Here is a 57671-nt window from a genome sequence, read left to right as displayed (position 1 = left end):
TGATTCTTAGCGCCCTATGTATTGCTGTTGGATGGGTGATGATTCGCAGAAACCGCGTGCGAATTCATCGTCGATTCATGGTAGCTGGAAGTATATTGGGAGCGTTATTTTTTGTGAGTTATGCAGTGGGGACATTTGTAGTTGGCGATACGGAATTTGGTGGTCCAGCTAGCTATGTTCCCGCATATACTCTGTTTTTGAAAATTCATGTTTTTCTTGCGACTGTTGCTGCGATCATGGGCGTTTGGGTGTTGCGGTTGGCATTTAAGAGAAGATTTCGGATTCATCGTAAGGTAGGGCCTTGGACTGCTATTTTTTGGTTTATTACTGCAGCGACTGGACTTGCTGTGTACCTCATGCTGTTTGTCATCTTCCCACCTGGAGAAACATTAAAAAATGTGTTGCATGTATTAGGTCAGTAAAAGGGTGATTTACGAGATGGTAGAGCCTTTTATCTAATGTTAGGCGTTACGCTTAATGTTAGATAAAAGGCTCTATTTGTATTTACTATTTTTATAATTTATACAAAAATAGAGTGTATTCTAGAATTCCTTCTTTTAAAATCAAATAATATATGACTTTTTTTATGGAAGTCGTGATGAAACTATGACATTATGTCAATTTTGCCTATTAGCATAATGCGGGACTAGCCCAAAGAGTGCTAACATCAAATCGTTGATATGATGCTTGAACGCTTCTATGTCGGTTGCATAAATGAACGGTTATGAAATACGTTTTCATTCTTACTTGGAACGGGTATAAACGCGATTTGATGTTGTGCAACCATGTAAGCACGCAGGCACTGTTGACAAAATTGAAGAGAGGAGATGAGTGAGAAGCATGCTGTCACCAAAGAAACGACGTGGATTAACATTCGCCGCGTTATCAGCAGTCTCCATGCTTATGCTTTCTGGTTGTGGATCGCAGATAGCTGTACTTCATCCGGAAGGTCCAGTAGCGCAAAAGGAGTTTAACTTGATCGTTTGGTCTTTTGTATTAATGGCCTTTGTGGGCATAGTAGTGTTTGGATTATTTGCCTACATGCTAATTAAATACAGAGCATCGCGACCAGGGATTGAGAAAACTTACGATCCTAATATCGAAGGAAATACCAAACTCGAAGTAACCTGGACAGTTATTCCTGTTTTGATTGTTATTGCGCTTGCGATCCCTACGGTGCAGACAACTTACGCACTAAAAGATCCGCCGGCTTCGGCACATGATCCGATAGAAGTAGATGTAACGAGTGCAGATTGGAAATGGATATTTCAGTATCCTGCTCAGCACATTGAAACTGTGAACTATCTAGTCATACCTGCTGGTGTTCCTGTGAAATTTATGTTGACTTCTGTAGGCCCAATGAATACGTTTTGGGTTCCTGAGCTCGGCGGTATGGAGTTTACGATGCCTGGTGCCGATCTTGGCCTTTGGCTAGAGGCAGATAAACCAGGTGTATACCTTGGCCGCGGAGCAAACTTCTCCGGAAAAGGATTTGCACATATGCAGTTTAATGTGTACTCCAAAACGCAAACGCAGTTTAATCAGTGGGTTTCAACAGTTAAGTCGAAGTATCCTGCATTAACAATGAATGAAGCTACGTATCTTGTGAAACACCAAGGTTTATCTCCTATTATGACATTTTCTTCTTATCCTGCTGCATCAGTTGCACAAAATCAAAATACGCAGATGGGCATGTAAGAGGTATTTGAGATAACGTCACTAGATGAAGGTCATTGCCATAATTAATTTCTTCTACTCTTTTTGTTTTGTACTACGATTGTAAAGGGGGAGAACGATGCTTCCACATTATTTTAATCACCTTTTCGTGTCAGGTATAGATATTTACATTGCTGATGTGTTGATTATTCTTGCAAGCATAAGCATTGTAGGTGTTTTGACTTACTTTAAAAAATGGAAATGGCTATGGCGCGAATGGTTGACTACGGTTGACCATAAAAAGATCGGGATTATGTATATCTTAGCTGCATTTGCCATGTTTTTTCGCGGCGGCATGGATGGTCTGATGATGCGGACTCAGTTGGCTGTGCCAAATAATCATTTTCTTGGGGCACAACATTATGATGAGGTCTTTACCACGCATGGAACGATTATGATTTTATTTATGGCAATGCCTATGTTGATTGGTTTAATCAACGTTGCTATGCCATTGCAAATTGGTGCACGCGATGTTGCGTTTCCTTATTTAAACGCGATTAGTTTATGGACATTCTTTTTTGGCGCACTGTTATTTAATTTATCTTTTGTTATCGGTGGTTCACCTGATGCGGGTTGGACTAGTTATGCACCGCTTGCAGGACCGACATTTTCACCAGGGCCCGGTGAAAACTACTATTTATTCGGGTTAAACCTAGCAGGATTAGGTACACTAGCTAGCGGTATTAATTTCTTAGTGACCATCATTAAAATGCGAGCACCTGGAATGACGCTGATGAGGATGCCAATGTTTGTATGGTCTACGCTGATTACCTCCATCCTCATTATTTTTGCTTTCCCTGTGCTTACAGTAGCACTTTCGCTTCTCTCTTTTGATCGTTTGTTTGGATCACACATTTTTTCAATGACACACGGTGGAATGCCGATGATGTGGGTTAACCTCTTTTGGATTTGGGGTCACCCGGAGGTGTATATTGTTATCTTGCCGGCCTTTGGTATCTTATCTGAGGTGATTGGGACGTTCTCAGGTAAGAAGTTATTTGGGTATTCGGCCATGGTGGGATCATTGATTGCGATTGCTTTTCTTAGTTTTCTTGTCTGGGTTCATCACTTTTTTACAATGGGTGCCGGCGCAACGGTCAACTCGTTTTTTGGAGTGTCAACGATGTTGATTGCTATCCCCACTGGCGTTAAAATATTTAACTGGATTTTCACGATGTACAAAGGTAAAGTCAGATTCAATACGGCAATGCTTTGGTCACTGGCTTTTATTCCGACATTTGTGATCGGTGGTATGACAGGTGTGATGCTAGCTGTTGCTCCTGCAGATTATCAGTATCATAATAGTTACTTTTTGATTGCTCACTTTCACTATATGCTAGTTGGTGGAACTGTTTTTGGAGTGTTCTCTGGGTTGTATTACTGGTGGCCCAAAATGTTCGGCATGAAATTAAATGAAACGCTTGGCAAATGGCATTTCTGGTTGTTTATGATTAGCTTTAATTTAACCTTCCTTCCAATGTATTTGCTTGGGTTAATGGGGATGACGCGGCGCATGTACACGTATCCACCAGGTCTTGGGTGGAGTCATCTCAATATGCTAGAAACTGTAGGTGCTTTTGGTCAAGGATTTGCCATGATGTTTATGATGGTCAACATCATCTGGAGTATCAAAAATGGCGAACGTGACTTGACAGGTGATGCATGGGATGGACGTGCGCTGGAATGGGCGACGACATCACCTGCACCAGAGTATAATTTTGCACATATTCCAATGATCTATGGGCGCGATGCGTTCTGGGATCGCAAGTATGGCAAAGATAAGGCGAAGTATACGTTAAAAGCGAAACCATATACGCCTATTCACATGCCTAATAACTCTGGGCGGCCATTTTTAATGGCAGTTGCATTTTTCATCTCGTTTTTTGGATTTGTTTTTGAGTGGTGGTTAGTGGCTGGATTAGGTCTCTTAGCAGTATTCTTCTTCATGTTCTCTAGGTCATTTGAAACCAATACAGATCACTACATCAGTGTGGAAGAGATTGAACACACTGAGTCAGGCGGGGGGAGGTCGTAGTCATGGCATACCAAATGGATGCACATCATGCGCCGGTCGATCCGTCCGTGCCGCTTGAGTATTCAACAGAAGATGGACAATTAAAGATCTTAGGGTTTTGGGTTTTTATCGCAGCTGACATTGTGTTGTTTTCGTGTTTGTTTGCAACCTATGTGGTATTGCACAACAATACGTATGGTGGACCTACAGCAGAACAACTCTTTGACGTACCGGGTTTTGTCACAGAAACCTTATTACTATTGACTAGTAGCTTTACATGTGGGCTTGCGATTTTTGAGATGCATCGCAGTCGTCTTCAACCAATGATCGGCTGGTGGATCGTCACAATCCTCTTAGGTATGGGGTTTGTTGGCATGGAAATTAGCGAGTTTGCAAAGTATGTTGGTGAAGGTGCAAATATTACTAGGAGCGCCTTTCTATCGTCCTTTTTCATACTCGTAGGAACACATGGTACGCACGTTACGATTGGTATATTTTGGATGATTTCGATCCTCATTCAATTAATTCGCTATGGTATTACGGCTGTTACTGCTCGAAAAGCATTTGTGGTCAGTATTTACTGGCACTTTCTTGATGCCATTTGGATCTTTATCTTCACAGTAGTCTATCTCTCAGGAAAGGTGAGTTAGGATGACAACACACTCTGATGTCAACGCAGTAAATGGCACTTCGATTACGCCAGGTCAACCAGCGCATCACGATAAGTTTCCTTGGAAACATATCATTGGCTATGTCTTGTCACTGATTCTCACCTTTGCAGCTCTTGGGTTAGTGTTATCTTCAGCTTTGCCAGTAACGGTGGATATTGTAACGATTGTTGTACTAGCGATCATGCAACTTTTAGTGCAGTTACTGATGTTTATGCACGTAACTGAAAATCATGGATCGCGTACGCATGTGATGACCTTGTTATTTGCTTTCTTCGTGGCGATTACCATCGTTGCAGGATCAGCATGGATTATGACATTCCGTTCATCTGTTGCGTAGTCCCTGTATCCATGATGTCGTCAACGCTTTGCTTTACAGAGTTTATCATGGAAAAGAAGACCGCCTAGATACCTAGGCGGTCTTCTTTTCTCGATCTGTGGGTCTATATTTGCCTGTCTTCCATGAATTAACGACGAGACTTTGCACCATGTGCGATAATTCGATCCGCAACTCCACGAGTAAAGAGGGATTCTAGGTCAACTGTGGAATCCACGATGGATTGATAAAAAATAGGTTCATGTGATACAAGGATGACAGTCCCACGAAATTTTTTTAGCGCAGCCTGTAGGGCATTGCGCGAAGCGTTGTCTAAGTGATTGGTAGGTTCATCGAGAACTAATGCATTGTATTGATGCAGTGTTAAAATACAAAGCCGTATCTTCGCCTGTTCACCGCCACTTAGTGAGCGAATCTGTTGGGTGATATGCTCTTGCTTTAACCCGGATCGAGCCAGCGCTTTACGAACATCCTGCTGTGGCCAACTAGGAACATGTTGCCATACTCTTTCCAGCGCAGTCATTTGATCGTGTTGATAATTTTCCTGGGCAAAGTAACCAATTTGAAGTTTTTCATCACGTTGCAGTTTCCCATCAAATGCAGGCAGCTCTCCAACTAATGTTCGCAAAAGAGTTGATTTACCAATCCCGTTATAACCCACAAGTGCAATCTTACTCCCTTGCTCAATGATAATGTCGAGTGGAGGTAGAAGCGCATGTGAATAGCCGATCTGCAATCCTTTTGCATCGATCGAAATTTTAGCAGATGATGGTGCCTCCACAAACGGGAATGATGGCGGTGGAGTTGTTGGCGGAATTTCAATGCGGTCGAGCTTTTCTAGCGCTTTACGCCGACTTTGTGCACGCTTTGTTGTCGAAGCGCGGGCGATGTTTTTATCGATAAATTCTTCTGTACGTTTAATTTCTTGTTGTTGTCTTGTGAACGCCTGAACTTGTTGTGCATTTCGTTCTTGTGCATACGCTAAATAAGCTGAATATTTACCGTTATAGCGAATGAGTTGTGCATTTTCAATAGACCAAATAACGTTTCCCACTTCTTCTAGAAAATCAGCTTCGTGAGAGATAACGATAAATGCTTGGGGATAATTTTGTAGGTAGTCTTTTAACCAAATGACATGTTCTGCATCAAGAAAGTTAGTAGGTTCATCAAGGAGCAGAACATCTGGCTGTTGTAAAAGCAACTGGCCTAGCAACACTTTTGTGCGTTGTCCACCACTGAGATTTGCGACGGGGCGATCGAGTCCGAGCTCAAGTAAGCCTAAACCAGAAGCTACTGAATCCACACGTGAACCAAGCTCATAGATCCCATCACGCTCAAGTTCTTCTTGTAAGTTCGCATAGCGTTCTAGTAATCGTTCTAGCTCTTGATCGGCTACAGTTCCAAGTTTTTCTGCAATCGTTTGTAGCAACTCTTCTTTTGCAAAAATAGGTGCAAATGCATGTCGGAGCGCATCACCAATGGTAGCAAACTGCGAAAGGTCAGCATGTTGCGTGAGATAACCATATTGAATATTGTTTTGAAATTTTACATAGCCTGCGTCATGAGAAATGAAATCAGCAATAATCTGAAGAAAAGTTGATTTTCCAACACCGTTTCTTCCGATCAATGCAACGTGCTCTCGAGGAGAAAGTTGAACTTGTACATTGCGAAATAGAGTTCGGTCACCAAAACCGTGGGATAAATCGGAGATCTCTAAAATACTCAACATCATCAAACCCTTTCAGTCATGGTCTGATGGTGTACTACAACATGTCGAAAACGTCACGTTTCACGCCATCCGCGTCACCATCAGTGGTTAAAGGTAAAAATGGGCATAAAAACCCTAATCAACCTTCACTCACCATGAGAACACGCTCTTGGCACACGAAAACATCATCCTTTATTCATAAAGTAACAACGATAGTGATGAATACAGTATATCACGAGCAATTTTTGGGTGCAAATTCAGCATTTTTATTGCATGAGATGATCAGTTGTCTATGTTCTTAGTTGACGGTGTTTTAACAACGTGTACAATGAAATTAGTTAAATTACGGGGGTTAGACCGTGTCGTTGAATGTGATGAATGATGATGTCGTTAAGATAGAGACATTGCTACGCAATGTTTCCTCTACTATTCGTAAACAGGGTAGGGCTATTCTTGGTGATTTTGATATGTCTCCAGCTCAATTTGATGCTCTTATATGGGTTGATGAATATAAACATATTACGATTGGTGAATTGAGTGCAAAACTCGGGTTAGCCTATAGTACAACTACAGATTTGGTTGATCGTATTGAGCGTAGAGGATTTGTAGAGCGTATGCGTGATGATCAAGATAAACGTGTGGTCCGTGTACGAGTGCTAGACCCTGGATTGGCACTGATTGATCGAGTTTTGCAAGAACGTCGAAATTATCTTGCTGTTATATTAGGCCAACTGCAAGTAAGCGAACAGATGCTCATTTTAAATGCACTAACGATTTTGCAACAGCGCTTAAGTCCAGAATAGTGGTTCGTAGTGGATATCTTTAGTTTAATTGTAACCATGATGAAATGCACTTATGGGTTTGTAACATGATAGGTGTATTTTGTGTTTGAGTAATTTACATAGATGGAGCGTATGTATAGGGTACATAGGCAGGAGGGATAGGGATGCTGATGCGCAATGCACCTATCGGTGTGATGGATTCTGGAGTAGGTGGGCTTACTGTAGTTGGAGAAATATGGCGCCAGCTTCCGCGTGAGGAGGTATTGTTTTATGGTGATTCTTTGCGTTGCCCATATGGTGATCGTACAGTAGAAGAGATAGCGACGTATACGTTTCAAGCACTTGATTATCTGGTTTCGCAAGGCGTTAAAATGCTTGTGATTGCTTGCAATACTGCTACAGCGATCTGTCTTGAGCCAGCTCGTAAACGCTATACTATACCTGTAATTGGTGTCATTGCACCTGGATCTCGTGCGGCTATTGCAGCAACTCTCAATCATAAGGTGGGCATTATTGGGACAAGCGCTACGATTCGTTCAGGTAGTTATCCAAAAGCATTGCATGCTACACATCGCGGGATTGAAACGTATTCACTTGCCTGCCCTCCGTTTGTAGAGTTAGTCGAAAGTGGTGTTACAGAGGAGGTTGCGCTGCCGATTGTGCGAGCGACTTTGGAACCGATCGTTAACACTGATATGGATACGTTAATTCTGGGGTGTACACATTATCCGCTTCTAAGCAAATTGATCCAAGAGGTAGTTGGCCCCGATGTTTGTCTGATTAATTCTGCTGAACAAACTGCTCGTGATGTTAGTTTTTGGCTTGATGAACAGCATCTCACAAGAATTGACTTGCGTGACCCACATCATGTATTTTTAACCAGCGGAGAGGCTCATGCCTTTGCACAGATAGGTCAAAATTGGTTGGGATGTCCGCTTGATGTTCGCTATCTTGATGTGTGGCATATGGACAATGAAGCTACACGTATTGAAATGTAGTTAGATGATGATTGAGCTGCTTTTGATATGAATAGGGGGAACGATAGTGCGTGGGGATGAACGATTAGCTAACCAGTTGCGCGATGTTACGATTACAAGAAATTATATAAAACATGCAGAAGGTTCTGCGTTAATTGAAGTAGGGAATACGCGTGTACTATGTACTGCGACAGTTGAAGAAAAAGTGCCTCCTTTTTTGCGCGGAGCAGGGCAGGGATGGATTACTGCGGAATATTCGATGTTGCCTCGTGCAACTGAACAGCGAACGCAAAGAGAGGCAACGCGTGGAAAATTGGGTGGACGAACGATGGAGATTCAACGCTTAATTGGTCGATCTTTACGCGCCATTCTCGATTTGAAGGACCTTGGTGAGCGCACGCTATGGATTGATTGTGATGTGATTCAAGCGGATGGAGGCACTCGGACTGCGTCGATAACAGGTGCTTTTGTTGCAGTAGTAGACGCATTAACGAATTTACGTAAGCGGGGGACATTGCAAAAAGCGCCGATTCGCGATTATTTAGCAGCTACAAGTGTTGGAATGGTTAATGACGAAATGTTATTGGACTTGCGCTACAAAGAAGATTCAATTGCAAGCGTGGATATGAACATCGTCATGACTGGAAGTAAAAGATTAGTCGAGGTTCAAGGTACAGGTGAGTCAGCTACTTTTTCTCGTCAACAATTAAACGAAATGGTTGATCTTGCGGAAACCGGTATATTACAACTCATCGCTTTGCAAACAGAGGTTCTTGGTGATATTAGCTCTGTGATGAAAAAACAAGCATAGCACAGCATGTACATGCAATGGTCATGTCCTTTTTATTGTTGTAGGGGGATGAGAATGGAAAGACTTGTCGTAGCAACGACCAATCAGGGTAAATTACGTGAATTTCAAGCTGAATTAAAAGATTTATTTGCACAAATCGAGGGTTTGCCTGACGATTACGTAGCACCTGAAGAAACAGGTAGCAGTTTTTTGGAAAACGCTACTCTAAAAGCTATGGTTGCATCTAGAAAGTTGAATGTACCTGTACTGGCAGATGATTCTGGTTTAGTGGTTGATACGCTAGGTGGTGCTCCAGGGATTCATTCTGCGCGTTTTGGAGGACAGGGACTTAGTGATGGCGACCGCTGCGATCTATTGCTTTCGCGCCTGCAAGGTGTTCCTCCGTATGAAAGGCGTGCTCGCTTTGTTGCAGCACTTGTTCTTGTGTTTCCTAATGGGAAAACAATTTCGTCAATCGGTACTTGTACAGGTGAAATTGGATCATCTATTCAAGGTGAAATAGGGTTTGGCTACGATCCTATCTTTTACTATCCACCATTAGCTAAAACATTTGGACAAATGACGATAGAAGAAAAAGCAACGGTAAGTCACAGGGGTCAGGCACTACAACAATTACGAGAACGATTGAACAGTAAGATTATGGATTGATGTTTTACTTTACATTGCTCGCTTAGATCATTATAATGGTGCTGTTTCAATGTTATTTGTGATGCGTCTCAGTAGCTCAGTTGGATAGAGCAACAGCCTTCTAAGCTGTGGGTCGGGGGTTCGAGCCCCTCCTGGGACGCCACTATTGAGTGGAGGACGTTTTTAATGGCCGTGAAGTGGGAAAAGACAGAAGCGAATGTAGGCATTTTAGAAGTAGAAGTTGGACAAGAGCAAGTTAAACACGCACTGGATGAAGCATTTAAAAAAGTAGTCAAACGCGTTAATTTACCCGGTTTTAGAAAGGGTAAAGTGCCTCGTAGGATTTTTGAAACGCGTTTTGGAGTAGAGTCTTTGTATCAAGATGCGTTGGATGTGTTATTGCCAGAAGCGTATAGTAATGCTGTGGTTGAAGCAAAGCTTGAACCTGTAGATCGCCCGCAGATTGATATCGTACAAATGGAATCCGGAAAACCATTACTCTTTAAAGCAACTGTGACTGTCAAACCAGAAGTACAACTTGGTGATTATAAGAGCGTTACATATGAAGATAAGGACTTCGTGTTATCGCAAGAGCGTATCGACGAGGAACTGACTAAAGTTCGCAGTGGACATGCCGAGTTACAAGTTGTGGAAGATGGTTCTGTTGAGTCTGGCGACATGATTGTCATGGATTTTAAAGGGTATGTTGATGGAGAAGCATTTGAAGGTGGAGAAGCTGAAAACTATCAGCTGGAGATTGGTACAAACACTTTCGTGCCAGGATTTGAAGATCAACTGATTGGAGCAAAGGTAGACGAAGAACGGACGATAACCGTTACGTTCCCAGAAGATTATCACGTAAAGTCTTTGGCGTCTAAAGAAGCAAAATTTGATGTCGTTATTCACGACATCAAGCGCAAAGTACTACCTGAACTTGATGATGAGTTTGCTAAAGACATCAGCGAATTTGAGACATTTGAAGATTTCAAGGCAGATCTCATTAAAAATTTAGAGCATGAGCTAGAACATGAACATGAACATTATGTACAAGACGCTATCGTTCAAGCAGTTGTGGAGCAAGCGATCATTGATATTCCTGCTGTTATGTTTGATCAAGAAATCGACTCCGAAGTGAAAGAGTTCGAATCGAGATTATCTCAACAAGGAATTCCTTTGGATGCATATCAAGAATTTACGGGAACGACAACAGAGGAATTACGTGAACAATTTCGTGAAGATGCACAAAATCGCGTGAAAACATCTCTTGTTCTAGATGCGATAGCAAAAGCTGAAAATATCCAAGTAACTGAAGAGGATCTTCAAGCTGAATTGCAAAAGTTTGCAGAATCGACAGGATTAGATGTAGCGCGTGTTGTTCAGCTCCTTCAAAGTCGTGATCCGGGGCTCATGGCTCTGCGTTCACAAATTTTTTCACGAAAAACTGTGGAGTTTTTGGTTGAACATAGCGCTAAAGCGTAAAGTTGTGTAAAATAAATGCATGAAGTAATAGGGCACTATCACATGTGCCTTATTTTTCCTTCTGAAGCATGGTTGTGTTGGTAACAGGAGGGTGAAGATATGAATTTAGTGCCTATGGTCATTGAGCAGACTAGTCGCGGTGAGCGCTCGTACGATATTTACTCGCGCTTGCTTAAGGATCGTATTATTTTTATTGGTACACCGATTGATGATTACGTGGCCAATTCTGTGGTTGCACAGTTGCTTTTTCTAGCCTCTGAAGACGCTGAAAAAGATATTAGTTTGTACATCAACAGTCCTGGGGGATCTGTTACAGCTGGGATGGCTATTTTTGACACAATGCAGTATATTAAACCACAAGTCTCTACGATTTGTGTAGGTTTAGCTGCAAGCATGGGATCACTGCTCCTGACTGCAGGTGCAAAGGGTAAACGCTTTGCTTTACCTAATAGTGAAATTATGATTCATCAGCCATTAGGTGGCGTTCGCGGGCAAGCGACCGATATAAAAATTCATGCTGAGTGGATTTTAAAAACGCGTCATAAACTCAATCAGATTTATGTGGAACGTACGGGGCAGACCTTATCACAAATTGAGAAAGATACGGATCGCGACAACTGGATGGGTGCAGAAGAGGCGAAGGCGTATGGCCTCATTGATGAGGTGGTTTTGCGTACCGATCTAAGATAAGGAGGGATACCCATGTTTAAGTTTAACGATGACAAAGGGCAACTTAAGTGTTCGTTCTGTGGGAAAACCCAGGATCAAGTGCGCAAACTCGTAGCGGGACCAGGTGTGTATATTTGTGATGAATGTATTGAATTGTGCAACGAGATCGTCGAGGAGGAACTTGGCGACGAAGAAGAGTTTGAACTGAAAGACGTTCCTAAACCCACTGAAATCAAGTCTATTCTTGATTCTTATGTGATCGGTCAAGAGCGTGCGAAAAAGTCACTTGCGGTTGCAGTATACAATCATTACAAACGAATTAATACTGGCTCTAAATCGGATGACGTAGAGTTATCAAAAAGTAATATTTTACTCATTGGACCTACAGGATCTGGAAAGACATTACTAGCACAGACGTTGGCTAGAATCTTAAATGTTCCGTTTGCTATTGCTGATGCTACTTCTTTAACAGAGGCTGGTTATGTAGGTGAAGATGTTGAAAATATTCTTTTGAAATTGATTCAGTCTGCTGACTACGATGTTGAGAAGGCGGAAAAAGGGATTATCTATATTGACGAGATCGATAAGATCGCTCGGAAGTCGGAAAATCCATCGATTACGCGTGATGTTTCTGGGGAAGGTGTTCAACAAGCCCTGCTAAAGATTTTAGAGGGTACAGTTGCAAGTGTTCCTCCGCAAGGTGGGCGTAAACATCCGCATCAAGAATTTATTCAAATTGACACGGGCAATATTCTGTTTATTGTCGGTGGAGCGTTCGATGGTATGGAACCGATCATTCGACGCCGTTTAGGTAAAAAAGTGATCGGTTTTGGAACTACTGCTGAAGCACGTGATCAGACTTTTGAAAATGAGCTCCTTTCTCGTGTGTTACCTGAGGATTTACTGCGATTTGGGTTGATACCTGAGTTTGTAGGTCGCTTACCTGTCGTCACTACCTTACAAGCACTTGATGAAGCAGCGCTAAAGCAGATTTTAACAGAACCAAAGAATGCTTTAGTGAAGCAATATCAACGGTTGCTTGAAATGGATGCAGTGGAGCTAGAGTTTGATGAGGAAGCTCTTGTGGAAATTGCGAAAGAAGCGATAAAACGCAACACGGGTGCTCGTGGATTGCGTTCTATCATTGAAAGTATCATGCTTGAAGTGATGTATGATTTGCCATCTCGAACCGATGTTAAAAGGTGTATTGTCACTAAGGAAACAGTTGTGAATCGCGATGAGCCAACGCTCATCATGGACTCTGGTCCTGTGACGGATGGCCGTAAAAAGAAGAAAAAAGAGGAGACTGCTTAAGCAGTCTCTTTTCTTTTTTGAATGCCCGTTTATCCCACCTATTCTGTGGCTAGACTAGCTACTACTTATGGGAATGGGAGGGTGTAAGATGAGTTCGAGTTTACTGATATTGGCTGTTATTCAAGTTGTTTTTGCTGGAATTGTAAGTGTGTATTTTTTTAACTTAATGCGCACTTCGCAGCATAACAGGGTAAATATCGATCGGGAATCTGCGCGCGAAATGGAACGTTTGCGCCGTATGCGGGCGATCTCACTGACTGAACCTCTAGCAGAAAAAACGCGTCCTGCGTCCATGCAAGACATTGTGGGTCAAGAGGATGGGTTACGTGCGTTACGTGCTGCATTATTTGGTCCGCATCCACAACATGTGTTAATTTATGGGCCGCCTGGTGTTGGTAAAACAGCCGCAGCGCGTGTTGTTTTAGAAGAGGCGAAACGGAGTATGAGTTCTCCTTTTGCCACGGACGCTGTGTTTTGGGAAATAGATGCGACAACCGCAAGATTTGATGAACGAGGGATTGCTGATCCGCTCATAGGATCTGTTCATGATCCTATCTATCAGGGGGCAGGTGCAATGGGAGTTGCGGGAATCCCACAACCTAAACCTGGCGCTGTAACGAAGGCTCATGGTGGTGTGCTGTTTATCGATGAGATTGGCGAGCTACACTCTATGCAGATGAATAAATTACTTAAAGTTTTAGAGGATCGTCGGGTGTATTTGGAGAGTGCCTATTATAACCCGGATGATACAAACATCCCACTACACATTCACGATATTTTTCAGCAAGGGTTACCAGCAGATTTTCGACTTGTCGGTGCAACGACAAGAAGTCCAGAAGAGATTCCTCCGGCTATTCGCTCTCGATGTGTGGAAGTATTTTTTCGCCCACTTATCCCACTTGAAATCGGGACGATCGTTTTGCGTGGTGCTGCGAAACTCAATATGCCAATTGCAAAAGAAGCAGTAGAAGTAGTGCAACGGCATGCAACAAATGGTCGAGAAGCGGTTAATGTTGTTCAAATTGCAGCAGGTATTGCACTTACAGATGGGCGCACACAAATTACTACTGAGGATATGGAATGGGTGGTACATAGTAGTCGGATTGCTCCCCGACCTGAGCGCAAAGTTCCTTTGCACCCGCAAGTTGGAGTGGTCAATGGATTAGCGGTTTATGGTCCATCCACTGGATTATTACTTGAGGTAGAGGCTACTGCAACGATCGCTACTACGCCAGGGCGTGGTAAGGTGTTTGTTACGGGTGTCGTGGAGGAAGAGGAGATTGGCGGCGGTGGCAAGGTGCTAAAGCGCCGAAGCATGGCGAGGAGTTCAGTAGATAATGTGTGTACTGCACTTCGACGTATCCTGCCGGTTAGTCTTAGCGATTATGATGTTCATGTCAATTTCCCAGGTGGGATACCTGTGGATGGTCCATCTGCGGGTGTAAGTATGGCAGTGGCGATTTATTCTGCTGTCACTGGTATGAAGGTGGATAATTTAGTTGCAATGACAGGTGAAATATCCATCTATGGCGGTGTGCGTCCAGTCGGTGGTGTTCCCGAAAAAGTATCTGCAGCACGTGACGCCGGAGCCAAGAAAGTCTTGATTCCCGTTGAAAATGACCAAGGTCGTTTACATGAGATGCAAGATATTGAAGTTATTCCGATTATACGGCTTGAGGAAGCTCTGGCTCATGCGTTAGGAGTTGCGACGTTACCTGAACCTTATGGTATGCCGTCCACTGCGAACATCATTGCTCCGAGCGCAGCTGCACAAAGTAGCTTATGAATATAAATGGTGTTTTGGAAGAGCATAACGGTGAAGAGACAGAAGCGCATACGCTTCTGTTTCTTCACCGTTATGAGTAGAGCATGTGTTGCTTATATCAATATTTTGCGATGTTTGTATCACTCTTTTTTTGATCTTGTTAGACAAAGGAGTGGAATTTCGATACAATGCACAGTGATAATGCTGTGGGGGTGCAGATAATGGCTCATGCTGAAATAACAGAGGAACGTATATTGCCGCTACTCCCTCTGCGCGGTCTGCTCGTGTATCCTGCGACAGTTCTTCACTTAGATGTAGGACGGGAAAAGTCGGTGCGAGCTTTGGATAAGGCGATGCTCGAGGATCATATGATTTTGCTTGCAACCCAAATGGATACCCAAATGGATGATCCATTAGCGAAAGATATTTACACGGTAGGAACAGTTGCACGTGTAAAACAGATGATGAAATTGCCAAATGGAACGATTCGTGTGTTAGTAGAAGGTGTTGAACGAGCAAAAATTATTGATTTCATGGAAGAAGATGAATGGTTTGAGGTGCGCGCAGAAATCTTGATCGCACCACTTCAGAGTGATCCTCAGATTGATGCTTTGGTGCGTGCAGTGACGCAACAGTTCGAACAATTTCTGCAAGTTTCAAAAAAACACACACCAGAGACTCATGCGGCAGTAGCTGACATCGATGATCCAGGTCGTTTGGCTGATGCAATAGCGGCCAATTTATCGCTTAAAATGAAAGATAAGCAGGCGATCTTAGAAGCTGTCGATGTGACACAGCGGCTTGAAACGTTGTTGCAGATATTATCGGATGAACGTGAAATATTGGAATTAGAGAAGAAGATTTCACAACGCGTCCGCAAACAAATGGAACGCACTCAAAAAGAGTATTATTTGAGAGAACAAATGAAAGCCATTCAAAAAGAACTTGGAGATAAAGAAGGACGCGTAGCAGAGGTAGAAGAGCTCAGAGATCAGCTTGAAAGCAAGATGTTTGCAAAATCAGTGCATGACAAAGTTGAAAAAGAAATTGATCGTTTAGAAAAAGTTCCTCAGTCTTCAGCAGAAGGTTCTGTGATTCGGACTTATATTGATTGGCTATTATCTCTACCTTGGGAAGTAGATGTACAACCCGAGATCGATATTCATCGTGCCCGCGCTGTGCTTGATGCGGATCATTATGGGCTCGAGAAGGTTAAAGAGCGTATCATTGAGTATCTTGCTGTACAAAAGTTGGTTGGACAGCACCGTGGCCCCATTCTGTGCCTTGTAGGGCCACCTGGGGTAGGTAAAACTTCACTTGCAAAGTCGGTCGCTCATGCTTTGCATCGCAACTTTGTTCGTATTTCACTCGGCGGTGTAAGAGATGAGGCGGAAATCCGTGGGCATCGCAGAACCTATGTTGGGGCAATGCCTGGACGGGTTATCCAAGGCATGAAAACGGCGGCGACTATGAATCCTGTATTTTTACTTGATGAAATTGATAAGATGGCTAATGATTTTCGTGGTGATCCGGCATCAGCTATGTTAGAAGTACTTGATCCAGAACAAAATAGTACCTTTAGCGATCACTACATTGAAATCCCTTATGATTTGTCTAAAGTCATGTTTATTACTACTGCAAACACGGTACATACGATCCCTCAACCTCTGTTAGATCGAATGGAAACTATTTATCTTTCTGGATATACAGAAGTTGAGAAGTTGCGGATTGCTATGGATTATTTATTTCCTAAGCAGCGTAAGGAACATGGATTGACAAAAGATAAACTTACGATCAATGAAGATACCATGCTTCGTGTGATTCGCGAATATACGCGCGAAGCAGGTGTGCGTAATTTGGAACGACAAATTGCTGGTTTATGTAGAAAAGCAGCAAAAATGATTGTAGCTGGAGAAAAGAAACGCGTAACGGTCTCTGTAAAAAATATTGAACAATTTCTTGGCGCAAAACGTTTTCGATATGGTATGGCAGAACAATCTGATCAAGTGGGTGTTGTTACAGGTCTTGCTTGGACAGAAGCTGGTGGCGATATTTTAGCTATTGAAGTATCTGTTGTTGAGGGGAAAGGGAGATTGACCATTACAGGTCAATTGGGCGATGTGATGAAAGAATCTGCGCAGGCGGCACTTTCTTATATTAAGTCTCGTGCAACTGAGCTTGCAATTCCACCAGATTTTACAGAAACGCATGATATTCATATTCACGTTCCAGAAGGTGCTATTCCAAAAGATGGTCCTTCAGCTGGGATCACCATGGCAACGGCACTTGCATCTGCACTGACAGGTCGAGCAGTAGATCGGCATGTAGCAATGACTGGTGAAATTACGCTGCGTGGTCGCGTATTGCCCATTGGTGGCATTAAAGAGAAGTCACTTAGTGCGCATCGAGCAGGCATATTGAAAATAGTCTTGCCGCGGGATAATCAAAAAGATCTTGAGGACGTGCCTGAGAGTATTCGGGAAAAGATGGAGTTTGTTTTTGTGGAGCACATGGATGAAGTTTTGCGTCAAGCTTTAAAATAAATAAAACGTGTAGATAAAAGGGGGGCGCGAGTATGATTTTACACTCTGCCGAATTTATCATCTCGGCTGTGCGCCTTGATCAGTGTCCGACAAGTGGCGAAGCGGAGTTTGCCTTTGTCGGACGTTCCAATGTCGGTAAGTCGTCATTACTAAATAAATTGCTGAATCGAAGGAATTTAGCACGTATTTCAGGGTCACCTGGGAAAACACAGACACTGAACTTTTACCATATCAATGACTCCTTTTATTTTGTTGATCTTCCTGGCTATGGATACGCTAAGGTTTCAAAACAATTGCGTGCAAAGTGGGGCCCCATGGTTGAGGAGTATTTGATCAAGCGTGATACGCTCATCAAAGTCATTCAATTAGTTGATGTACGCCATGAACCTAGTCGCGATGATCAATTGATGTATGAATGGTTGTGTTATAATGGCAGGCAGCCTCAAATTGTTGCTACAAAAGCAGACAAAATTGCTCGTGGATCTTACGGAAAACAGATACAAATGATCGCAAAGACACTCAAAATGGATCCAGTGGCATCTCCAATACTGCTTACATCAGCTGATACTGGATACGGGATCGATTTGCTGTGGTCTGCTGTAGATCATGAGCTGCAAGCATTTAACAAGACGATTGAAACTGAGTGAGATGCTATATAGTTTCACTCGACGTGCTTGTCATAGTATGGTCTTGACCACCAAATTCTGTGACAAGCATGCCTAACAAGATGAGGCCACAGCCCACAAGTTCCGACTGTCCTAAACGTTGCTTAGTCCATAGATAAGCTGCAAGGGCCGCAAAAACAGGTTCCATAGAAAATATTAAAGCAGTTCGCGTTGGGGTAGTAAATTTTTGGAATGCAGTTTGGGCAAAATACGCTATAACTGTTGCAAATAAAATACAAACCCACAATGCTATTTGTACAGTAGGTGCTAAGAGCACCTCATTTGATGTGGCAATTGGTGAATGGGTGGCTAGTAATACTAATACTGACAAAATGCCTACCGTTACTATTTGAATGGCAGCTAACGGCAAAGCAGGATACTTGGGAGCATGTTTGCCCACTGTGATGATTTGCATGGCGAAAGATACAGCACATAGTAATTCAAGCAAATCACCTCCGTTTAGATGGTTTGATTGGCCAAAGGCGAGTAAAAAGAGTCCGATCGTCGCCATGAGTACACCGATCCATGCAAACTTAGAGGGTTTTCTTTTTAATAACACAATTGAAAATAACGGAACTAAAACGACGGAGAGTCCTGTAATAAAACCAGCTGTTGCGGGAGATACATAGAGTAGCCCGAGTGTTTGGAAGGCATATCCTGAAAATAACCAAGTGCCTATGAGAAAACCTGCAAGCAAAAGACGTCGAGTATATGCCTTGCGCCACGGTTTATAGAGCAGTGAAATGACAAGTAAGAGAGCACCTGCAATACAAAATCGAATAGCGAGAAATGAAAAAACGGGGATCATGCGGATAGCATGTTGAACAAGTACAAAAGTTGTTCCCCAGACAAATGTAATAAGTAAAAGTACGCTATCGGCCATATACCGTTTAACCATGCAATAACCCCGCCTATTCGAAATGTCACACGATAGTCCAAATGGTCTAGTAAAACTGTAGTCTTATTGTGCCTTGACCATCAGTTTGCGTCAAGTTATTCTCTTGTATAGAGAGATACGTTGCTTGGTGATTGTATCTGCAGTGGCTAATAACTCAAAAAGGTGTCAAACTTAGATACGTTACTAATCTTTATTGAGTGATATAATGCAGCATAGGACGTAGATGGAACAGTTTCGTCGGCATGAATGCTGACCTTGGAGATGACAGTTATGCAGATTTTACTGATGGGACTCAATTATCGAACGGCACCAGTTGAGATTCGAGAGCAGTTTAGTGTTTCGGAAGTTGCGCTCGAACAAACTTTGTCCGATTTAGCTGCGATGCCAGGGATTGCGGAAGCGACCATTGTGTCTACATGTAATCGAACAGAGGTTTATGTGGTGACGAATGATCGTGTACGAGGGGAACAAAGTATTCGCCTCTTGCTGAGTCGCATCTCTGGGTTATCCATTAATATGTTTAAACCATACTTATACACAGTGGCGGATCAAGCGGCTGTGCTGCACCTGTATCATGTGGTTACGGGTCTTGATTCTATGGTTGTTGGTGAAACGCAGATTTTAGGTCAGGTTAGACAGGCGTATCTATCAGCACAAGAATCAGCTGTGACCAATGTAGTGCTTAATCAGTTGTTTCGTAGCGCAGTCAGTCTTGGCAAGCGCGTCCAAACGGAAACGGCTATTGGTCAAAGCGCAGTATCGGTCAGTTATGCAGCCGTTTCGCTCACAAAAAAAGTGTTTGATAGTTTGTCACATAAAACTGTTCTTGTTATCGGTGCAGGTAAGATGAGTGATCTAACGTTGACACACCTTGCGGCACAGGGTGTAGATAAGATTCTTGTAGCCAATCGTACAGTTGAACGCGCACAGGAAATGGCCCAGAAGTTTGGTGGGATTGCGTACTCTATGGAACAATTAAGAGAAGCATTATTACAGGCTGACATTGTTATCAGTTCAACAGGTTCTAAAGAGTATGTGTTAACCTACTCACTGATGAATGAGTTGATGAAACATCGTAAACAAAGGCCGCTATTTTGTATTGACATCGCTGTACCAAGAGATATAGATCCAACGCTCGGGCGTATTGGCAATGTTTATGTATATGATATTGATGACTTGCAGGGTGTTGTGGCTACCAATGTATCACTTCGGAAACAAGAATCGATTCGTGTTGAGCAAATGATTGAAGAAGAGGCACAAGCTTTTGGGCGTTGGCAATCGGAACAAGCAGTCGTACCGTTAATCGCTGATATACGCAAAAAGGCAATGTTAGTCCAGGAAAGTGTTATGGAAAGTTTGTTGAATAAGTTGCCGGAATTAGATGAACGCCAAACAAAGGTATTGCAAAAACATACGATGAGTATTGTCAATCAAATGTTACGTGAACCTATTAGTCAGATGAAAGAGATGGCGCTTGAGCCAAATGCGGCAGAATCTATGTCTGTTTTTGCTCGTCTTTTTGGTGTGGAAGATGTTTTACAAGAGAATGACCCCATGCATCATGCTAATGAATTTTCAATGCCCATTCGTGAGCCCCGTTTTGATGCTGTAGCTTTAAACGATATGATGATCGAGCGAATGGGTTCGAGAACGGAAAAAAGGGATGCATTACCTCGCGATTGGAATGGTGTTAGTGGTGGTGTTGCTCTTTCAGCACTTTGAGGAGATAAAATGGCATTTTTACATTCATCGATGGCTTATCTGCTCATGATCGGTTTGTATGCAGTGAGTATTATCTTGTTTTACCTGGATTTTTTACATGATAATCGCATTGCTAGTCGCCTTGGTCTAGCAATGCTTTCGCTTGTGTGGATAGTAGTTACCATGATCATGGGTGGACGCATGATCTTTGATCGTCCGTTGGTGTTTTTTTCTTCTGGTCAAGTTATTGTTTTATTTGCTTGGCTACTTATCACTGTATCCTTAATCGTCAATTATTTTTCTGCGATTGATTATTTTACGCTGTTCATGAACATTTTAGGATTTATATTTGCTATTTTTGATGCTTTTGTTCATAGTCAATCGCTTGAAGCCACATATGGTCAACATGATTTGCTGCTTCTCCATATTGGTGTGGCATTGCTAAGCTATATTGCTTTTACTTTATCCTTCATGTTTAGTTTACTCTATGTGCTAGAAGATTCTGCTCTTCGCTTGAAACGATTTCAAAGTGGTTCTTTTCGGCGTCTCCCACCGCTTGAGAGGTTAGATGTATATGCCTATCGGAGTGCTGTTATTGGTCTTCCGCTCTTGCTGTTAGGTATGATACTTGGAGCACTTTGGTATTTTTTGTTGAGTGGCCATGTGGTTTTATTCGATCCTAAGCCCATAGGTGCTTTTTTTCTTGTTCTACTATATGGCTTTTATGCTTATGCAAGGAGTGGCGGTTGGATTACAGGTCGTATTGCTGCATGGGTAAACTTATCGTGCTTTTTCGTTGTTTTAATTAATTTTTTGGTGGTTGGTGAATTGGCTTCTGATTTTCATCGCTGGTAAGGGGGTTGTAACATGCGCTCTATTGTAGTTGGCACGAGAAGAAGTCTTTTGGCTAAAACACAAACCGGTCATGTCGTTACAGCTTTACAGAAGGAGTTTCCTGACTTAATTATTGAAGTGAAAGAAATTGTAACAAAAGGTGATCGAATCATTGATATCCCTTTAGCTGAAGTCGGTGGTAAAGGACTATTTATTTCAGAAATTGAATCTACTTTACTTTCTGGTGATATTGATTTTGCTGTGCATAGTCTTAAGGATGTACCAGCAGAAGTGGCACCTGGTCTGATGATTGGGGCGATACCTAAACGTGAAGATGAAAGGGATTTATTAATTACTCGCGAAGGTCATACGCTGCGTATGTTGCCGATTGGAGCGCGTATTGGCACGAGTTCTTTGCGTCGAAGTGCGCAATTACGAAATGTGCGAGAAGATGTTCAAATTGAAGTATTGCGTGGCAATATTGACACGAGGTTGCGACGTTTAGAAGAACTAGATGCGATCGTTTTGGCAGCAGCAGGGCTTAAGCGAATGAACTGGTGGGATGGTGAAGCGGATATATCCTATCATGGGGACAAGTTAATTGGATTTCCATTGCCTCTACAAGACTTTTTGCCTGCGGTTGGACAAGGTGCTCTTGCACTAGAATGTCGATCAAATGATGAAACGATACGCGCTATGCTTGCAGTTTTACACGACCCTGCGACAGCCATGCAGGTGGAAGCAGAGCGCGCCTTTTTGAAAGCAGTTGGCGGTAGCTGTCAGGTTCCAATTGGTGCATATGCTACGATAGCTTACAAGGATGGTTCAATAGAAGCAGATGGTGAACGTAATGTAGTGATACGACTCGATGGCATGATAGGCGCACCTGACGGTGCAGAACTTATCCGCGGTGTACAGGAAGGCGAAGATGCACAGCGTGTTGGGCAGCAACTAGGAGAGCACTTGCTTTATGCAGGTGGTGATCGGATTTTACAACAACTTGCCATTGAGACGAGGTAATCACTCATGGGTCCACTATTTGGTAAAGTTGTCGCTATTACCAGACCATTGTCGCAAAGTGAAGAAATGGTACAACAAATCAGGGACTTAGGTGGGCAGGCGAATTGCTACCCGCTACTTGACATTCATTTGCGTACACATGATCCAAAACTGTATGAAGCCGTTTCCAGGCCAGTGGATTTTGTGATTTTTACAAGTGTAAATGGTGTACGCGCATACCTTGATGCGCGTGAAAAACTGATTAACCCATTCCCAATGCCAAAGGCGATATGTGTAGGGGAAAAAACAGCTAAAATAGCAAAAAAAGGACAAATGACCGTTGTTGGCACGCCCAGTCGTTATGCGGCACAGTATCTTGTGGATCTTGTTAGAGAAAACGGATGGCACGATCGACGCGTGTTAATCGTGCGTGGCAATCTAGCAGACACGTTGCTCGCTTCAGAATTGAGGGCGCTCAATTGCGATGTGATGGACTGCATTGGATATGATACTGTTCCGGGGAAAGAAGCAGCACATTTATGGGGCGATATTGAACTTGGGATCCTCGATGCAGTCACATTTTTAAGTGGTTCTGCAGTAGAAGTTTTTGCTAGGGAGAAGCCGATTGAAGGAGCCAATTTCAATCATGTTGTGTTTGGCGCAGTTGGCCCTAACACGCGAGATGTAATGCTTCAACAAGGTCTACCTTGTCAAGTGGTCGCAAAGAATGCAACAGGAGCCGATTTGATGATAGCTTTAGGTCGTCATTTTGCATGAGCATCTGATTTTTAGTAAGCTAGGCTTAACAAGTGGCAGTTTGTTTTCGATAAGATGGTTGTGAATTGGGGGACCTTATGATGGAATTGCATTTTGATCGGCATCGTCGTTTGCGCAATCACTCCGTTTTACGGGGGATGGTTAGAGAAACACGCGTACTTGCATCAGATTTCATGTATCCTCTTTTTGTGACGCATGATGATGGGAGACATCCTATTCTCTCCATGCCAGGTGTTGACCACTTAAGTTTACAAGAACTTCGACGTGAAACCAATGTATTAAGTGAGCTTGGAGTACCGTCGATGATGATCTTTGGAATTCCTGCAGTAAAAGATGATGTGAGCTCTGAGGCTTATGCGGAAAATGGTATTGTACAACAGGCTATTCAGGTTGTTAAAAGTGAAAATCCACATATGTTAGTTGCTACTGATGTGTGTCTGTGCCAATATAATCCGGCTGGTCATTGTGGACTTGTACATGGTGACCAAATTTTAAATGATGAGTCACTTGTTTTACTGGCACAAACAGCTCTATCGCATGTTCAGGCAGGAGCCGATCTTGTAGCGCCTTCTGATATGATGGACGGGCGAGTGGCGGCGATTCGTGCCAAGCTCGATGAGGCAGGATATGTGCAGACTCCTATTATGTCGTACGCCGTGAAATATGCTTCAGCATTTTATGGTCCTTTTCGTGAGGCTGCACACTCTGCACCTGCGTTTGGCGATCGTCGCACCTATCAGATGGATCCTGCTAATGTGCGTGAAGCCATCCGTGAAGCCCGCTCTGACGTGACGGAAGGTGCCGATATTCTTATGGTTAAACCTGCCATGGCGTATATGGATGTGATTCGGGCAGTGAAAGATTCTTTTGATCTACCGCTTGCAGCGTATAACGTGAGTGGTGAGTATGCGATGGTTAAGGCAGCTGCGCTTCAAGGATGGATCGATGAGCGTGCAGTGGTTATGGAGATGATGACTGGATTTAAGCGTGCCGGTGCAGAAATTATTATTAGTTATTTTGCAAAAGATGTAGCGCGTTATTTGCGTGACATGTGATCATAGTCAACGGAGTGTGATGTCAGTGACTGAAGAACATACAATGATTCCTAACACGAAGCATACAGGTGCAAAATCTCTCGCCGCATTTGAACGGGCAAAGCAGTCTTTGCCAGGTGGCGTCAATAGTCCTGTTCGTGCTTTTCAAGCAGTAGGTGGTATACCGCCTTTTATCGAGCGTGGCGAAGGCGCATATGTTTATGATATTGATGGGCGCCGCTATGTGGATTATCTATTGTCGTGGGGTCCATTGATTGCAGGACATGCACACCCTGACGTAGTGAAGGCTATTACTGATCAAGCAACACGTGGGACGAGCTTTGGTGCGCCAACGGAAATTGAAACACAGCTTGCAGAAGAGTTGAAGCAAGCGTATCCATCGATGGAATTGGTGCGCATGGTGAGTTCAGGAACGGAAGCTACAATGAGCGCGTTGCGCGTTGCACGAGGCTATACTGGACGTTCACGAATTGTGAAATTTACTGGTTGTTACCATGGCCATGCAGATAGTTTATTAATTCGTGCAGGTTCTGGTGTTGCTACATTTGGATTACCAGATTCACCAGGTGTCCCAAGTTCCATTGCGGAGTTGACATTGACCGCACCCTATAATGATATCGACCGCTTGCGGATGTTATTTGAGGAGTACGGAGACGATATTGCGGCAGTGATTATTGAACCTGTTGCTGGCAACATGGGTCTTGTTCTTCCACAAGGTGGCTTTTTGCAAGCTGTGAGAGATCTTACCCTCGCCTATGATACTCTGTTGATTTTTGATGAGGTCATGACTGGGTTTCGCGTAAGCTATGGCGGAGCTCAAGGGAAATTTGGCATCGATCCAGATCTAACTACACTTGGAAAAGTGATTGGTGGAGGATTGCCAGTTGGGGTGTATGGCGGTAAACGTGAGATTATGGAGCAAGTAGCACCATCTGGTCCTATTTATCAAGCGGGTACATTATCGGGTAATCCACTTGCAATGGCAGCTGGGCTTGCAACAGTGAAACTTTTGCAGGTACCAGGAGCTTATGAGCGTTTAGAAAGTGTCTCGAAACGGTTAGTACAAGGGTTTCTAAATGCAGGGAAACGTGCGCATATTCCAGTGCAAGGACATGCCATTGGTGCGATGTATGGTACCTTTTTTGCTAGTGAACCAATTGTAGATTATGACTCTGCAAAACAGGCAGATGCACAGATGTATCGTGAATACTTTCATGAGATGCTTGAGCGTGGTTTTTACTTTGCTCCATCTCAATTAGAATCGGGTTTTGTATCACTTGCCCATTCTGATGAGCAGGTAGATCAGACACTCGCGGCAATGGATGATGTCATGCAAGTACTGGCCAAGAGGAGGACATAGGGTGGATATACGCCGGCGGCGATTTGTACTTGCCTCTCTACTAGTGGCAATGTTTTTATCAGCTATGGAGGGGACGATCGTCGCTACTGCAATGCCGACGATTATTGGAGATTTAGGTGGATTTGCTCTTTTTGCTTGGGTATTTTCGCTGTTTTTATTGGCACAAGTTGCATCGATTCCGATCTATGGACGTCTGTCTGATGTATGGGGGAGGAAACGCGTCTTTAGTATTGGAATTTTGATTTTTTTACTTGGTAGCCTTCTCTGTGGTTTTTCTCATTCCATGACTATGTTGATTATTTCGCGTGCAGTGCAGGGAATGGGTGCGGGAGCGGTACAACCGGTTGCGTCCACAATTGTAGGCGATATCTATCCGTTACGTGAACGCGCGCGCGTTCAAGGATATATTAGTAGTGTATGGGCGTTAGCTTCGATCGTTGGACCAACACTTGGCGGATTCATTGTACAGACGATCGGTTGGCCGTGGATTTTTTGGATCAATGTTCCGATTGGTTTTGTCACTTGGCTTGGGATCTATATGTTTCATCGAGAAGAAATTACACATAAAAAGCATGCCATTGACTATATAGGATCTTTGACACTCGTGATTGGCACGGCAGCGCTGATTCTCGGACTCGTTCAAGGTGGTGTCGTTTGGGCGTGGACTTCTTGGCAAAGTATCGTAGCTTTTGTTGTATTTATTCTGTTTACTGTTTTATTTATAGCTCGACAGAAAGTAGCACCTGAACCGATATTGCCATTGTATTTATTAACAGAGCGCAATGTCGCCCTTGCAAATGGGATCGCTTTAATTATTGGAGGCATTACATATGGGATTTCTTCTTTTACTCCGACATTTGCGCAGGGAGTTCTCGGTACGAGCGCAGTGGTCGCTGGCCTAACGATTGCCTCATTATCAGTAGGATGGCCCATTGCAGCCAGTCTTTCTGGTAAATTGATCTTATCGCGCGGCTATCGATTTTCCTTTATGTTAGGATTAATTGTTACATTTGGTGCAACAGTTCTCTATCCATTCTTGTTAACGCCAAACTCAAGTCCATGGTGGCTGGCTTTGGGAACGGCATTATTTGGATTTGGTCTTGGATTGTCGTCTACAACCTCGCTCCTTCTTGTACAGACAGCTGTCCCTTATGAACAACGAGGTGTATCCACTGGTGTCAATATGTTTGCACGAACGTTAGGGAGTTCGTTATGGGTTGCTGTATTAGGAAGCGTCATGGATAGTGTAATTGCTCATCATATTCGTATGAAAGATGGTCTAGGAGTTCATCATCCTGTTACACTGGATGTGACAAATGTTTTATTAGACCCATCTGCACGTGTCAAGTTAGGATCTTCACAATTGCACTTTTTGACTCATGCACTTGCAGCAGGTATCGATCAAGCTTTTTGGTTTGTATGTGCAACTGCGCTCATTGGTGTTGTATTGACTGTATTTGTTTCATCAAAAATACCGCACCAAGCATAGTGATTCCCCCTTTTCGTTAAGACCTTATGACTCATTCTTCTTCCTATGTCAGGCATAACTCGGCAGATTCTGACGTATGGTTTGGGAGAGGCATATGGCACTAGCAGGGGGGATTATGTTGGCTGAGCAAGAAGCGCGACAGGCGATTGAGTTATTTATTGATCAACAGGTATTTATGGATGCGGTACATGGTAATGAACAAGTAGAAGAATTATCTGCCCATACTGAAGTAACTACGTTTGAATATCGCGGTGATGATTTATTTCTGGAAGGGAATATCTTATTTACTGCTTACCTTGACAATCAAGTCAAAATGAATAATGCCTCCTCGAAGCAAACAAATGACGTTGAGAACGTTCAACACCGCATGCCTTTCGACTTAAAAGTTCCCGTTGCCTTTCAACCAAAAGGGTTGCTTAATGTTCAAGTGCAAATTCCTGATGCGACAATTCGAATTTTAGGACCTGGATGGACAAATGTCCAAGCTTTTTTAGTTGTTGAAGGTCTATCCCCTACTGGGGGGTATGTAGCTCATTTTGGAGCACAAGAAGCAAAGGAACCACCTCAATACGTTGCTTCGCAAGGAACGAGTGTAGCGCAATCTTTGCCTGCAGATCAAAAGATGACTTCTCCTTTTGTGGCACAAGTAGAGGAAAAAGTGCCTGAAAAAGAATTTTCACTCAGTGACTGGTTAAAACCATTTGAGATCACGGAATTATCCAAACCTACAAGTGAAAAAAAAGAAGAACTGATTGCACGTAGTGATAAAGAGTCACAAGGACAACATATTGCTGATTTATCTGATGTAGACAAATCAAAAGAAAAATGGAAAATGGATTTGCAGGGTGCTGACCGAGCACTTTCCGGTGAGCCCTCAAACTCGTTTGATTCAGATGTTGTGCACAAACCTGCCCAACCTTTCAAAACTGGTCAATCCCCAGAACTGGATAGTAAAAGCAGCAAGTCTGATGTCTTTTCTTTTAGTGATGAAACAAGGACAGATTACCAATCATCGCTGCATTTTCATTTTGAAAATGCAGATGTAGAGAGTGCCGAAGAAGTTAGAATTGAAAATCATAGTGACTCTGCAAAAGCTGTGTTTTCGCGTTCGGAAGGAAATATTCCTGAAACTCCAGAAGTGGTTGTAACACCACCTGTACTTACTCCGCAGGAGTTGGTGCCGACACCTGTAGAATCAGCAGCGCCTCCAACTGCACCTGTCGCACCGCAGGATAAAGGTGAGATTGCTTTTTCTTTAGAAGCAGAAGTAACTGCTGTTGATGTGGAAAAACAGAAAATTAGTGGTATTCATGCCGGATTAAGTGTGCAAGGTGATAGTGACGGTAAGTCGCCTTTGCAAATGTCCTATACTGCTGTTCCGGAAGATGAAGTGGAGATGTCTGCAGCAGAATGGTTTTGGAAAACCATGAATATTCCTGCAGGTGATGCTAAATGTACGATGAAATTTAGAATTGTACACGATGCTGAAACGCTTGAAGATATATCGTCGCTTTATCATGTAAGTGTTGCTGACTTAATGCGCGTCAATGACATTGCACTTGAAGGATCCATTGCAGGTGCACTGCTGTACATTCCCGATGCATCCCAATAATGAATCGTATGGAGTACGAGAGGGTGATTCAGCGAATGGAGTATGAGAGTATTCTTCATGCGGTGATACCACACTACCCTATGCGCGTACATGATTGGCAGTGGATAAGACCAGACGCCTGTTTACTGCATACAAACTATGGGCAAAAATTAATGCGCGTAGAGCGGGATCAAGTGCAAGTGCAAGTGCGCGGACAGGTATTGGATGCACTCGCAATTCGGGGGATTAGACGGACACCAAGACATATTCGCACTATCTATGGTGACTCATTCATGTCTGTCGATGGGTATATCTGTACGGTATCAGATCACTTGCGTTTTCAAGAAGTAGAAGTACCAAAATATCTGCGTGAAGTAACAGAGAATCTAGCCCATGTACACAGTGCGTTGTCAGATATAGCAGTGCGGCCTGTTTCGGTTCCTGTTCTTCCTCACGTCAGTAATATGTTGGAAAATGGGATAAATCAGTTAGAGCGAGTAGAAGTGATTTGTAAAAATGAGCGAACAACGCCATTTTCCGTTTTATTACTATCCAATCTTTCTGCGGTGCGTGAACGAGCGCACCGCAACTATGCATTGGCTAAAGCAGCAGGTATTGATGATCAGGTACGAACAAAAGCAGATCGCATGATTTTAGTGCATTATGATGCGAGCAGTGTCGCTTTTACTGATCTTGGACGCATGGCGACACTAGGATTTGATGAAGTGTCTATTGGTGATCCGGAAATGGATGTCATGTCGCTTTGTCGTTCGTTATATGAGCATGGATTAAGTGAAGAAATTCCACATGTACTAGAACACTACAGAAAAGCAAGAGTAACTGATGCAGAGTTTGAAAAAAGAGTGATTAGCGTGGTGGGGTATCCATTTTCAGTAATTGATGTCGCCAATAGCTATATGCATAGTGAACGTCGTTTTGAATCTGTGTGGCGGACGCGTCTATTTCATGCTCTACGTATGGACAGTGGAAAACCCTAGGGAGGGGAGTACATTGCGAGACTTTACTGTAGACGACGTTAAGTCTGTATGTGAGAAGTATGGAATTGACGTTGAGGTTTTACGAGAGTATGAGTTTTATCCACGAAAAGCGAGTATCGTGGGTGGGGCATTGCGCATTATGACTGAGCGTCAAGTTATTTATATGAAACGTGTGGTGGTACCAACTCCCATGCATGTACAAGCAATTTTTGAGGCTGTTGAAGGGCTGGCCGCAAGAGGTGCAAGAGTTTTGCGCTTCTTGCGGACTAAATATGGAGATCCGTATGTGATTCATGAAACAGGATATTATTATGCGCTATCACAAGTAACTGGAAGGATACCAGATTTTGAATCGCCAGAGGAGTTTATAGAGGCATTTGCAACCCTTGCCGAATGGCATGCTAGTGCAAAAGTGAATCATGGGATACTCTATCAACCAAGACGTATTGATGTGACGTACGAATGGAGTGTAGCTCGTGCTAAACTCGAAATCTATCGAGAATATGCGTTAGACCGTGAAGAACCAACAGAATTAGATGAACGCTTTCTTGCTATCCGAGAGGATGTCGATCAGCAGATCGGCGTTTCTCTTGCTAAATTGCTGCTTATTCCATACGAACAAATCACGCAAGAAGCTGTGAGTAGCGGAACGTTATGTCATGGGAGCTTTGTTCGGAAAAACTTAGTGAAGTCTAAAGATGGTCTGTTTGTATTGGATCACGATCATCTGTATGAAGGATCACAAATGTTAGATCTTGCACATTTTTTACAGCGCTATGGTGCACAACAATCTTTTGATATAGATTTATGTCAGCGTGCACTGGCCAAGTACGAAGCCATACGACCGATCTCACAAAAAGAGTGGAGCTTACTTGAAGTACTCCTTAGTTTTCCATCTGCAATCATTCAAGTGCTGCAGTGGTACTACGAGCAACGCAGGGATTGGGACATAGAAGATTTTATAGATGTATTTGAAGATGCTTGTGACATGGATGTGGCTCGATTAGCTCTTCGTCGTCACCTCTTTGGAAGTATAGTAGAGGACGAGCCAAGTCCGATACCATTGCACGATTTTTTTAAAAAATATGGGAAACAAAATATTGAGTTTGAAGCATCATGTGTTCGCGATGAAGAGGATCTTACTAATAATCACATTTTCACAACTAAAAGTGTGGTAAAAAAGCATCTTACAGCAAACGCTGAAAGTGCGACCAGGATATCACCTGAATCGGCTGGTCTTTGGCGTCCGACGATGAACCAACCGCCTAGTTTAGGGAGTACCGAGAAAGAAAGTGACTAGAACAAGAATAAGGCCTGCTAATATCATCAAATTAATAATGGAGGGGAAAAACAACATTTGAAGCATTGTTAAAAAAATACATCCTAGTAGAATAACTTTTGCAAAACGTGCAAGTGCCATAAAAAAATTTGGCATCGTTGATCCTCCGTTTCCTTGCTTGTTGACCATAGAGTTATACGCAACCAACACAAGAGTGTACGACATCATATGCGCACTCTATGGTTTGGGTGCTTTTTTTTGCAATTGCGCCTATCTATCCATTTTCTCAAGCGGGTGATGCATGGTATAGTAGATGTAATGAACGTGAAATGGGTGAGTGTGTGTCAGACAAAACGTCAACTGCGAAAACATTAAGTACTTTAGTTCCTCCGCCTGAAGGTTGGCGCTTTAAGGTGATTTTATATACTGCGCTTGTAGTAGGTGCCATTGGCGCTGGTATAGGATATATCGAAAAAGGCTCCGCTATTAACAGTATTTCAATGGGTGTAGGGCTTCCAATGGTCATGGCACCTTATTTTGTGGTTCCACGAACAAAGACGCTGCGCATCTGGCAAGGGAGCATTACAGGTGCATTAAGCGGGATTGTTGCAATGCTATTACTTTTGTTATTTGCTACAGATAGATTCACCAACCACTGGGCTATATTTGGGACGAGTATTTTGCAGTTTCTTATTATGTCAGTTGGTATCTCCTGGTTGTCTGTCGTGCTATCTGATTGGACTGAAAAACGACGTCTAAAAATAGAAGCTAAACGTGAGGCGGAAACGCCAAAGTTGGAAAAACATTATCCCAAAAAGCAGCGTTTGCGAGCACCTAAACAAGAAGACTCTGGACACACCGTTCGAGTGCATCGCTATAATAAAAAAAAGAAATAATGTGAAGTTTGACAGTGTTGCAATCCAATACGTATAATGAGGGAAATTATTTTCGGAATTGAATAATCAAGCAACCTGAACAGGAGTACATGCACTAGAAGTCGACAGAGAGAGGGGCTTTGTCTGAGATCCCCTTGGCTGATGTGTGTGGAAGGTCGGTTCCTCTTTAGTAAGATGACAAGGTTGCGGGTAGATCCCTTATCGCTTCGAGTGTTGCGCACTATTGATGTGTGCAAAATGTAAGGTGGTACCGCGGAAGTTTATCCTTTCGTCCTTCATGGACGAGAGGATTTTTTATGAATGGAATAAAAGGTAGGAGGAATGATTGATGACTGAACAAAATGAGCAAAAGTCGAGTCAAACAACACCCCTTGGGGCGTATCATGCCGAAGAAATAGAGAATCGATTGTATCAGTGGTGGATGGACCAAGGTTTTTTTGAGGCGACTGGAGATCAAAAGAAAAAACCGTTTACGATTGTTATGCCACCGCCAAATGTGACTGGAGTTTTGCATCTTGGCCATGCACTAGACAACACGATTCAAGATTTATTGATTCGTATGCGTAGAATGCAAGGCTATGATGCGTTGTGGCTACCAGGTACAGATCATGCGGGTATTGCCACGCAGACACGAGTAGAGGCACAGCTTAGTAAAAATGATGGTTTATCGCGTCATGATATAGGCCGTGAGGAATTTGTTAAACGAGTGTGGGAGTGGAAAGAACAATATGCAGAAGTTATCCGCTCGCAAATTCGTCGGTTAGGTGCTTCCTGTGACTGGTCGCGGGAACGTTTCACGATGGATCCTGGTCTCTCCAAAGCGGTTCGCGAAGTTTTTGTAACGTTTTATGAAAAAGGGTTGATTTACCGAGGGAATTATATTATCAATTGGTGTCCAAGGTGTGGGACTGCCCTTTCTGATATCGAGGTGGAATACGAAGAAACTAAAGGAACGTTATACCATATAACGTATCCATTTACGGATGGATCAGGTTCTTTAGTGATAGCTACTACTCGGCCTGAAACGTTATTTGGCGATGTGGCAGTTGCTGTTCATCCCGATGATGATCGTTATCGTTCGGTGGTAGGTAAGTATTTGCGCTTACCTTTTGTTGAACGGGAAATTCCTGTTATCTCGGATGAGTATGTAGATCCGGAGTTTGGTACAGGCGCTGTTAAAATCACTCCAGCGCATGATCCAAATGACTTTGAAGTGGGTCAAAGACATCATCTTCAAGCCATGAATGTCATGACGAAAGATGGTAAATTAAATGAGTACGCTGGTAAATTTGCTACGCTTGATCGCTATGAGGCACGTACACAAGTAGTTGCAGAACTAATGGAACAAGGACTGCTAACGCACGAAGAGCATGATCATTCGGTAGGGCATTGTGAGCGCTGTGGAACGGTAGTAGAACCGTGGCTTAGTACACAATGGTTTGTGAAGATGGAACCGCTTGCGATTCCTGCAAAAGAAGTGGTTGCATCTGGTGAAACTCAATTTATTCCAGACCGCTTTGCTAAGATCTATAGTCACTGGCTTGAACATATTCGCGATTGGTGTATTTCTCGGCAGTTGTGGTGGGGGCATCGCATTCCCGCATTTTATTGCGCAAATTGCGGTGGAACAACCGTGAGTCGAGATGACGTACACGTCTGTAGTCACTGTGGTAGTCATCAGATATCGCAAGATGAAGATGTCTTAGATACGTGGTTTTCTTCTGCATTATGGCCATTTTCAACCATGGGTTGGCCGGATGATGAAACGGGTGATCTCGCTAGGTATTTTCCTACTCAAGTACTCTCGACAGGATTCGATATTATCTATTTCTGGGTTGCTCGAATGATCTTTATGTCACTTTCGTTTACTGGAATACCTCCGTTTGAACACGTTTTAATGCACGGGTTAGTGCGCGATGATCAAGGTAGAAAGTTCTCAAAAAGCCTCGGGAATGGCATTGATCCAATGGACGTGATTGAAAAATATAGCGCAGATGCTCTTCGTTTTATGTTGGTCACTGGGGCAACACTGGGCCAAGATATGAGATTTTATTTAGAAAGAGTGGAATCAGCGCAGGCATTAGTAACAAAAATTTGGAATGCATCTCGTTTTGTGCTGATGAATATCGATAGCGAGAGTAAACCGCAACTTCCCACTGTTGCAGACCGTAGTCTGGCGGATCGCTATATCTTACATCGCTTACAAGAGACTTCAGAACAAGTGACCCAAGAACTAGAGAGCTATCAATTTGCTGAAGCTGGAAAAACGATTTATGAATTTATTTGGAATGATTTTTGTGATTGGTATATCGAATTGGCGAAAGTCAGTCTTTATGATGAGCAAAATGAACAAAAAGCCGCGACTCAAGGTACGCTCGTGTTTGTATTGGATCATGCACTTCGCTTATTGCATCCCTTCATGCCATTTGTTACAGAAGAGATTTGGCAGGCATTACCGCATGATGGAGAAACGATTATGCGCGCATCATGGCCTGATGGATCTGAGGCATTGGTTGATTACAAAGCGTTTACTGATATGATGATGGTGATGGATGTCGTTCGAGCTGTGCGCGCATTGCGTCATGAAAAAAATATCGCACCAAGTAAAAAAATAGACATGATCCTGAGACCCAAAGCAGATCGTGTTGAGATGTTACAAGTGGCTGCACCGTATCTCGTTAGACTTTGTAATCCGCAAAGTTTATTGATTGCACAAGATGTGCAGTTACCGGAAGAGCGCATCACAAGTGTGCTAGCTGACGTGGAGATTATTGTTTCGCTTGAAGGGTTAGTCGATCTTGCCGCAGAACAAAAGCGATTGACAGAAGAGAAAAAGCAATTGGAGTTTGAAGTGAGTCGCTTGCAAGGGAAACTAAACAATGAATCATTTGTAGCAAAAGCACCTGATGCCATTGTGCAAAAGGAACGGGAGAAATTGCAAGGATACATGGAGCAACTAGAAAAAATAGTGGCCGAGCTAGAGCGGATTGTAGCGGTGTCAAACACACAGCCTACAGAATAGGATGGTAGAAACATGGGTCTATCTCTTGAAGAACAATCTGCAATAGCTTATATTCAATCACGCGCACGATTCGGTATGAAGCCGGGGTTACAGCGAATCGCGTATTTATTGCAACATCTTGGATCTCCCGAGAAGCAACTCCGTTTTATACATGTGGCTGGTACCAATGGAAAAGGTTCAACGTGTGTGTATGCAGCATCCATGCTACAAGCAGCTGGTTATCGTGTAGGTCTCTATACTTCACCGTATCTTACGGCCTTTGCTGAACGGATGAGTGTGAATGGGGTGGCCATTACTGCTAGTGAGTTAATTGCGTTGACTAAACAGGTACAGCTTATTGCAGACACAGTAGCTGGAAACAAAGAACTTGAACCTACTGAATTTGAGATTATAACAGCCATTGCATTTCTGTTTTTTCTTTCTAGAAAAGTAGACTTGGTTGTGCTAGAAGCAGGTCTTGGCGGTCGTTTTGATGCAACTAATGTAGTGTTACCAGAAGTTTGTGCTATTACCAATGTCGATTTAGATCACACTGAGATTTTGGGAAAAAATGTGCGCGAGATTGCTTTTGATAAATCTGGTATTATAAAAAGCAACGTTCCAGTTGTTACAGGTGCGCAACATGATGCCCTAGATGTGATTCAGCAGGTTGCAAAAAAACAGCATAGTGATGTTTGGATGTTACACAATACGATTCGTGTAGTACCAGAATACGTCTATGATCTTGCTGGACAAAGGTTTAGTTATATGGGTCGCTTTCATGATTGGCTTGGGTTACGTTTAAATATGTTAGGTATCCATCAAGTAAGTAATGCAGGTGTCGCGCTTGGACTCATGGAGGTATTATCAACAAAAGGTTACACCATCAGTGAGCAGGCTATTCGTGTTGGATTGAAAACAGCAGTTTGGCCAGGACGACTTGAAGTGATTCACAAAGATCCCGTTGTCATACTTGATGGGGCTCATAACAAAGCTGGTGCGGTAGCCATGGCGCGAGCTTTAGAGGATTTATCTATTTCTCGCTATGTGTTGGTAATGGGGGTTTTGAGTGATAAAGATATGGATGGTATGTCGCGTGCCATTGTGCCAAAGAGCAGTTATGTAATCGTTACTAAACCTGCAGTGCAAAGATCTACACCTACAGAAGTATTGGCTTCATTTGTGCGTAACTATGCGGGAGAGGTCCCTGTAGAACTTGTGGAAGATGTTTCACAGGCCGTGCAGCGTGGAGTATCTATAGCGAACCAAAAAGCGGTTGCACTGTGTATCATGGGATCACTATACACAGTGGCGGAAGCAAAGATGACATTTTTGCAAAGTTAATTACAGTAAGTGCGAGAGGTGGAGAAGCAATGGCAGTTGGACAGTTGGATAAAGCGTCGGTGCCGCATGTTCATTTTATTGGAATTGGCGGTGCCGGCATGAGTGCGATCGCAAGTATTCTGCTGGAAAGAGGCTATCGTGTGTCAGGGTCTGACGTTGCGTTGCACGATTATACGCGGCGATTGATCGAGCTTGGTGCAACTGTATATGAGGGGCACGATGCGGCACATGTTGCAGGCGCAGACGCAGTAGTCTACACTACCGCAGTTTCTGCTGACAATGTAGAATTACTAGCGGCGCACGATCTAAAGATCCCTGTGCTGCATCGCTCTGAGATGCTGGCGCAACTCATGCAAGCAGGCGTCGGCATTGCTATCGCTGGTGCACATGGAAAAACGACCACGACATCGATGGTGGCTTGGATATTAGAACGAGCAGGTCTTGATCCGACATTTCTTGTTGGAGGTGTCGTTGCCAATCTTGATACGGGTGCTAAAGCCGGAGCGGGACAATATGTGATTGCTGAGGCAGATGAGAGCGATGGTTCATTTCTTAATTATGAACCAGCAATTGCTGTTATTACCAATATCGAGGCTGATCACTTGGAGCATTATGGTGGAGAATTTGATCAATTAAAGAAAGCGTATCAACAATTTGCAGATCGGATACCAGAAGAAGGATTACTTATCTCATGTGCTGATGAAGTAGAAGCACAGTCTATTTTGGCAGGAGCTTCTTGTCACAGAAAGACCTATTCTGTACGTGGATACGAAGCTAATTTAATTGCAAATAACGTTCACTTTGATGGTCGTGGCTCGCGTTCAGATATTTATTTGGATGGGGAATACTTAGGCGTTATTGAACTTCAAGTACCTGGTTATCACAATATATCCAACGCGCTTGGGGCTATGCTGGTAGCATTAGAAGTGGGAGTTTCTTTTCCTGTGATTCGCGATGCCATGAAACTTTTTCGTGGTGCTTTACGTCGTTTTCAAGTCCATTACGATCATGGTGGTATTATGGTGGTGGATGATTATGCTCATCATCCAACTGAAATTAAGGCGATTATTACAGCAGCAAAAGCGACAGGTAAACGCATTATTGCTGTTTTTCAACCGCAACGCTATACGCGGACATACCACCTATTTGATGATTTTACACATGCCTTTTCTGAAGCACAAGAAGTAGTGATTGCAACAATTTATTCACCAGCCGGAGAACAACCAATTGCTGGTGTCAATTCTTCACGATTAGCAGAGATGGTAAGAGTAAATAGTAATTCGACGGCTACATTTATTCCTAATAACGCAGAAATCCTGATGTATTTGCAAGAAATCGTGCAACCAGGTGATTTAGTATTGACAATGGGCGCAGGAGACATTTGGAAAGTTGCAAAAGAATTTTCAGTATGGTTAGAGTCAAAAATGTCATTAGCTAACCAAATATAGAGAAATGTTTTATTTTATAGAGCAGCGAATGATTGCTTGGTTTCTTGTTGGATATGTTTAAGTTGCTCCATTTTACTTGGTAACGCTCCTTTGAGGGGCGTTTTTTTTATTCATTATTGTAAGAAGGAATATGCATCAAGTTGTCGAACAGCTTCAATTATTAGCAATAATCGTATGGCAAAGGTGGCTAGTGATGGAACCTATCAATGATATTTTGGAATGCGCAGTGAATCAGCATGCATCGGATGTTCACTTAACTGTAGGTGTACCTCCAGTGTATAGAATTGCAGGTCAATTGCGAAGGGGAACGGGTGAACCTCTTCAAGCACAAGAAATGGAGAGTATGGTTAAAAATTTACTTACTACGAAGCAATGGGATCACTTAGTGACTCATGGTGAAATTGATTTTTCGTATAGCATAACTACTATTGCAAGATTTAGAATAAATGCATTTAGACAACGTGGTCGATACAGTATTGCAACGAGATTTATTTCAATGGATGTACCTTCTATGGATGGTCTTGGTTTGCCTTCATGTATTCGAAACTTTGCTGATCAAAAGCAAGGATTGTTACTTGTTACAGGACCCACTGGTACTGGTAAGTCGACAACACTTGCAGCCTTCATTAACCATATTAATCTGTCGCAATATCGTCACATTATTACACTTGAGGATCCTATTGAATATATGCATAGTCACATGTGCTCTATTATCGATCAGCGGGAAGTGGGGATCGATACGATGTCATTTGCGCAGGGATTACGCGCTGCTTTGCGTCAAGATCCAGATATATTGCTTGTCGGTGAAATGAGGGATTTAGAAACGGTTGCCATTGCAATTACTGCTGCTGAGACGGGACACTTAGTACTCGCTACATTGCACACTCCAGATGCGCCACAATCGATTGAACGTATGATCGATGTGTTTCCAGCTGTGCAACATCAACAGATTAGAACACAGTTAGCAAGTGTATTGATTGGTGTAATTTCGCAAAGATTAATTCCTTCCATAACTGGGGATGAGCGTGTGTTAGCTACTGAAATTCTTGTTAATACGCCTGCTGTAGCCAATTTAATTCGCCTTCAAAAAGTCCATCAAATTCGTAGCATGATACAAACCGGAAGTTTATATGGCATGCAAACAATGGACATGTGCCTGCATCAGTTGGTGCAAGCTGGGGTAATTTCGCAAACTGAAATCGATCAATTACATGTACTTTCTACAAAAAGTAATATGTAGTAGTAGATACAGAAATGACAGGATTTTTTAAATGAAAGATGGGTGTTACAAATGGAGCGTACATTCGTTTTATCAACCGTAATTATACCAATCATTACGGTTCTTCTTTTTTTATGTACATGGTGGAAATTCGGGGGAAACTGAGGAGTACTTTATTGCGCTGTTTGCTGGGAGTGTGTTTATTGTCTTATCAGTGATTGATTATCGTTCCTATCAATTGCCAAATGTCATCCTTTTACCAAGTATTGCATTACTACTTTTGGGCCGCATATTTATACATCCATTTGGACAATGGACTTATGCGATTGGCGCATTATTGGGATTTCTAAGTATTTTTTTCATTGTTGTTTTGAGTCATGGAGGCATGGGATTTGGGGATGCTAAATTATTTTTATTTGTAGGATTATATGGTGGGATTGCGCAAACTATTTTAACGCTTATTATTTCGTCATTATTAGGAGCGGTCATTGGTATAGGGTTAATCGTTAAGGGACGAATACACAAGAATGGAATGATCGCCTTTGGACCATATATTGGATTTTCGGCTGTGTGTATTCATCTCTATGGATCTCCTATCATTCATTGGTATCTATCATTTTTTTACTAAAGTGAATGAGAACGATTTTTTATTTTTTATATTTGGTTTATCTACTTGTAGGGGATATACAATTTACTGCATGCTATGGTCTGTATATATGTAATTGTGCATAATGTTAAGTAAGAAGAAGCATCTGCCCTGTATGCGATTCTTACAGTCCAGAGTGAGATGGACGATCAATTTCCATTTGTGCCCATTGCACAATATGGGATGAGTGTTATACTACTTTCTAGTTTGATAGGCAGTAGGCGCTGTCTGGTGCTTTGCCCCTTTTCCGTAAGGTTTATACGTGAAAAGAGGTGGTTAAGTGCATAAGTTCCGCCGAACCAAGTATGGTCTCATGGTGTCGTTTGCGGCGCTCATAGCGTTTGGATTGACGACAGGTATGGCATCATATAAGTCTGTAGATATAGTGATGAATGGACGTGTACTGACAGAAGGTACTTACGCTGGGGAAACGGTGTCCCAGTTTTTAGCCCAGGAAGGCATTCATATCACAGATTATGATTTGGTTGAACCAGCAAGGACGACACTACTTCAAAACGATATGAAGATCGTCGTGCAAAAAGCGAAGCGTGTGATTTTTAAAGATGACGGGCGAGCTCCGATTCTTGTTCATACACTCGCTAGTACAGTCAAAGAATTTTTTGAGCAGTCCAATGTACACTTGTCAAGATACGACAAGTTGAATGTTTCGCTTGATGAAAAGATTAAAGACGGTATGAACATCACCATCACTAAGATGCAGACTATAATAGAGACTCGCAAGGAAAGTATTCCCTACGTGGTGGAACGCGAGTCATCAAGTCAATACCCTGTTGGAGATGATGTGGTCGCTCGTGCAGGTGATAATGGCTTGATGGAACTCACTACGCGCAAGAATTACGTAAACGGGAAGCTGGTTCGCACGCGTCAATCACAAAAAATACTACTTAGACCGATCAAAGAAATAATTGACGTGGGAACGGCCCCACAAGCTCCCGTGATGTCGAGAAGTGATGCATCGCTCGTCGCAAATGAAGTACTTACTGTCGTAGCGACAGCTTATTCTAATCCAGGCGGATTTACTGCCACAGGTGCCCCAGCAGGGTATGGTGATGTAGCGGTCGATCCAAGTATTATCCCTTTGGGGACGAAACTTTATATACCAGGATATGGTTATGCTGTAGCGAATGACACAGGTAGTGCGATTCAGGGGTATCGCATCGACTTGTGCTTTAACTCTGTTAGCCAAGCAATTGATTTCGGACGCCAGATGGTTCAGGTTTACATACTAGGGCAGTCATCGTGATGTAATTCATAGCGCCGAAATGTTTTGATTGGATAAGGGGTTAAACACAGGGAGAAGACAGCGCCGTAAGACAAAGGGGAGCCATGTGCTCCTCTTTATATGTGTATATGGTATAATAAGTCTAGATGTTAGGAGGTAATGAGTACATGATTGAAGTTTCAACAGAGAATGAATGGCAAGAGCAAGTTAGTCATGTAATGACTCCATATTTGCTATTTAAGCATAGTACAACCTGTCCCATTAGTGCGGGAGCTTATCGAGAAGTTGTCCGTTTTGATCAAAGAGGGGAGCTTCCCATATATTTAGTGAAGGTCATCGAATCGCGACCTCTTTCACTGCAACTGGCAGATGTTTTTCATGTGCCACATGCATCTCCTCAAGTCATATTGATGAATAAAGGAAATCCCGTATGGAATACTTCTCATGGACGTATTACAGAAAAAAACCTATTGGCAGCAGTTTCTAGTGTAAGTAACTTATAACATCATTGCAATTACCAAAATACTTTCTCGCGCAATGTATTTGGCAAGGAAAGCATTTTGGTATGCAGATGAGTTAAAAGATCATGTCATTACTCATTTAATTTAGGCGACAGAAGACGTGGTTGAGACATCATACTAAATATAAATGGTGCGAGTAACACAGTAACCATAGCAGTAGAAATGAGTACGCCCTCTTCTGTGCCGTTGATCATACCTATGCGTGAGGCGACAGTTGTTACCGCTATAACAAGTGTAAAACGAGTTGACATCAATATACCTCCAGAGATCGTTTCGCGCCAAGAATATATGGGACGAAAAGCTGCTGCAGCACCTATTTTTACTAAGAAGGCAAGGGTTACATAAAGAGGTAGTTGTGTCAGTACTGAATCAAAGTGAACGTGGCTGAGATCAAGTTCCATGCCTACAGTTACAAAAAACATCGGTAAAAATAGGGAGTAACCCAATATCTCAAGTTTTCCTCTAAGTACTTCATGCTCATCCTGGGCAAGGAGTGAGCATACGAGACCACCGACGAATCCCCCAAGAATAATCTCGGCGTGTAGTGCCATGGCTACTGCTCCACAGATAGCCATGATAGCGAGCGCTGCTCGAACCCCTAACTGTGAAACGCGAACAATTCTTTGACGCAGGTTGATTTTTTTTAGTGCATATAACCCAACAAAATAAATGGTTGCACCGAGAACAAGGAGCACTAGCATTTGTAAACGCAAATCTCCTTCTGGGCGTGTGGGACTTTTTAGAACAGCAGATGCTAAAAAAACGGTGATAAAGTCTGCTACAAGTGCAGATATGAGAAGTGTTTGACCTAGCGGCTTTTCGATTAACTCCGTTTCTTTTAAGATGGGTACGACGACACCAAGTGAGGTAGTAGCAAATATTAAAGATGTGAGAAGTGGATTTTTTGTTAAGCCTAATTGCCATAAAATGTGTCCAGCAGCTAAAGCTAACGCCGCTGTCGCAAGAAAATTAACAACTGCTACAGCTAAAGTTTTACTTCCACTCTTTTCAGGTAATAAAGTGGAGTCGATCGTTTTTGTTTTCTTTTTTTTAATAGGAATACGGATCTCTAAACCAGCAAGAAACATCAAATAAAGCAAGCCAACTTTCGTCACTACTTTCATCCAATCAGGTGGAAGTACAAGATGAAATCCGCCTCGACCAACTAGAATGCCACAGATGATTTCTAAGATAGCTGTGGGTATTCTTAGTTTGGGTATTAATAATGCAAAAATAGGCATTGCAAAAGCGATGACAAAAACAGTTGAAAACGTAAAAAATGGCGAAGAGAGCATACTGATCACCTCCTTGGGATTGTCCATATAGCATATGAGACAATAGATAAACAAAGAAGAAGAAATCTCGTGAACAAAGTATTACAGTCTATACGTCATTCAAGTAGAGCTCATAGATTTGATCGTTGATTCATATCTTCCTACTAGGATAAAAATAGGACAAGTAGGGTGATAGGTTTGACGTACAAATGGAGCTTTGAGAGGGATCCCGCAACAGGAGAGATGAGAGAACGGGTAGATGCTTTAGACAAGAAGAATTCCGCTGCAGATTCGTCTAAACTAGTGAACGTGCAATCTGAATTGACACAGGCCCCTACCGTAGATAAACATGTAAGAGATACGATACATCATGCGCGCGAATTGGCTAGCGCAAGTGACTTGTCATGGCCTATCAACACCGGAAATAGATTTCATGCAAAAAGAAAATGGTACTATCGACGGCGGGTATCCATTCAAAAACAAAGATTATCTTTACGGGAAATTGCATTTGCAGCATTGTCAGTGGGTGTAACTCTTGGGGCAGTATTGATTACTGTATTACACTTTTTTTTGTTTCTTGTACCAAGTGAAAATCATTTATCTCTTGAAGGGACATCCAAAACGAATGTTATGCAGACAAATGGTTTACAAGTTCAAATGGGGAATGCAAAAATTGTTGAAACTGCCCTTTCACAACACGCAATTATTGTTCCTGCAATAACGACACTGATGTACGAGGATGGGGTATTTTCTACGCTCGGTGAGGCGCAATCTGCATTGCATGATGTCTCTAATAGTGGAGTGGATGCATGTATATCTGAGACTGCACCCTATCACTTATTATTAGGTCCAGTATTACGAAAATCTGGTGATGTGTCATTTAATGCTTGGTTAACTCGTGCTGAAGTTCCTTTTTATGTTCAGCCGTATACTATCAGTGAACAAATGTATTCACTTCCCTCTAGTACTCACTCTGCGATTGGTGTGCAAGTATTGTCGCAAATAGAAACTTTGGTTGTTTTAGATACCGATATTTTACAAGCGTTAATCGCAGAGAATTCGCAGTATCAAGTGAAAGATTTAAATTCTTGGATCACTCAAAGTTCAAACTTAGCTAGTAGTCTTCATTCATCGATTGCACAATTAGGCGGAATGGGTACAAATATTCTAGCTTATCATTCTGCTGTGAGCATGGCTGTAGATCATGTCAATGATATCTTGAATCCAAATAGTGATATTGGGAAGGTTCTCTTAGTTAAAGCTTTGTTAGCTGCGCAGAAAATTACGTAATACATGTTTCCATAGAGCCAATTGAAAACTTTTTGACGAATCTGGAGTGGGCAGCTTATATGCAGATGATATACTTAATAAAAAGTAAGGTAAGTCATTAGACAGTATTACGGGTCATTCGATTTTTTAAAAATAAACATATAAACAAGTATCTCGTGGGGCATCTTACCAATTAGATCTGCGTGTGAGAAAAGGTGAATGATTATGTTAACAGAAGTCGTGCTCGCGTCAAGTTCACCAAGACGCACAGAGCTTTTACAGTTGTTGGGTGTTTTACATCGTGTGTATAGTATTCCGATTGACGAAACATTTAACAAAGACACATCAGTGTCATCGAATGTGGTTCGTCTGGCAGTTGAAAAAGCACGTGCAGTAGCAGAGCAAGTCCCACACGCATGGGTGATTGGTGCTGATACAGTTGTTGTCTGTGATCAGCAAGTGTATGGAAAACCTAAAGATGATGCGGCTGCATTGGACATGTTACATGCTTTACAAGGGCGTGAACACGAAGTGTTCTCAGGTGTAGCAGTACTAAATTCTAGGACGTTTGAAGTACAGTCCGGGTTCCGCAAAGTAAAGGTGAAGATGTCTTCTCTCACAGAGTCTGACATGCTTCAGTATATAGCATCTAGGGAGCCGCTTGATAAGGCTGGGGCATATGCTATTCAGGGTAAGGGAGCAAGATGGATTGAATGGATTGAAGGTGACTATTATGCAGTAGTCGGTCTACCTTTAGAGTTAACATCACGGTTACTAGTTGCAAGTGGGTATATATTTTAATTATTTGAAGAGCATCTTGATGCGGATTGCGAGGATGATTACAATTGGTAGAGCGCCAGCGGCCGGAACGTGGTACACTTATGGCTGAATTGCCAATCGAAGAAAGACCGCGTGAGCGTTTACTGCAGGCTGGGGCTGAGACGCTGTCAACATCAGAGTTACTCGCTTTAGTCCTTGGCACGGGCACGCGTGGGGAATCGGCGATTGCTGTGGGAGAGCGCGTACTTAGCCACGTTGGTGGGTTGCGTGAACTGCTGGATGTCCAAGTGAGCGAATTGAGGCAGGTATCTGGTGTGGGTGTAGCAAAAGCGGTGACTATTTTGGCAGCTATCGAACTAGGTCGGCGACTGCATATCTCTGTGGGTGCTCCTGCACAAAAAATTACGTCACCTCAAGATGCGGCAGGATATCTGATGGAAAAGTTGCGATTTCTTCGTAAAGAACATTTTGTTACCATCCATTTAGATACAAAACATCAAATTTTAGGGGAAGAGGTAGTTTCGATTGGGTCGTTAAACGCATCGATCGTGCATCCTAGAGAAATCTTCAAGACAGCTGTTAAACGTAGTGCCGCAGCTATTATATGTGCGCATAATCATCCAAGTGGTGATCCTACGCCAAGTCAAGAGGATATTGATGTTACAAAGAGACTCGTAGCAGCGGGAACTATACTTGGTGTAGAAGTGCTAGATCACATTGTGATTGGTGATAAAAGGTATATAAGCTTGCGAGAAAGAGGTCATTTTAGCGACTCTCATTCATTGCTTGGCTGAATATATGAAAGGGTGTAGGCAAATCGATGTTTGGAAACTTGCGTGACATGGGAATTGATTTAGGAACAGCGAATACTTTGGTCTATATGAAAGGACGCGGGATTGTTGTACGAGAGCCTTCTGTTGTCGCTTTGCGAACAGATACAGGTGCCATTCGTGCAGTTGGAGAAGAGGCAAAACGCATGATTGGACGAACCCCAGGTAATATAGTGGCTGTGCGTCCAATGAAAGATGGTGTTATTGCTGATTACGACACGACAACAACGATGCTTAAATACTTTATTCGTCAAGCGTTAAAGAAAAAATCTGTATTTGCTGGTAAACCACGCGTAATCGTTTGTGTGCCATCAGGAATTACGGCTGTGGAAAATCGCGCTGTACTTGATGCAACGGTTCAGGCAGGTGCGCGTGAAGCGGCAACCATTGAAGAACCGATGGCAGCTGCGATCGGGGCAGGTCTACCGGTAGGTGAACCTACCGGTAGCATGGTCGTTGACATTGGTGGTGGTACAACGGAGGTAGCGATTATCTCTCTTGGTGGTATTGTCACAAGTCGATCCATCCGAATTGCTGGTGATGAGATGGATGAAGCCATTATGAACCATATTAAACGAAACTATAATTTAATGATTGGCGAACGGACAGCAGAAGAATTAAAAATTTCAATAGGTTCGGCGCTGGTCATTGACTCAGGCGAGGAAGTAGATATTCGTGGAAGAGATTTAATTAGTGGTTTGCCTAAAACTGTGACGATTACTGCAGGAGAGATGGCAATAGCATTATCTGATACGGTCATGAGTATTTTGGAGGCCGTTAAAGTAACTTTAGAAAAATCTCCACCAGAACTAGCAGCAGATATTATGGATCGTGGGATTGTTCTTACTGGTGGAGGTGCCCTTTTGCGTAATTTGGACAGGCATCTATCATCTGAAACAGGGATGCCTGTCATAGTGGCAGATAATCCTCTAGATTGTGTTGCAATTGGGACTGGGAAGGCCCTTGACAGTATTGATACTTTGCGCAGTGATCGACGTTCGTTTAAACGTAGTCGAGGACGCTAAGTACAAGAGGCGAGGGGAGAGGCGGTTGTGGGAAAGTTTTTTTCGGGTGGGCGCTTATTTGGTTTGTTAGCGCTAATCATCTTGCTTGTCGTCGTTGCAGGTGTCTCGTTGCGTTCTAGGAGTACACAACTTGCTTTACCAGAAAAGTGGATTCATGATACCGAGTCAGTTGTGAGCGGGTGGGTGTATGAACCTGTATTTCAAGTGGACACCTTTTTTAGCCATCTTCGTGATTTGCAGGCACTTTATGAGGAAAATGCACAGTTACAAACTCTTGTTAATCAGGATCAGGGATTGCGAACTGAAGTGTATCTTGAGAAACAACAAAACCAAATTTTAAAGCAAATGCTTCAATATAAAGGGAAGTCTCCACAATTTCAATTGATTGCAGGGGATGTTACTGCACGTAGTCCGATTTCTTGGAATGATGAATTGACCATCTCGGTAGGGGAAAAAGCAGGTGTTTCACGCAACTATCCAGTGATCAATCAAAGCGGCCAACTTATTGGTCGAGTTGTAGCTGTGGCAGAGTATAGTAGTACGGTGGAACTGATAACATCGAGTACAACTTCTGATGGAGTATCTGCGGCAATTGTTATCCCTGGATCTCCTGCTTATGGTGTCATTCAGGGTTCAAGAGCACATGTCGGTTTTTTAACGATGCAGTTTATTTCACAACTCGCAAGTGGTCTTAAGGTTGGAAATCAAGTAGTGACTTCTGGTCTTAGCGATATATACCCTAAGGGCATTGTGATTGGTAATATTACTCAATTTGAATCTGACGGTACAGGCATTACACGTTCTGCAGTAGTAAAACCAGCAGCTAATTTGAATGCGCTCGATTACGTATTTGTGATTGCGCCGCAACCAGGGCAGGTGTTGCAGTGAAGAGCTTTTTATTTTTTCTCACGCTATTTGTGAGTTTGATTCTAGAATCAACCGTATTTCGCGTTCCGGGGATCTCTTCATTTGCGCCTAATCTGGTTGTATTTGGGGTTGTTATGGTTGGGATATTACGTGGATCACGCATGGGAATGGCATTTGGCATTCTCATTGGGTTGATTCAAGATTTAAGTTTTGGACCATTTCTTGGACAAACAGCATTTGCTTATGCGTTAGTAGGATATTTAAGTGGCTATTTCCGAAGTCTTGTGATGAGAGAAAGTATGTTATTAGCTGTGCTTTTAAGTGGTGTGAGTGCTGAATTGTCTGCGTGGATTATCTATGGCGTCAGTCGTTTGTTTGATGCGGCGCCCATAAGTCTTCACTTGATTTTACGTGATTCTTCGCGTTCTGCTCTCATGACCATGGTCATAACTGTTCTGTTGTATCGCTTGTATCGGCGTGCATTTCTTGTGAAACCGAGAGCGAAGTATCAGTCTGACTCTGCTAGTGTGTGATTTCTCTATTATGTCTTTATCTTAGTTTGCGCAATGTGATGAATCTGGGTGAGGATTCGGGCAATCTAGCATAGAGGAACGCATATGGATGATGAAAAGCTGTTTAAACGTGCCAAGAGGTTTGGTTTACTTCAGTTAGGCACGGCATGTAGTCTTGCCATTTTGCTTTTGAAACTTGGCAGCATGGAATTGACTGGTCACGATCAGTATGTAGCATTGTCTACACGAAATCGTGTAGACACATTTCCTACACCTGCGCCGCGTGGAACGGTGTATGATAGTCAGCATCGTGTGCTCGTATATGATAAACCTGCATTTAGCCTGATCTATGCTCGTAGCGGTCGCGATGTACTACCTGTCGCTACAAAGCTTGCTCCTATGATAGGTGTGCCAGTACAGGCACTCATATCGCGAATGGTAGGATATGATTCAGGAAGTGTCCATACATTACTTGCCACGCATATTTCAAGTAGGGCTGTTGCGTTTGTCGTGGAACATTTATCTGAGTTACCTGGGATAAGGCTGATACCGGATTCTATAAGAGAGTACCCACAAGCAGATTTGGCTTGTCACATTATAGGATACATTAATTCAATTCCGGGGAATAAGCAGAATCAGTACGTGCAACATGATGGGTTTCCTCCATCAGCTAAAGTTGGGTGGAGCGGAATAGAGTTAAGTTATGATAAAAGATTGCGCGGACAGCCAGGGAAAATTTGCGTTGAAGTGAATAGCGAAGGCGTGCCAGTACGTACGCTACCTGAGTCGCGGATGCCGGTGCGCGGTTCGAATCTTACACTAACGATTGACTCAGCTTATCAAGCAGATGTGCAACGGATTTTGGCTTCACAAGTGCACTATTTACAAATACATGGGCATAAGGATGTAACACATGCGATGGCAGTAGCCATTGATCCAAGTACGGGTGCCATTCTTGCACTTGCAAGCGCTCCAACCTATAACCCGAGTTGGTTTGTAAATGGTATTTCTTATCAGGTCTATACCAAACAATTTGCTCCTGCTGAACGCAATTGGGCTACACAAGCGGCTATTGCACCTGGATCTACAATGAAGCCACTGACAGCATTATTTGCTCTAACTCAACATGCGATCACTCCACAGCGTTTGATTGATTGTGATGGCGGATTAAAAATTCCTGAAACGCATGGCAAAGTGATAAGATGTTGGACGCACCATGGAAAGGTATCACTTGCAACTGCACTAGCGGAGTCTTGTGATGTGTATTTTTATCAGACAAGTCTTGATTATGGACACTGGCCACCGACTTCTGATCATGACATTCCCTTATGGTTACATCGGACTCGTTTGCAGACGTTACATAAACTGGAGGCATTACAACATGCATTTGGTTTGGGAACGAGTACTGGAATCGATCTTCCAGATGAAGAATTAGGTTATGTAAACGATAGAGCTGGCCAGGTTACTGATTTGCCTTATACTGCTATAGGGCAAAATGAGGTGTTTACTCCACTTGAACTTGCTGTATATGCATCAACGCTTGCTAATAATGGTGTGAAAAACGCACCTTATGTAGTGCAATCTGTAGATGGAAAAAACATTCACCCACAAAGTAAACGCAGTTTAGATGTGTTTCAATTAGGTGTTCGGCCATCTGATATGGCTGAGGTGCAATGGGGTATGTATCTTACTTGTAATGATAAAATTGGCACGGCGTATCATACTTTTCACGGGAAAAACGCAGCGACATATCTTGCTGCAGGTAAAACGGGAACTGCAGAAACAGGAGTTGTGGGTTTTGATAACTCCGTTTTTATTGGTTATGCACCTTTTCAACATCCAAAAATAGCAATAGCAGTAGTCATTCCGGGTGGTGGGCACGGTTCTGACTCATCTGGACCCATAGCTCGTAAGATGTTTGATGATTTCTTTGCTCAATCGGGCAGGAAAATGATACCCTTACGTTGAAATTAACTTTTTGGAACCTTTAGCAATAGGAGGCCGGTCATGACAGAGTCGGCGAAGTCAGTTCCTTTCGTTGCATCGCGTGAACAACTTGTGACAATCAAAGGAATTCGTAGTGGTTTGCTGTTTGTACTTGCCGACGATGCGGTTTATGCGGATGTTTTAGAAGAATTAAAACAAAAGCTTACAGGTACTCATCAGCATTTGCTTTCTGGTGCGGTTGTCAATGTGTATATTGATTGTGGTACACGGGAACTTTCTCAAGAACAAAAAGATCTATTGCGTGCTGTGTTTGCTACGCATGAAAATTTAGTGTTGGATGGGTTTGAGGGTCCCCCACCTACTCGAGAAATGACTGAAAAGGTGTCCTATGTCTTTAAGGGGACTTTGCGTTCAGGTCAGTTAATAGAACATGACGGTGATGTGATTATCATTGGAGATGTTAATCCAGGTGCGCAAATTGTTGCTACAGGTGATATATTCATCATGGGTCATTTGCGAGGCTCTGCACATGCCGGTGCACAGGGAGATGTACAAGCTGTTGTGGCGGCTGCCTATTTTGAACCTCTACAAGTGCGAATTGCAGAGGTTGTTCGCAGATCGCCAGAGACGTATGACCGACCTGCTGAGATGGAGTTTGCATACTTAGATGGAGAGCAAATGGCGGTAGAAAAAATGGCGGTCTTTACGTATCATCGTCAGCGCAGGCATGGATCACGCGCTGTGATATAAGGGGGCAATGGCATGGGAGAAGCGATTGTAGTCACTTCCGGCAAGGGTGGTGTCGGAAAGACGACTTCCTCCGCCAATATTGGTACTGCGCTGGCACTATTGGGTAAAAAAGTGTGCTTAGTAGATACAGATATTGGACTACGCAATCTCGATGTTGTGATGGGACTTGAAAATCGCATTATTTTTGACATTGTAGACGTAGCAACGGGAGCTTGTCGGGTAGAACAGGCACTGATTAAAGATAAACGATTTGAACATTTATTTTTACTGGCTGCTGCTCAAACAAAAGATAAACTCGCACTAAGTATTGATAGTATGCAGATGATTATTCGCAAACTTAAATCTCAATTTGATTATATTGTGATTGACTGTCCAGCAGGGATAGAACATGGATTTCGCGTGGCAATTACAGGTGCTGATCAAGCGATTGTGGTAACAACCCCTGAACAGGCTGCGGTTCGTGATGCAGATCGTGTCATCGGATTACTAGAAGCGGAAAAACTACCACCTGCAAAACTCATTATTAATCGTATTCGCCCACATATGGTTAAAAACGGCGATATGTTGGATATTGATGATATTATTGGAATCCTATCCATTGATTTGCTTGGTATTGTTCCTGATGATGAGCGTGTGATTAAAGGAGCTAATCAAGGAGAGCCCATAGTTATAAATCCTGATTGCAAAGCATCTTTAGCTTATCGCAATATAGCGCGAAGAATACTTGGGGACTCAGTTCCACTTTTAAACTTACAAGAAGATGATGGGTTTTTTAAACGCATGCGTAAGCTAATAGGATTGCGTTAATACGGAATACTGACCCCTTTTCTCACATACAGATAGATGGACGAGTTGTTTCGTTCATCGTCATGGTGGGAGGTGGGGTCTTTTGTTTTTTCGCGATAAAAAAAACCATGTAATACAACGACAAGATGTTCGCCCTGAGTATTCTACAGGCACGGATGACGATCTTTACGGGTCTCCTCGCTCATGGAGTGGTGCACAGTGGTCAAACGATTCCGTACCTCCTGAAGAAATAAGGACATCCACAAAATTTAGCAATGAATCGACACCAGTCTCTCTTGATCAGCAACCAACTTCCTTTCATTCTAAACCTTATACACGAGATACCATCTCGCGAAATGAATCAAGGTATACTAAACCGCCAGCTCGTAGAGCGTCTCTACTAGAGCAAAATGAACGAGTCTCCTCTGCGTTCACTGTGCAAGTGATAGCTGCACTATTTTTGGTTGGTGCCTCATTTTTTGTGTTTCATAGCACAAAACCACTTGCTATCGAATTGCAAGGTGATATAAGATCTGCGTTTGCTAATGATTATTTGACGGCACTTTTACCAAAGCAGTTGTCATATGATCTGGGTTCAAGTATGCAATCTACTGTGCCGCAGACGGTTCCGGTCAATGTATCATCTGTACAGGCTGTATTTCCTATGAAAGGGAAAGTCATTCGCTCATATTCGCTGGTTTCACCTGATTTATTGATTGAGGGCCGTCCTGGTGCAGAAGTGGTTGCTGCAACAGATGGTTTGGTGACATCTGTCGGTGAAAGTCAGGCAAATGGTAGGTATGTGATGATTGATCATGGATCATTTGGGGAGACTTTTTATGCTCATTTAGGACAAATTAGTGTGCATACACACGAATATGTTGTGGCTGGACAAGGAATTGGTTATTTACCAAAGAATCAAAAAGATCTTGTTTTTGGATATATCCGTGGAAATACTTATCGCAATCCTTCGGTATTATTTGGTGAAGCAAAATGACTGTATGGGGGATAAAAGTAAAAGTACATCCACTATTTTTGGCCGTCATCGCGATTGCGGTATACGGCCATTATTTTACTCAAATTGCCTTACTATTTACGATTGTTTTGTTGCATGAAATAGGACACGTCGTCGCAGCTAGTGCCTATGGCTACCAAGTGGAGTCCATTGAATTATTACCTTTTGGCGGTGTGGCTCGATTGGCTTCCAATGAACTGGGATGGAATGTTAAGCACGAAACGATTATTGCGATTTCAGGACCATTAGTAAATTTATTGTTGTGTATAGTAGGTATTATGTTGCAAATGACAGATCATGTAACACGAGTAGACACAATGAATTTTGTGACAATGAACTTAACCATTGCACTATTTAACTTATTGCCTGGGTTGCCTCTTGACGGTGGGAGAATTGCGCGTGCAACACTTTCTTCACAGTATGGCTACGAAAGGTCAACAAGGTTGGTGACAAAAATGTCTTATTACCTAGCTGCTGGTCTGATGTTTCTTGGGTTACTCTCCCTAGGTCTTGGGTATGCAGATTTAGGATTATTAGCACTGGGTGTATTTTTATTATTTTCGGCTTTTACACTCAGTAAACACTCTAGGTACGATACTCTTCGTTTTCTTGACGCAAAACGCAGATCAAAAAAGAGAAATGCGGAACCTTTAAGAGCGCTTGTTGTACACCCAGATATGGCAATTGGCGATATTGCCGTATCTTTTGCACCAGGCACCTATCACATTATTTATATACGAGATGACTCTGTGCGTGGGGAGAGATATGGTTTATTCCCCAAATCATTAAATGAAGAGCAAATTTTATCAGCGGTATTTGAACAGGGTTTGTGGCGAGAACCTATAGTTGAATTGCTTTCATGAGTCGGTTTATGTTATTCTTACGTGGTAGTACGTGTTTTGGTTTATAACCGCATGTCACCAGGCCAATGTAAAGTGGAATTCATTCCATGCCTGTAGCAGCGAGTCTCATAGGTGGAGGTGCGCGTTTATGTACGCGATTGTTGAAACAGGTGGTAAGCAGTTTAAGGTTTCAGAAGGTATGACGTTATATGTAGAAAAGTTAGACCATGCTGTTGGTGAAACAGTGACTTTGGACAAGGTTTTTTTACTTGAATCAGATGGCGAAGTTAAAGTGGGATCCCCATTTGTGGCGGGAGCAACTGTAACAGTGACTGTACTAGATCATGGTAAAGCTAAAAAAATCATTGTTTATAAATACAAATCTAAAAAGAATTATCGTCGCAAACAAGGACATCGTCAACCATTTACAAAAGTTAAAGTGACAGCGATTCAAGCGTAAACAGGATGATTGTAGTGCGTATTTTCCAAAGTGAAGAGGGAAATATTCAGCGTTTTTTGGTAACTGGTCATGCAGGGTCTGCTAAATATGGTCGTGATATCGTTTGTGCTGCTGTCTCGGCACTTACAATTAACTTTTTCAATAGTATCGAACAATTATGTCACGTCGATTTAGAACATGACATTCGAGATGGATATTATGATGTAGTTGTTACGGATGAGATGAAAGTTCAACTATTAGCGCAAAGTTTGTCCGTTGGATTACGAGGAATTGCCAATGAATATGGTCGTTACATGACGGTAGAACTTGTGAATGCGTAGTATGTAAGGGTTAAGGAGGATAAAAAATGTTGCAATTTAATCTTCAATTATTTGCTCATAAAAAGGGTGTTTCATCAACACGCAACGGCCGAGATAGTAATTCACAGCGTCTTGGTGTAAAACGTGCAGATGGTCAAGTGGTTTCAGGTGGTAGTATCTTAGTGCGTCAACGTGGTACCCGTATCTATCCAGGAGTGAATGTTGGTCTTGGTAGTGATGATACATTATTTGCTAAAGTTACAGGTCGCGTGAAATTTGAACGTTGGGGACGCGATCGCAAGCGCGTGAGTGTTTATCCTGTTGTAACAGAGTCTGTGGTCGAAACGGTTAATGCATAAGTTAGATACAAGCAGGCTGTAAAAGACGACCCAGTTGCCTCGTTGCGACTGGGTTTTTGTTTCTATTTTGTGATAAAAGTAGTTTTTTGCATGATGAAGTTGACTGATATGAGCAGTTATAGAAAGATGGTGAAACTGTGTTTGTTGATGTAGCTAAAGTTGAGGTTAAAGCCGGTGATGGAGGCAATGGTATGGTTGCCTATCGGCGAGAAAAATATGTCCCAATGGGTGGTCCTGCAGGTGGGGATGGAGGGCATGGTGGGGCAGTTATTTTTATCGTTGAACCCGGACTTCGAACATTGATGGATTTCCGATATCAGAGACACTTTCGTGCTAAACCTGGTGAAAATGGTCGTCCTAAAAATCAACATGGATCTAATGCACCAGATTTATATGTTAAAGTTCCACCTGGTACAGTTGTGCGTGATGCTATAACAAATGATTTGATTGCTGATTTGACGGATATAGGTCAGCAAGCTGTGATAGCTAAAGGTGGTCGTGGTGGTCGTGGAAATGTCCGTTTTGCGAACTCCAAAAACAAGGCACCGGATATGGCTGAACGCGGTGAACCAGGTGAGGTAAAAGATGTGATTTTAGAGTTGAAATTATTGGCTGACGCAGGGCTTGTTGGATTCCCTAGTGTTGGAAAATCAACGTTGCTTTCTGTGGTAAGCGCAGCACGTCCGAAGATTGCGTCCTACCATTTTACTACGTTGTCTCCGCATCTTGGAGTTGTTTCACTAGGAGATGAGCGTTCATTTGTTTTAGCTGATTTACCAGGTTTAATTGAAGGTGCTCATGAAGGACAAGGACTTGGTCATGAGTTTTTGCGGCATATTGAAAGGACCTTGTTGCTTGTTCATGTAATTGATATGGCTGCTACTGAAGATCGAGATCCAATCGCTGATTATCACACAATACGTAAAGAATTAGTTCAATATAACGCACAGTTAGCAGCGCGCAAGCAATTGGTCGTTGCAAACAAGATGGATTTACCTAACGCTCAGAAAAACTTAGATCAATTTCGCTTAGAGGTTAAGGATGTGGAAATTTATCCGATTTCAGCAGTAAGTAGGGATGGCATTGATGAACTTATGCAACGGATTGGAGACTTATTAGATCAATTACACCGTGCACAAGAAGCGAATATCTCACCTGATGTAGATGAAGTTGTATATCGCTCCCGTGCTCCACGACTTGTATTCAATGTCACTCGAGATGATGCTGTTTTTGTAGTTGAAAGTGAAGAATTGGATAAATTAGTTACAATGACGAATTTTGATCAATATGATGCTGTTAAACGATTTCAAACAATCTTGCGCCGTTCTGGGGTGGATGCAGCTTTGCGTGCAAATGGAGCAAAAGATGGCGATCTGATTCGAGTGGGAGATATGGAATTTGATTTTGTTGAATAGGGGGAAACTTCTTGTATAAGGGTAACGAAGGTGTGACAAGGGACTTTGTTGCAACGGGAATTGTTGTTGTAGAGGAACGAGTGCTTCTCCTGTTTCATCATAAATTGCAAAGGTGGTTACCACCCGGTGGCCATATTGATCACCCAGAGTTACCTGAAGTCGCAGCAGTGCGAGAAGTCCTTGAAGAAACAGGCATACATGTAGAAATATTGGCTGAATATGAGCCTTCTGGATTTTCGCATGCATTAGCGCGACCAGCAGGTATTCAATTAGAGGATATTGAGCCTGGACATCAACATATTGATCTTATTTTTTTTGCTCGTCCAATTGGAAGGGAAGAGATTCGACGCAACGAGGAATCGGATGCCATCGGATGGTTTACACTTGATGAAATGAAGGAAATGAACGTTACAGAGGAGGTCATAGCGTGGAGCGCGAAGGCCATCGCAGCAGTTTCGAGAGCAGACCACAAGTAAGTCTCGATGCCGCTGTGTTAGCACAAATTAAAGCGCATGTGACACAACGATTGCCCTTTGAGAGTGGCGGATTATTGATTGGCAAGCAAGAATACGGGAAGTTTTTAGTCGAATCTTTTCTCCCGTTGGAAGCTGCAATGCCTTCGCAAAATAGGTATATAGCTCGCGCCTCTGATACCGTGAGATCGATTATCCGCATTCATTATTCAGGAAAAAGGGTCATCGGCACCATTCATAGTCATCCAGAAGGTAGTGACATACCTTCTTCTATAGATCTTGATGGAGCGTATGGATACGAAAATATGGTTCATATGATCGCGTACCCACTGGCTGGCCAACTACAGTGTAGTGCATTTCGATACTATATTGATGATAGTTCTCATGCAGCTCCTTATTATGAACGTGTGGAAGTTGTTATAGATGTATAGTTATGATTGAAATATATCAGTCACTTATCAATGAAACTTTGCATGTTTTTTGTGCAAAGTTTTTTTATGCGCGTTTATATTCAATGTTTTATCAAATTGGTAGTTTTGCTAACAGGGTTTCTCTTCTTCGTTGCGAACGTACTCTTTATACAAGTGTTGGAGGGTTGCGGTATGACTACGGAGGATCTCGTCGCTAAGTTAATTGCGTTAGCTGTGGAGTTGCAGGCGTCAGATATTCATTTTGATCCACGCGGTGATCAAGTGTTAGTACGTTTACGAATTCACGGGCGATTGATAGATATTGATCTTATCTCTTCATTTGATAAGTTGATCAATCGTCAAGCGATTATTCGTTTAAAGGTGTTAGCAAAGTTGTCTTTAGCAGAGACGCGTAGACCACAAGATGGTCATTTATATATTGAAGGTGATTATGGTGGTTGCGACTTACGTGTTGCAACGATACCTACTGTTCATGGGGAACGTGTAGTGATCAGGCTCATTCCAGTTACTTCTTCTTACACAACTTTTTTCTCACTGGGCATGACGAATATTCAGATTTCTCAATTACAGGAAGTCACGAATGGAGTTGGGGGCATGATTATTGTCTCTGGTCGTGTTGGGGCTGGGAAAAGTACAACAGTTCATGCGATTTTAGCAGAAAGAGCACGTTTAGGGGATTCGATTCTAACGATTGAGGATCCAGTTGAACGTAGAATCCAAGATTATCAGCAAGTAGAAGTAGATGAACGTATAGGATTAACTTTTGCAGAAGGTTTGCGTGCGGCTGTTAGACAGGATCCAGACGTTCTTATGGTAGGGGAAATTCGCGATGAATTGACTGCACAAATTGCAGTTCGTGCAGGGTTAACAGGTCATCTACTACTTAGTACGATGCATGCTGATCATGGATTACAAGTAATATATCGTCTTCTTGAATTAGGGATTTCTTCGGACTATGTAAGA

General features: G+C 42.7%; 53 protein-coding genes, 1 tRNA gene and 1 pseudogene (2 of these 55 only partly in view). 52 read left to right on the top strand and 3 right to left on the bottom strand.

The window, feature by feature from the left end:
- From MM817_RS07405 to qoxD, 5 genes are all read left to right on the top strand, one after another.
- Positions 1–422: the 3' portion of a DUF420 domain-containing protein gene (locus tag MM817_RS07405; protein ID WP_241713202.1), read on the top strand. The gene continues 37 nt to the left of window position 1, outside the view; the window shows 422 of its 459 coding nt (coding positions 38–459); its start codon lies beyond the left edge, outside the window; it ends in the stop codon at positions 420–422.
- A gap of 418 nt (positions 423–840) precedes the next feature.
- Positions 841–1698 carry a cytochrome aa3 quinol oxidase subunit II gene (gene qoxA, locus MM817_RS07400; RefSeq protein ID WP_241713200.1) on the top strand — a complete coding sequence of 286 codons (858 nt, stop codon included), beginning with the start codon at positions 841–843 and terminating at the stop codon, positions 1696–1698.
- 97 nt (positions 1699–1795) lie between these two features.
- A complete protein-coding gene (gene qoxB / locus MM817_RS07395) occupies positions 1796–3751 on the top strand; it encodes a cytochrome aa3 quinol oxidase subunit I (RefSeq protein WP_241713199.1) in 1956 nt (651 codons plus the stop codon).
- Positions 3752–3753: 2 nt separating this feature from the next.
- A complete protein-coding gene (qoxC, locus tag MM817_RS07390; protein WP_241713197.1) occupies positions 3754–4380 on the top strand; it encodes a cytochrome aa3 quinol oxidase subunit III in 627 nt (208 codons plus the stop codon).
- 1 nt (position 4381) lies between these two features.
- Positions 4382–4738 (top strand): cytochrome aa3 quinol oxidase subunit IV, encoded by a 357-nt coding sequence (gene qoxD, locus MM817_RS07385; protein WP_241713195.1) that lies wholly within the window; start codon positions 4382–4384, stop codon positions 4736–4738.
- A gap of 127 nt (positions 4739–4865) precedes the next feature.
- On the opposite strand, the gene MM817_RS07380 is transcribed toward qoxD, so the two are convergent.
- Positions 4866–6461 (bottom strand): ABC-F family ATP-binding cassette domain-containing protein, encoded by a 1596-nt coding sequence (locus MM817_RS07380; protein ID WP_241713193.1) that lies wholly within the window; start codon positions 6459–6461, stop codon positions 4866–4868.
- A gap of 341 nt (positions 6462–6802) precedes the next feature.
- Here MM817_RS07380 and MM817_RS07375 point away from each other — a divergent pair, with 341 nt between their 5' ends.
- From MM817_RS07375 to yihA, 11 genes and pseudogenes are all read left to right on the top strand, one after another.
- Positions 6803–7246 (top strand): MarR family winged helix-turn-helix transcriptional regulator, encoded by a 444-nt coding sequence (locus tag MM817_RS07375; RefSeq protein WP_241713191.1) that lies wholly within the window; start codon positions 6803–6805, stop codon positions 7244–7246.
- 143 nt (positions 7247–7389) lie between these two features.
- Positions 7390–8223: a glutamate racemase gene (gene racE, locus MM817_RS07370; RefSeq protein WP_241713189.1), complete on the top strand. Its 834-nt coding sequence runs from the start codon at positions 7390–7392 to the stop codon at positions 8221–8223.
- 46 nt (positions 8224–8269) lie between these two features.
- Positions 8270–9057 (top strand): annotated as a pseudogene (gene rph, locus MM817_RS07365) (ribonuclease PH).
- A 10-nt stretch (positions 9058–9067) separates the two neighbouring features.
- On the top strand, positions 9068–9661 hold the full coding sequence (rdgB, locus tag MM817_RS07360; RefSeq protein ID WP_241713185.1) for an RdgB/HAM1 family non-canonical purine NTP pyrophosphatase: 594 nt from the start codon (positions 9068–9070) through the stop codon (positions 9659–9661).
- Positions 9662–9726: 65 nt separating this feature from the next.
- Positions 9727–9803, top strand: a tRNA-Arg gene (locus MM817_RS07355).
- A 23-nt stretch (positions 9804–9826) separates the two neighbouring features.
- On the top strand, positions 9827–11119 hold the full coding sequence (tig, locus tag MM817_RS07350) for a trigger factor (RefSeq protein ID WP_241713182.1): 1293 nt from the start codon (positions 9827–9829) through the stop codon (positions 11117–11119).
- Between the two features lie 99 nt (positions 11120–11218).
- Positions 11219–11809 carry an ATP-dependent Clp endopeptidase proteolytic subunit ClpP gene (gene clpP / locus MM817_RS07345; protein WP_241713180.1) on the top strand — a complete coding sequence of 197 codons (591 nt, stop codon included), beginning with the start codon at positions 11219–11221 and terminating at the stop codon, positions 11807–11809.
- A 12-nt stretch (positions 11810–11821) separates the two neighbouring features.
- Complete coding sequence (gene clpX, locus MM817_RS07340; protein ID WP_241713178.1) at positions 11822–13102, top strand: ATP-dependent protease ATP-binding subunit ClpX; 1281 nt, start codon at positions 11822–11824, stop codon at positions 13100–13102.
- An 88-nt stretch (positions 13103–13190) separates the two neighbouring features.
- Entirely contained in the window at positions 13191–14888 is a 1698-nt protein-coding gene (lonB, locus tag MM817_RS07335) for an ATP-dependent protease LonB (protein ID WP_241713176.1), read from the top strand.
- A gap of 200 nt (positions 14889–15088) precedes the next feature.
- On the top strand, positions 15089–17410 hold the full coding sequence (gene lon, locus MM817_RS07330) for an endopeptidase La (protein ID WP_241713174.1): 2322 nt from the start codon (positions 15089–15091) through the stop codon (positions 17408–17410).
- 32 nt (positions 17411–17442) lie between these two features.
- Positions 17443–18057, top strand: coding sequence for a ribosome biogenesis GTP-binding protein YihA/YsxC (gene yihA / locus MM817_RS07325; protein ID WP_241713172.1), 615 nt, complete (start codon positions 17443–17445; stop codon positions 18055–18057).
- A gap of 4 nt (positions 18058–18061) precedes the next feature.
- On the opposite strand, the gene MM817_RS07320 is transcribed toward yihA, so the two are convergent.
- Entirely contained in the window at positions 18062–18973 is a 912-nt protein-coding gene (locus MM817_RS07320) for a DMT family transporter (protein WP_241713170.1), read from the bottom strand.
- A gap of 270 nt (positions 18974–19243) precedes the next feature.
- On the opposite strand from MM817_RS07320, the gene hemA reads away from it, so the two are divergent.
- The 18 genes from hemA to ytxJ all read left to right on the top strand — a co-directional run bounded on the left by hemA (position 19244) and on the right by ytxJ (position 41356).
- On the top strand, positions 19244–20695 hold the full coding sequence (gene hemA / locus MM817_RS07315) for a glutamyl-tRNA reductase (protein WP_241713168.1): 1452 nt from the start codon (positions 19244–19246) through the stop codon (positions 20693–20695).
- Between the two features lie 9 nt (positions 20696–20704).
- On the top strand, positions 20705–21529 hold the full coding sequence (gene ccsA / locus MM817_RS07310) for a cytochrome c biogenesis protein CcsA (RefSeq protein WP_241713166.1): 825 nt from the start codon (positions 20705–20707) through the stop codon (positions 21527–21529).
- A 12-nt stretch (positions 21530–21541) separates the two neighbouring features.
- A complete protein-coding gene (hemC, locus tag MM817_RS07305; RefSeq protein WP_241713164.1) occupies positions 21542–22528 on the top strand; it encodes a hydroxymethylbilane synthase in 987 nt (328 codons plus the stop codon).
- Positions 22529–22534: 6 nt separating this feature from the next.
- Positions 22535–23284 carry a uroporphyrinogen-III synthase gene (locus tag MM817_RS07300; protein WP_241713156.1) on the top strand — a complete coding sequence of 250 codons (750 nt, stop codon included), beginning with the start codon at positions 22535–22537 and terminating at the stop codon, positions 23282–23284.
- Positions 23285–23364: 80 nt separating this feature from the next.
- Complete coding sequence (hemB, locus tag MM817_RS07295; protein ID WP_241713154.1) at positions 23365–24339, top strand: porphobilinogen synthase; 975 nt, start codon at positions 23365–23367, stop codon at positions 24337–24339.
- Between the two features lie 43 nt (positions 24340–24382).
- On the top strand, positions 24383–25699 hold the full coding sequence (gene hemL, locus MM817_RS07290; protein ID WP_241713324.1) for a glutamate-1-semialdehyde 2,1-aminomutase: 1317 nt from the start codon (positions 24383–24385) through the stop codon (positions 25697–25699).
- A 1-nt stretch (position 25700) separates the two neighbouring features.
- Positions 25701–27188: an MDR family MFS transporter gene (locus MM817_RS07285; protein WP_241713152.1), complete on the top strand. Its 1488-nt coding sequence runs from the start codon at positions 25701–25703 to the stop codon at positions 27186–27188.
- Positions 27189–27306: 118 nt separating this feature from the next.
- A complete protein-coding gene (locus MM817_RS07280; RefSeq protein ID WP_241713150.1) occupies positions 27307–28800 on the top strand; it encodes a hypothetical protein in 1494 nt (497 codons plus the stop codon).
- Between the two features lie 23 nt (positions 28801–28823).
- Positions 28824–29777 (top strand): hypothetical protein, encoded by a 954-nt coding sequence (locus MM817_RS07275; protein ID WP_241713148.1) that lies wholly within the window; start codon positions 28824–28826, stop codon positions 29775–29777.
- A 13-nt stretch (positions 29778–29790) separates the two neighbouring features.
- Complete coding sequence (locus MM817_RS07270) at positions 29791–31077, top strand: hypothetical protein (RefSeq protein ID WP_241713146.1); 1287 nt, start codon at positions 29791–29793, stop codon at positions 31075–31077.
- Between the two features lie 320 nt (positions 31078–31397).
- Positions 31398–31952 (top strand): hypothetical protein, encoded by a 555-nt coding sequence (locus MM817_RS07265; RefSeq protein WP_241713144.1) that lies wholly within the window; start codon positions 31398–31400, stop codon positions 31950–31952.
- Between the two features lie 328 nt (positions 31953–32280).
- The gene (locus MM817_RS07260) at positions 32281–34974 is read left to right on the top strand and encodes a valine--tRNA ligase (RefSeq protein ID WP_241713143.1); all 2694 of its coding nucleotides are present in this window, start codon (positions 32281–32283) and stop codon (positions 34972–34974) included.
- A gap of 12 nt (positions 34975–34986) precedes the next feature.
- The gene (locus MM817_RS07255; RefSeq protein WP_241713134.1) at positions 34987–36297 is read left to right on the top strand and encodes a bifunctional folylpolyglutamate synthase/dihydrofolate synthase; all 1311 of its coding nucleotides are present in this window, start codon (positions 34987–34989) and stop codon (positions 36295–36297) included.
- Between the two features lie 29 nt (positions 36298–36326).
- Positions 36327–37745 carry a UDP-N-acetylmuramate--L-alanine ligase gene (gene murC, locus MM817_RS07250; RefSeq protein ID WP_241713131.1) on the top strand — a complete coding sequence of 473 codons (1419 nt, stop codon included), beginning with the start codon at positions 36327–36329 and terminating at the stop codon, positions 37743–37745.
- A 193-nt stretch (positions 37746–37938) separates the two neighbouring features.
- Positions 37939–38985, top strand: coding sequence for a type IV pilus twitching motility protein PilT (locus tag MM817_RS07245; protein WP_241713129.1), 1047 nt, complete (start codon positions 37939–37941; stop codon positions 38983–38985).
- A 175-nt stretch (positions 38986–39160) separates the two neighbouring features.
- Complete coding sequence (locus MM817_RS07240; protein ID WP_241713127.1) at positions 39161–39592, top strand: prepilin peptidase; 432 nt, start codon at positions 39161–39163, stop codon at positions 39590–39592.
- Between the two features lie 298 nt (positions 39593–39890).
- Positions 39891–40874, top strand: coding sequence for a 3D domain-containing protein (locus tag MM817_RS07235; protein ID WP_241713125.1), 984 nt, complete (start codon positions 39891–39893; stop codon positions 40872–40874).
- 146 nt (positions 40875–41020) lie between these two features.
- A complete protein-coding gene (gene ytxJ / locus MM817_RS07230; protein ID WP_241713115.1) occupies positions 41021–41356 on the top strand; it encodes a bacillithiol system redox-active protein YtxJ in 336 nt (111 codons plus the stop codon).
- Between the two features lie 89 nt (positions 41357–41445).
- On the opposite strand, the gene MM817_RS07225 is transcribed toward ytxJ, so the two are convergent.
- Positions 41446–42669, bottom strand: a complete 1224-nt coding sequence (locus tag MM817_RS07225; protein WP_241713113.1) for a cation:proton antiporter — start codon at positions 42667–42669, stop codon at positions 41446–41448.
- Between the two features lie 222 nt (positions 42670–42891).
- Between MM817_RS07225 and MM817_RS07220 the strand changes: the two genes are divergently transcribed.
- The 18 genes from MM817_RS07220 to MM817_RS07135 form a co-directional block, all read left to right on the top strand.
- Complete coding sequence (locus MM817_RS07220) at positions 42892–43938, top strand: hypothetical protein (protein WP_241713112.1); 1047 nt, start codon at positions 42892–42894, stop codon at positions 43936–43938.
- Positions 43939–44142: 204 nt separating this feature from the next.
- Complete coding sequence (locus tag MM817_RS07215) at positions 44143–44718, top strand: Maf family protein (RefSeq protein WP_241713110.1); 576 nt, start codon at positions 44143–44145, stop codon at positions 44716–44718.
- Positions 44719–44798: 80 nt separating this feature from the next.
- Positions 44799–45491: a RadC family protein gene (gene radC, locus MM817_RS07210; RefSeq protein ID WP_241713322.1), complete on the top strand. Its 693-nt coding sequence runs from the start codon at positions 44799–44801 to the stop codon at positions 45489–45491.
- A 26-nt stretch (positions 45492–45517) separates the two neighbouring features.
- On the top strand, positions 45518–46552 hold the full coding sequence (locus MM817_RS07205; protein ID WP_241713108.1) for a rod shape-determining protein: 1035 nt from the start codon (positions 45518–45520) through the stop codon (positions 46550–46552).
- Between the two features lie 27 nt (positions 46553–46579).
- Complete coding sequence (mreC, locus tag MM817_RS07200; protein WP_241713106.1) at positions 46580–47440, top strand: rod shape-determining protein MreC; 861 nt, start codon at positions 46580–46582, stop codon at positions 47438–47440.
- Entirely contained in the window at positions 47437–47952 is a 516-nt protein-coding gene (mreD, locus tag MM817_RS07195; RefSeq protein WP_241713104.1) for a rod shape-determining protein MreD, read from the top strand. Before mreC ends, mreD begins: the two co-directional genes overlap by 4 nt.
- A gap of 84 nt (positions 47953–48036) precedes the next feature.
- Positions 48037–49899: a peptidoglycan D,D-transpeptidase FtsI family protein gene (locus tag MM817_RS07190; protein WP_241713102.1), complete on the top strand. Its 1863-nt coding sequence runs from the start codon at positions 48037–48039 to the stop codon at positions 49897–49899.
- Between the two features lie 39 nt (positions 49900–49938).
- Positions 49939–50628, top strand: a complete 690-nt coding sequence (minC, locus tag MM817_RS07185) for a septum site-determining protein MinC (protein ID WP_241713101.1) — start codon at positions 49939–49941, stop codon at positions 50626–50628.
- Positions 50629–50640: 12 nt separating this feature from the next.
- Complete coding sequence (minD, locus tag MM817_RS07180; RefSeq protein ID WP_241713099.1) at positions 50641–51435, top strand: septum site-determining protein MinD; 795 nt, start codon at positions 50641–50643, stop codon at positions 51433–51435.
- Between the two features lie 82 nt (positions 51436–51517).
- Entirely contained in the window at positions 51518–52411 is an 894-nt protein-coding gene (locus MM817_RS07175) for a M23 family metallopeptidase (RefSeq protein WP_241713097.1), read from the top strand.
- Positions 52408–53292 carry a M50 family metallopeptidase gene (locus MM817_RS07170; RefSeq protein WP_241713095.1) on the top strand — a complete coding sequence of 295 codons (885 nt, stop codon included), beginning with the start codon at positions 52408–52410 and terminating at the stop codon, positions 53290–53292. Before MM817_RS07175 ends, MM817_RS07170 begins: the two co-directional genes overlap by 4 nt.
- 127 nt (positions 53293–53419) lie before the next feature.
- Complete coding sequence (gene rplU / locus MM817_RS07165; RefSeq protein WP_241713094.1) at positions 53420–53731, top strand: 50S ribosomal protein L21; 312 nt, start codon at positions 53420–53422, stop codon at positions 53729–53731.
- Positions 53732–53745: 14 nt separating this feature from the next.
- Positions 53746–54051 carry a ribosomal-processing cysteine protease Prp gene (locus MM817_RS07160; protein ID WP_241713092.1) on the top strand — a complete coding sequence of 102 codons (306 nt, stop codon included), beginning with the start codon at positions 53746–53748 and terminating at the stop codon, positions 54049–54051.
- Between the two features lie 26 nt (positions 54052–54077).
- Entirely contained in the window at positions 54078–54389 is a 312-nt protein-coding gene (gene rpmA / locus MM817_RS07155) for a 50S ribosomal protein L27 (protein ID WP_241713090.1), read from the top strand.
- Between the two features lie 137 nt (positions 54390–54526).
- Complete coding sequence (gene obgE, locus MM817_RS07150) at positions 54527–55804, top strand: GTPase ObgE (RefSeq protein ID WP_241713088.1); 1278 nt, start codon at positions 54527–54529, stop codon at positions 55802–55804.
- An 11-nt stretch (positions 55805–55815) separates the two neighbouring features.
- The gene (locus MM817_RS07145) at positions 55816–56280 is read left to right on the top strand and encodes an NUDIX hydrolase (protein WP_241713086.1); all 465 of its coding nucleotides are present in this window, start codon (positions 55816–55818) and stop codon (positions 56278–56280) included.
- On the top strand, positions 56232–56708 hold the full coding sequence (locus MM817_RS07140; protein ID WP_241713084.1) for a M67 family metallopeptidase: 477 nt from the start codon (positions 56232–56234) through the stop codon (positions 56706–56708). Before MM817_RS07145 ends, MM817_RS07140 begins: the two co-directional genes overlap by 49 nt.
- A 171-nt stretch (positions 56709–56879) precedes the next feature.
- Positions 56880–57671 carry the 5' portion of a GspE/PulE family protein gene (locus MM817_RS07135; RefSeq protein ID WP_241713078.1) on the top strand. 285 nt of this gene lie beyond the right edge of the window, so the window shows 792 of its 1077 coding nt (coding positions 1–792); it begins with the start codon at positions 56880–56882; the stop codon falls past the right edge of the window.

It is taken from the genome of Sulfoacidibacillus ferrooxidans (assembly GCF_022606465.1).
Taxonomy (GTDB): domain Bacteria; phylum Bacillota; class Bacilli; order Alicyclobacillales; family SLC66; genus Sulfoacidibacillus; species Sulfoacidibacillus ferrooxidans.
The sequence above is the reverse complement of the archived record's forward strand: the minus strand, read 5'-3'. Positions and strand labels throughout refer to the sequence as shown.

Bases quoted from the DNA above. Each gene is read 5' to 3' on its own strand.
- racE (WP_241713189.1), top strand. From the start codon at position 7,390: ATGCTGATGCGCAATGCACCTATCGGTGTGATGGATTCTGGAGTAGGT.
- MM817_RS07215 (WP_241713110.1), top strand. From the start codon at position 44,143: ATGTTAACAGAAGTCGTGCTCGCGTCAAGTTCACCAAGACGCACAGAG.
- MM817_RS07320 (WP_241713170.1), bottom strand. From the start codon at position 18,973: ATGGTTAAACGGTATATGGCCGATAGCGTACTTTTACTTATTACATTT.
- ytxJ (WP_241713115.1), top strand. From the start codon at position 41,021: ATGATTGAAGTTTCAACAGAGAATGAATGGCAAGAGCAAGTTAGTCAT.
- lon (WP_241713174.1), top strand. From the start codon at position 15,089: ATGGCTCATGCTGAAATAACAGAGGAACGTATATTGCCGCTACTCCCT.
- rplU (WP_241713094.1), top strand. From the start codon at position 53,420: ATGTACGCGATTGTTGAAACAGGTGGTAAGCAGTTTAAGGTTTCAGAA.
- yihA (WP_241713172.1), top strand. From the start codon at position 17,443: ATGATTTTACACTCTGCCGAATTTATCATCTCGGCTGTGCGCCTTGAT.
- radC (WP_241713322.1), top strand. From the start codon at position 44,799: ATGGCTGAATTGCCAATCGAAGAAAGACCGCGTGAGCGTTTACTGCAG.
- clpX (WP_241713178.1), top strand. From the start codon at position 11,822: ATGTTTAAGTTTAACGATGACAAAGGGCAACTTAAGTGTTCGTTCTGT.
- qoxD (WP_241713195.1), top strand. From the start codon at position 4,382: ATGACAACACACTCTGATGTCAACGCAGTAAATGGCACTTCGATTACG.
- MM817_RS07190 (WP_241713102.1), top strand. From the start codon at position 48,037: ATGGATGATGAAAAGCTGTTTAAACGTGCCAAGAGGTTTGGTTTACTT.
- hemA (WP_241713168.1), top strand. From the start codon at position 19,244: ATGCAGATTTTACTGATGGGACTCAATTATCGAACGGCACCAGTTGAG.
- minC (WP_241713101.1), top strand. From the start codon at position 49,939: ATGACAGAGTCGGCGAAGTCAGTTCCTTTCGTTGCATCGCGTGAACAA.
- rdgB (WP_241713185.1), top strand. From the start codon at position 9,068: ATGGAAAGACTTGTCGTAGCAACGACCAATCAGGGTAAATTACGTGAA.
- hemB (WP_241713154.1), top strand. From the start codon at position 23,365: ATGGAATTGCATTTTGATCGGCATCGTCGTTTGCGCAATCACTCCGTT.
- ccsA (WP_241713166.1), top strand. From the start codon at position 20,705: ATGGCATTTTTACATTCATCGATGGCTTATCTGCTCATGATCGGTTTG.
- MM817_RS07255 (WP_241713134.1), top strand. From the start codon at position 34,987: ATGGGTCTATCTCTTGAAGAACAATCTGCAATAGCTTATATTCAATCA.
- minD (WP_241713099.1), top strand. From the start codon at position 50,641: ATGGGAGAAGCGATTGTAGTCACTTCCGGCAAGGGTGGTGTCGGAAAG.
- murC (WP_241713131.1), top strand. From the start codon at position 36,327: ATGGCAGTTGGACAGTTGGATAAAGCGTCGGTGCCGCATGTTCATTTT.
- tig (WP_241713182.1), top strand. From the start codon at position 9,827: ATGGCCGTGAAGTGGGAAAAGACAGAAGCGAATGTAGGCATTTTAGAA.
- MM817_RS07220 (WP_241713112.1), top strand. From the start codon at position 42,892: ATGAGAGAACGGGTAGATGCTTTAGACAAGAAGAATTCCGCTGCAGAT.
- MM817_RS07205 (WP_241713108.1), top strand. From the start codon at position 45,518: ATGTTTGGAAACTTGCGTGACATGGGAATTGATTTAGGAACAGCGAAT.
- qoxC (WP_241713197.1), top strand. From the start codon at position 3,754: ATGGCATACCAAATGGATGCACATCATGCGCCGGTCGATCCGTCCGTG.
- hemL (WP_241713324.1), top strand. From the start codon at position 24,383: ATGATTCCTAACACGAAGCATACAGGTGCAAAATCTCTCGCCGCATTT.
- MM817_RS07170 (WP_241713095.1), top strand. From the start codon at position 52,408: ATGACTGTATGGGGGATAAAAGTAAAAGTACATCCACTATTTTTGGCC.
- hemC (WP_241713164.1), top strand. From the start codon at position 21,542: ATGCGCTCTATTGTAGTTGGCACGAGAAGAAGTCTTTTGGCTAAAACA.
- lonB (WP_241713176.1), top strand. From the start codon at position 13,191: ATGAGTTCGAGTTTACTGATATTGGCTGTTATTCAAGTTGTTTTTGCT.
- qoxA (WP_241713200.1), top strand. From the start codon at position 841: ATGCTGTCACCAAAGAAACGACGTGGATTAACATTCGCCGCGTTATCA.
- MM817_RS07300 (WP_241713156.1), top strand. From the start codon at position 22,535: ATGGGTCCACTATTTGGTAAAGTTGTCGCTATTACCAGACCATTGTCG.
- MM817_RS07225 (WP_241713113.1), bottom strand. From the start codon at position 42,669: ATGCTCTCTTCGCCATTTTTTACGTTTTCAACTGTTTTTGTCATCGCT.
- qoxB (WP_241713199.1), top strand. From the start codon at position 1,796: ATGCTTCCACATTATTTTAATCACCTTTTCGTGTCAGGTATAGATATT.
- MM817_RS07260 (WP_241713143.1), top strand. From the start codon at position 32,281: ATGACTGAACAAAATGAGCAAAAGTCGAGTCAAACAACACCCCTTGGG.
- clpP (WP_241713180.1), top strand. From the start codon at position 11,219: ATGAATTTAGTGCCTATGGTCATTGAGCAGACTAGTCGCGGTGAGCGC.
- rpmA (WP_241713090.1), top strand. From the start codon at position 54,078: ATGTTGCAATTTAATCTTCAATTATTTGCTCATAAAAAGGGTGTTTCA.
- MM817_RS07245 (WP_241713129.1), top strand. From the start codon at position 37,939: ATGGAACCTATCAATGATATTTTGGAATGCGCAGTGAATCAGCATGCA.